The 57,671-nt window shown below is 56.1% G+C and carries 46 protein-coding genes and 1 pseudogene (2 of these 47 running past the window's edge); 19 read left to right on the top strand and 28 right to left on the bottom strand.

Annotated elements, in window-relative coordinates; all coding sequences use genetic code 11:
- A protein-coding gene (locus tag M2406_RS21065; protein WP_259191284.1) for a Tex family protein crosses the window boundary here: on the top strand, positions 1–1,414 show its 3' portion. Its footprint begins 920 nt before the window's first position; only the last 1,414 of its 2,334 coding nucleotides appear in the window; its start codon lies off the left edge, out of view; its stop codon occupies positions 1,412–1,414.
- A gap of 38 nt (positions 1,415–1,452) precedes the next feature.
- On the opposite strand, the gene M2406_RS21060 is transcribed toward M2406_RS21065, so the two are convergent.
- Positions 1,453–1,611, bottom strand: a complete 159-nt coding sequence (locus M2406_RS21060) for a hypothetical protein (protein ID WP_156816667.1) — start codon at positions 1,609–1,611, stop codon at positions 1,453–1,455.
- A 445-nt stretch (positions 1,612–2,056) separates the two neighbouring features.
- Between M2406_RS21060 and feoA the strand changes: the two genes are divergently transcribed.
- From feoA to M2406_RS21045, 3 genes are all read left to right on the top strand, one after another.
- Positions 2,057–2,281 carry a ferrous iron transporter A gene (feoA, locus tag M2406_RS21055; RefSeq protein WP_012147303.1) on the top strand — a complete coding sequence of 75 codons (225 nt, stop codon included), beginning with the start codon at positions 2,057–2,059 and terminating at the stop codon, positions 2,279–2,281.
- 71 nt (positions 2,282–2,352) lie between these two features.
- Complete coding sequence (gene feoB, locus M2406_RS21050) at positions 2,353–4,668, top strand: Fe(2+) transporter permease subunit FeoB (protein ID WP_259191282.1); 2,316 nt, start codon at positions 2,353–2,355, stop codon at positions 4,666–4,668.
- Entirely contained in the window at positions 4,668–4,907 is a 240-nt protein-coding gene (locus M2406_RS21045) for a FeoC-like transcriptional regulator (protein ID WP_012147305.1), read from the top strand. Before feoB ends, M2406_RS21045 begins: the two co-directional genes overlap by 1 nt.
- 54 nt (positions 4,908–4,961) lie before the next feature.
- On the opposite strand, the gene M2406_RS21040 is transcribed toward M2406_RS21045, so the two are convergent.
- Together M2406_RS21040 and bioH are read right to left on the bottom strand one after the other, a co-directional pair.
- Positions 4,962–5,243: a YdgH/BhsA/McbA-like domain containing protein gene (locus M2406_RS21040; protein ID WP_012147306.1), complete on the bottom strand. Its 282-nt coding sequence runs from the start codon at positions 5,241–5,243 to the stop codon at positions 4,962–4,964.
- A gap of 244 nt (positions 5,244–5,487) precedes the next feature.
- Positions 5,488–6,282, bottom strand: a complete 795-nt coding sequence (gene bioH, locus M2406_RS21035) for a pimeloyl-ACP methyl ester esterase BioH (RefSeq protein ID WP_259191281.1) — start codon at positions 6,280–6,282, stop codon at positions 5,488–5,490.
- Positions 6,283–6,324: 42 nt separating this feature from the next.
- Between bioH and gntX the strand changes: the two genes are divergently transcribed.
- A complete protein-coding gene (gene gntX, locus M2406_RS21030; protein WP_259191280.1) occupies positions 6,325–7,008 on the top strand; it encodes a DNA utilization protein GntX in 684 nt (227 codons plus the stop codon).
- Between the two features lie 67 nt (positions 7,009–7,075).
- Entirely contained in the window at positions 7,076–7,651 is a 576-nt protein-coding gene (gene nfuA / locus M2406_RS21025) for a Fe-S biogenesis protein NfuA (protein ID WP_012147309.1), read from the top strand.
- An 82-nt stretch (positions 7,652–7,733) separates the two neighbouring features.
- Here the strand turns inward: nfuA and malQ are convergent, their stop codons facing one another.
- The 3 genes from malQ to M2406_RS21010 form a co-directional block, all read right to left on the bottom strand.
- A complete protein-coding gene (gene malQ / locus M2406_RS21020) occupies positions 7,734–9,824 on the bottom strand; it encodes a 4-alpha-glucanotransferase (RefSeq protein ID WP_259191279.1) in 2,091 nt (696 codons plus the stop codon).
- 9 nt (positions 9,825–9,833) lie between these two features.
- Positions 9,834–12,239 carry a maltodextrin phosphorylase gene (gene malP, locus M2406_RS21015; protein ID WP_218218598.1) on the bottom strand — a complete coding sequence of 802 codons (2,406 nt, stop codon included), beginning with the start codon at positions 12,237–12,239 and terminating at the stop codon, positions 9,834–9,836.
- Positions 12,240–12,308: 69 nt separating this feature from the next.
- Positions 12,309–12,632, bottom strand: a complete 324-nt coding sequence (locus tag M2406_RS21010) for a hypothetical protein (RefSeq protein WP_259191277.1) — start codon at positions 12,630–12,632, stop codon at positions 12,309–12,311.
- Positions 12,633–12,783: 151 nt separating this feature from the next.
- On the opposite strand from M2406_RS21010, the gene malT reads away from it, so the two are divergent.
- The 4 genes from malT (at position 12,784) to M2406_RS20990 (ending at position 18,248) form a co-directional block, all read left to right on the top strand.
- Positions 12,784–15,498, top strand: coding sequence for an HTH-type transcriptional regulator MalT (gene malT, locus M2406_RS21005; RefSeq protein ID WP_112364248.1), 2,715 nt, complete (start codon positions 12,784–12,786; stop codon positions 15,496–15,498).
- A gap of 625 nt (positions 15,499–16,123) precedes the next feature.
- The gene (gene glpE / locus M2406_RS21000; protein WP_112364247.1) at positions 16,124–16,450 is read left to right on the top strand and encodes a thiosulfate sulfurtransferase GlpE; all 327 of its coding nucleotides are present in this window, start codon (positions 16,124–16,126) and stop codon (positions 16,448–16,450) included.
- Positions 16,451–16,616: 166 nt separating this feature from the next.
- Positions 16,617–17,453 carry a rhomboid family intramembrane serine protease GlpG gene (gene glpG, locus M2406_RS20995; RefSeq protein WP_115183599.1) on the top strand — a complete coding sequence of 279 codons (837 nt, stop codon included), beginning with the start codon at positions 16,617–16,619 and terminating at the stop codon, positions 17,451–17,453.
- Between the two features lie 36 nt (positions 17,454–17,489).
- Entirely contained in the window at positions 17,490–18,248 is a 759-nt protein-coding gene (locus tag M2406_RS20990) for a DeoR/GlpR family transcriptional regulator (RefSeq protein ID WP_012147315.1), read from the top strand.
- 227 nt (positions 18,249–18,475) lie between these two features.
- On the opposite strand, the pseudogene M2406_RS20985 reads toward M2406_RS20990, so the two are convergent.
- Positions 18,476–19,039, bottom strand: a pseudogene (locus M2406_RS20985) (virulence RhuM family protein); the annotation flags it as partial.
- A 409-nt stretch (positions 19,040–19,448) separates the two neighbouring features.
- Between M2406_RS20985 and glpD the strand changes: the two are divergent.
- Positions 19,449–20,957 (top strand): glycerol-3-phosphate dehydrogenase, encoded by a 1,509-nt coding sequence (gene glpD, locus M2406_RS20980; RefSeq protein WP_012147317.1) that lies wholly within the window; start codon positions 19,449–19,451, stop codon positions 20,955–20,957.
- A gap of 43 nt (positions 20,958–21,000) precedes the next feature.
- Here the strand turns inward: glpD and glgP are convergent, their stop codons facing one another.
- From glgP to asd, 6 genes are all read right to left on the bottom strand, one after another.
- Positions 21,001–23,448, bottom strand: a complete 2,448-nt coding sequence (gene glgP, locus M2406_RS20975; RefSeq protein ID WP_012147318.1) for a glycogen phosphorylase — start codon at positions 23,446–23,448, stop codon at positions 21,001–21,003.
- 91 nt (positions 23,449–23,539) lie between these two features.
- Positions 23,540–24,973, bottom strand: coding sequence for a glycogen synthase GlgA (gene glgA, locus M2406_RS20970; protein WP_012147319.1), 1,434 nt, complete (start codon positions 24,971–24,973; stop codon positions 23,540–23,542).
- A gap of 140 nt (positions 24,974–25,113) precedes the next feature.
- Complete coding sequence (gene glgC, locus M2406_RS20965) at positions 25,114–26,391, bottom strand: glucose-1-phosphate adenylyltransferase (protein ID WP_012147320.1); 1,278 nt, start codon at positions 26,389–26,391, stop codon at positions 25,114–25,116.
- 12 nt (positions 26,392–26,403) lie between these two features.
- Positions 26,404–28,389 carry a glycogen debranching protein GlgX gene (glgX, locus tag M2406_RS20960; protein WP_259191270.1) on the bottom strand — a complete coding sequence of 662 codons (1,986 nt, stop codon included), beginning with the start codon at positions 28,387–28,389 and terminating at the stop codon, positions 26,404–26,406.
- A complete protein-coding gene (gene glgB, locus M2406_RS20955; RefSeq protein WP_012147322.1) occupies positions 28,386–30,572 on the bottom strand; it encodes a 1,4-alpha-glucan branching protein GlgB in 2,187 nt (728 codons plus the stop codon). The genes glgX and glgB overlap by 4 nt, the downstream gene beginning before the upstream one ends.
- A 498-nt stretch (positions 30,573–31,070) precedes the next feature.
- A complete protein-coding gene (gene asd / locus M2406_RS20950; RefSeq protein ID WP_115183594.1) occupies positions 31,071–32,174 on the bottom strand; it encodes an aspartate-semialdehyde dehydrogenase in 1,104 nt (367 codons plus the stop codon).
- Between the two features lie 238 nt (positions 32,175–32,412).
- Here asd and M2406_RS20945 point away from each other — a divergent pair, with 238 nt between their 5' ends.
- Positions 32,413–33,006, top strand: coding sequence for a YhgN family NAAT transporter (locus M2406_RS20945; RefSeq protein WP_012147324.1), 594 nt, complete (start codon positions 32,413–32,415; stop codon positions 33,004–33,006).
- Between the two features lie 48 nt (positions 33,007–33,054).
- Here the strand turns inward: M2406_RS20945 and gntK are convergent, their stop codons facing one another.
- From gntK to M2406_RS20925, 4 genes are all read right to left on the bottom strand, one after another.
- The gene (gntK, locus tag M2406_RS20940) at positions 33,055–33,582 is read right to left on the bottom strand and encodes a gluconokinase (protein ID WP_259191269.1); all 528 of its coding nucleotides are present in this window, start codon (positions 33,580–33,582) and stop codon (positions 33,055–33,057) included.
- 104 nt (positions 33,583–33,686) lie between these two features.
- Positions 33,687–35,003, bottom strand: coding sequence for a gluconate transporter (gntT, locus tag M2406_RS20935; protein ID WP_012147326.1), 1,317 nt, complete (start codon positions 35,001–35,003; stop codon positions 33,687–33,689).
- A 329-nt stretch (positions 35,004–35,332) separates the two neighbouring features.
- The gene (gene gntR / locus M2406_RS20930; RefSeq protein ID WP_017894317.1) at positions 35,333–36,328 is read right to left on the bottom strand and encodes a gluconate operon transcriptional repressor GntR; all 996 of its coding nucleotides are present in this window, start codon (positions 36,326–36,328) and stop codon (positions 35,333–35,335) included.
- 131 nt (positions 36,329–36,459) lie between these two features.
- Positions 36,460–37,155: a pirin family protein gene (locus M2406_RS20925; RefSeq protein ID WP_012147328.1), complete on the bottom strand. Its 696-nt coding sequence runs from the start codon at positions 37,153–37,155 to the stop codon at positions 36,460–36,462.
- A gap of 387 nt (positions 37,156–37,542) precedes the next feature.
- Between M2406_RS20925 and M2406_RS20920 the strand changes: the two genes are divergently transcribed.
- Complete coding sequence (locus M2406_RS20920; RefSeq protein WP_112364239.1) at positions 37,543–38,061, top strand: GNAT family N-acetyltransferase; 519 nt, start codon at positions 37,543–37,545, stop codon at positions 38,059–38,061.
- Complete coding sequence (locus tag M2406_RS20915) at positions 38,058–39,236, top strand: P1 family peptidase (protein WP_041418797.1); 1,179 nt, start codon at positions 38,058–38,060, stop codon at positions 39,234–39,236. The genes M2406_RS20920 and M2406_RS20915 overlap by 4 nt, the downstream gene beginning before the upstream one ends.
- A 60-nt stretch (positions 39,237–39,296) precedes the next feature.
- On the opposite strand, the gene iolE is transcribed toward M2406_RS20915, so the two are convergent.
- The 4 genes from iolE to iolD all read right to left on the bottom strand — a co-directional run bounded on the left by iolE (position 39,297) and on the right by iolD (position 44,195).
- A complete protein-coding gene (iolE, locus tag M2406_RS20910) occupies positions 39,297–40,193 on the bottom strand; it encodes a myo-inosose-2 dehydratase (protein ID WP_259191268.1) in 897 nt (298 codons plus the stop codon).
- Positions 40,194–40,252: 59 nt separating this feature from the next.
- Positions 40,253–41,137, bottom strand: a complete 885-nt coding sequence (locus M2406_RS20905) for a sugar phosphate isomerase/epimerase family protein (protein ID WP_012147332.1) — start codon at positions 41,135–41,137, stop codon at positions 40,253–40,255.
- A 39-nt stretch (positions 41,138–41,176) separates the two neighbouring features.
- Positions 41,177–42,190 (bottom strand): Gfo/Idh/MocA family protein, encoded by a 1,014-nt coding sequence (locus M2406_RS20900; protein WP_012147333.1) that lies wholly within the window; start codon positions 42,188–42,190, stop codon positions 41,177–41,179.
- A 64-nt stretch (positions 42,191–42,254) separates the two neighbouring features.
- Positions 42,255–44,195, bottom strand: coding sequence for a 3D-(3,5/4)-trihydroxycyclohexane-1,2-dione acylhydrolase (decyclizing) (iolD, locus tag M2406_RS20895; protein ID WP_259191267.1), 1,941 nt, complete (start codon positions 44,193–44,195; stop codon positions 42,255–42,257).
- Between the two features lie 534 nt (positions 44,196–44,729).
- On the opposite strand from iolD, the gene iolC reads away from it, so the two are divergent.
- Complete coding sequence (gene iolC / locus M2406_RS20890; RefSeq protein ID WP_259191265.1) at positions 44,730–46,658, top strand: 5-dehydro-2-deoxygluconokinase; 1,929 nt, start codon at positions 44,730–44,732, stop codon at positions 46,656–46,658.
- A gap of 197 nt (positions 46,659–46,855) precedes the next feature.
- Positions 46,856–47,692 (top strand): MurR/RpiR family transcriptional regulator, encoded by an 837-nt coding sequence (locus M2406_RS20885; protein ID WP_012147336.1) that lies wholly within the window; start codon positions 46,856–46,858, stop codon positions 47,690–47,692.
- A gap of 117 nt (positions 47,693–47,809) precedes the next feature.
- On the opposite strand, the gene iolB is transcribed toward M2406_RS20885, so the two are convergent.
- On the bottom strand, positions 47,810–48,631 hold the full coding sequence (iolB, locus tag M2406_RS20880; RefSeq protein WP_259191264.1) for a 5-deoxy-glucuronate isomerase: 822 nt from the start codon (positions 48,629–48,631) through the stop codon (positions 47,810–47,812).
- A gap of 85 nt (positions 48,632–48,716) precedes the next feature.
- Positions 48,717–50,222, bottom strand: a complete 1,506-nt coding sequence (locus tag M2406_RS20875; protein WP_012147338.1) for a CoA-acylating methylmalonate-semialdehyde dehydrogenase — start codon at positions 50,220–50,222, stop codon at positions 48,717–48,719.
- Positions 50,223–50,785: 563 nt separating this feature from the next.
- On the opposite strand from M2406_RS20875, the gene M2406_RS20870 reads away from it, so the two are divergent.
- Together M2406_RS20870 and M2406_RS20865 are read left to right on the top strand one after the other, a co-directional pair.
- Complete coding sequence (locus tag M2406_RS20870; protein WP_012147339.1) at positions 50,786–52,213, top strand: sugar porter family MFS transporter; 1,428 nt, start codon at positions 50,786–50,788, stop codon at positions 52,211–52,213.
- Positions 52,214–52,259: 46 nt separating this feature from the next.
- Entirely contained in the window at positions 52,260–53,096 is an 837-nt protein-coding gene (locus M2406_RS20865) for a TIM barrel protein (RefSeq protein WP_259191261.1), read from the top strand.
- Positions 53,097–53,138: 42 nt separating this feature from the next.
- On the opposite strand, the gene fetB is transcribed toward M2406_RS20865, so the two are convergent.
- From fetB to M2406_RS20840, 5 genes are all read right to left on the bottom strand, one after another.
- Positions 53,139–53,912: an iron efflux ABC transporter permease subunit FetB gene (gene fetB, locus M2406_RS20860; protein WP_012147341.1), complete on the bottom strand. Its 774-nt coding sequence runs from the start codon at positions 53,910–53,912 to the stop codon at positions 53,139–53,141.
- On the bottom strand, positions 53,899–54,576 hold the full coding sequence (gene fetA, locus M2406_RS20855) for an iron efflux ABC transporter ATP-binding subunit FetA (RefSeq protein WP_012147342.1): 678 nt from the start codon (positions 54,574–54,576) through the stop codon (positions 53,899–53,901). Before fetA ends, fetB begins: the two co-directional genes overlap by 14 nt.
- Before the next feature lie 183 nt (positions 54,577–54,759).
- Entirely contained in the window at positions 54,760–55,041 is a 282-nt protein-coding gene (locus M2406_RS20850; protein WP_026142570.1) for a FaeA/PapI family transcriptional regulator, read from the bottom strand.
- A 15-nt stretch (positions 55,042–55,056) separates the two neighbouring features.
- Positions 55,057–56,205, bottom strand: coding sequence for an FKBP-type peptidyl-prolyl cis-trans isomerase N-terminal domain-containing protein (locus tag M2406_RS20845; RefSeq protein ID WP_259191258.1), 1,149 nt, complete (start codon positions 56,203–56,205; stop codon positions 55,057–55,059).
- A gap of 2 nt (positions 56,206–56,207) precedes the next feature.
- Positions 56,208–56,621 carry a hypothetical protein gene (locus M2406_RS20840; RefSeq protein ID WP_012147345.1) on the bottom strand — a complete coding sequence of 138 codons (414 nt, stop codon included), beginning with the start codon at positions 56,619–56,621 and terminating at the stop codon, positions 56,208–56,210.
- A gap of 762 nt (positions 56,622–57,383) precedes the next feature.
- Here M2406_RS20840 and M2406_RS20835 point away from each other — a divergent pair.
- A protein-coding gene (locus M2406_RS20835) for a fimbrial protein (protein WP_006317526.1) crosses the window boundary here: on the top strand, positions 57,384–57,671 show its 5' portion. The gene runs 243 nt beyond the window's last position; the window shows 288 of its 531 coding nt (coding positions 1–288); its start codon is at positions 57,384–57,386; its stop codon lies off the right edge, out of view.

The following is a 57,671-nucleotide window of genomic DNA, read 5'->3' as shown; positions in this document are numbered from 1 at the left end:
CAACGTCTTCGCCCGTAACATGCACGATTTGCTGATGGCCGCACCGGCCGGCATGCGTGCGACCATGGGGCTGGATCCGGGCTTGCGTACCGGGGTGAAAGTGGCGGTGGTGGATGCCACCGGCAAGCTGGTCGCCACCGACACCGTCTACCCGCACACCGGCCAGGCCGCCAAAGCCGCGGCCATCGTCGCGGCACTGTGCATCAAACACAAAGTGGAACTGGTCGCCATCGGCAACGGTACCGCATCGCGTGAGACCGAGCGTTTTTATCTTGATTTGCAACAGCAGTTCGGCGAAGTCAAAGCGCAGAAAGTGATCGTCAGCGAAGCCGGTGCCTCGGTATATTCCGCCTCCGAACTGGCGGCGCTGGAGTTCCCGAATCTCGACGTCTCGCTGCGTGGCGCCGTCTCCATCGCCCGCCGCCTGCAGGATCCGCTGGCCGAACTGGTCAAAATCGATCCGAAATCCATCGGTGTCGGTCAGTACCAGCACGATGTCAGCCAAAGCCAACTGGCGAAAAAGCTGGATTCGGTGGTTGAAGACTGCGTAAACGCCGTCGGGGTTGATCTGAACACCGCTTCGGTGCCGCTGCTGACCCGCGTGGCTGGCCTGACCCGCATGATGGCGCAGAACATCGTTACCTGGCGTGATGAGAATGGCCGTTTCAGCAACCGCGAACAGCTGTTGAAAGTCAGCCGCCTGGGGCCAAAAGCCTTTGAGCAGTGCGCTGGTTTCCTGCGTATCAACCACGGCGACAACCCGCTGGACGCCTCGACCGTTCACCCGGAAACCTACCCGGTGGTCGAACGTATTCTGGCCGCCACCCGCCAGGCACTGCAAGATCTGATGGGTAACCCGGCAGCGGTACGCAGCCTGAAGGCCAGCGATTTCACCGACGACAAGTTCGGCGTGCCAACGGTGACCGACATCCTGAAGGAGTTGGAGAAACCGGGCCGCGATCCGCGTCCGGAATTCAAAACCGCCACCTTCGCCGAGGGCGTTGAAACCCTGAGCGACCTGCAGCCGGGGATGATTTTGGAAGGTTCAGTAACCAACGTCACCAACTTCGGGGCCTTTGTGGATATCGGCGTGCATCAGGACGGTCTGGTGCATATCTCCTCGTTGGCGGACAAGTTTGTCGAAGATCCGCACACCGTGGTGAAAGCCGGTGACATCGTCAAAGTGAAGGTGATGGAAGTGGATCTGCAGCGCAAACGCATCGCGCTGAGCATGCGTCTGGACGAGCAACCGGGTGAAGGTTCACCACGCCGCGGCGGGAACGCTGCCCCGGCCAGGGACAACACCAACCGGGCGCCGGCCAATAAGGGCAAACCGCGCGGCAACAACAACACCTCGGCGGGTAACAGCGCCATGGGTGATGCACTGGCAGCGGCATTCGGCAAAAAATCTTAATCAGGCCCTCACCAGGCCTATGGGATGCAGGGCGGAGTTTACTCCGCCCTTTCCTGCCGAACTATCCCCGCAATTTTTTGACCCGCCTCAATAAACCTGCATATTTCTTCAATCTTGCCAACAGCCATAATGACCCGCTGTTTCAGGCCTGAAAATAGCGCTGCATAGCCATCGATTAACACCGTTATTAACATCATGTTCTCATTTTGGTATTTCTCAGAGAAACACAAATGGTTACCGCTCGTATTCAGCCAATGAGATGTTGCCAAATAAATACCGATATTGATGCCGTCGGAACAAAGCTGCCGAATTTGTCGCTAATTTTTTCAAACTGGAAAAAATCACTACAATCACGTAACTGATTTAACTCACCATTCGCATTTGCACCCCGCCAGAGCGGGTGATAAAAGTAGTCCTGTCAGGCAATCCCGATCGTAAAATGTGATCGCCACAACCTTTGGTTACCAATACCCCTATTTTTTGTATTGAATACGATAATGATTCTCACTATTATTATTTTGCGTGTTCACTGCATTACCTCATGGATTGAAAACGTCGGCAGCCCGTAGCTTTGCTCGGCGCTTCCTCAGGAACGTTCTTTTATCATCATCGGCCCAATAAGCTGGGCTCAGGGAAGGTTACATGCATCTTCAGCCTAAACGATCGTATAAGATCGCCGGCTTCGCCAATGACATTGGCCCAGCCTACCGCCAGAAACTTTTATCCCTCGGCATGCTGCCGGGTTCATCGTTTGAAGTAGTGCGCGTAGCGCCGCTGGGTGACCCAATAGAAATTAAAACACGCCGCGTCAGCCTGGTGCTGCGCAGGAAAGATCTGGCCCTGATCCTGCTCGACGGCCAATCCTGACGCTGAGCCGCCTTGCCTTGGCCATGCACATTGCCTGGCCCCATTTCCCTTGACTGATATCACGCAAAATTATGAAAAAACTCACTATTGGCTTAATAGGAAATCCTAATTCCGGCAAGACGACGCTGTTTAACCAGCTTACCGGGGCGCGCCAGCGGGTCGGGAACTGGGCGGGGGTGACGGTAGAACGTAAAGAAGGCCTGTTCACCACGCCGCAATCCCAGGTCAAACTGGTCGATCTGCCCGGTACCTACTCCCTGACCACCATCTCGGAGCAAACCTCACTCGACGAACAGATCGCCTGCCACTACATTCTGAGCGGCGACGCCGATCTGCTGATCAACGTGGTCGACGCTTCCAACCTGGAGCGCAATCTGTACCTGACGCTGCAACTGCTGGAGCTGGGTATTCCCTGCATCGTCGCGCTGAACATGCTGGATATTGCCAGAAGTCAGAAAATTGATATTGATATTGCCGCACTGTCCGCACGCCTCGGCTGCCCGGTGGTACCGCTGGTCTCCACCAAGGCCGACGGTATTGGCGTGTTAAAGCAAATGATCGACAATCATCAGTTCAACGAATTGAAAGCGCTGGTGCTCTATCCCCCCGTGCTGCTGAAAGAAATGACCACGCTGAGCGATGCCATGCCGCAGACCCTGCCGAGCGAACAGCGTCGCTGGCTGGCACTGCAGATGCTGGAGGGCGATATCTACAGCCATACGTTGGCCGGCCCGGCAGCAGCTCTGCTACCGGCAGCCAAAGAGGCACTGCGACAGCAGCAACAGGAAGACCCGGCACTGGTGATCGCCGATGCGCGCTATCAGTCAATCACCACCCTGTGCGACGCCGTCAGTAATTCTCAGCAGGCGATGCCGAACCGCCTGACCGAAGCATTGGATAAAGTGATCCTCAATCGCTGGCTGGGGGTGCCGATCTTCCTGCTGGTGATGTATCTGATGTTCCTGCTGGCGATCAACATCGGCGGCGCGCTACAGCCTATTTTCGATATTGGCTCGGCGGCCATCTTTATCCAGGGCATTCAATGGTTGGGCTTTAACCTGCACTTCCCGGAATGGCTGACGATTTTCCTGGCGCAGGGGGTCGGTGGCGGTATCAATACCGTGCTGCCGCTGGTGCCACAAATCGGCATGATGTATCTGTTCCTGTCATTCCTTGAAGACTCCGGCTACATGGCGCGGGCGGCCTTCGTGATGGATCGTCTGATGCAGGCACTCGGGCTGCCGGGTAAATCTTTCGTGCCGTTGATTGTGGGCTTCGGCTGCAACGTGCCGTCCATCATGGGCGCCCGCACGCTGGATGCTCAGCGCGAACGCCTGATGACCATCATGATGGCGCCATTTATGTCCTGTGGCGCCCGATTAGCAATCTTCGCCGTGTTTGCCGCCGCCTTCTTCGGCCAGGACGGCGCGGGCGTGGTGTTCTCCCTGTATATGCTCGGCATTGTGGTGGCGATCCTCACCGGTTTGGTACTGAAATACACCATCATGCGCGGCGAAGCCTCCCCCTTTGTTATGGAGCTGCCGGTCTACCACGTGCCGCACCTGAAAAGCCTGCTGCTGCAAACCTGGCAGCGGCTGAAAGGCTTCGTCCTGCGTGCCGGTAAAGTGATTGTGATTGCCAGCATCTTCATTGGCGGCCTGAACAGCTTTTCATTCAGCGGCAAGCCGGTGGATAACATCAATGACTCCGCGCTGGCGTCGGTATCCAAGGTGCTAACACCGCTGCTACAACCGATGGGCGTACACAATGATAACTGGCAGGCCACCGTCGGCCTGGTCACCGGGGCCATGGCGAAAGAAGTGGTGGTCGGCACGCTGAACACGCTGTACACCGCCGAACGCATCAATAACACCGAGTTTGACGCCGCCAACTTTAATCTGTTGGACGAACTGGGCGGTGCCCTGGATACCACCTGGCAGGGCTTGAAAGACACCTTCAGCCTGAGCGTGCTGTCCAACCCGATTGAGGCCAGCAAGGGTGACGGGGAAATGGACGTCGGTTCGATGGGCGTGATGAGCAGTAAATTCGGTTCAGGAATCTCCGCCTACAGCTACCTGATTTTCGTGTTGCTGTACGTCCCCTGCGTCTCGGTCATGGGGGCTATCGCCCGTGAATCCAGCCGTGGCTGGATGACCTTCTCCATTCTCTGGGGGCTGAATGTCGCTTACTCGTTGGCCACGCTGTTTTATCAGGTCGCCACCTTCAGCCAGCATCCGCAGTACAGCCTGACGGCGATCGTCATTGTGGTGCTGTTCAATCTGTTGATCCTGTTCGGCCTGCGCCGGGCGCGCAGCCGGGTAACGGTTCGCCTGGGCAACGCCACACCTGCGGCATGCTGTCAGAGTGGCAAGGGAAACTGTCACTGATGGCCGGCCTGCTGCAGATCCGCGATGCACTGGCGCTGCACGGTAATGTGCAGGCGCTGCAACTCAGCCGTCAGTTGGCCGCCCCGCTGCCGTTAGTGCAGGCCATGCTGGAGCGTTTAATCGCGATGGGGAAAGTGGAGCGAATCGAGCAGGATAACAGCGCCTGCCTGAGCGGCAGTTGCAAAAGTTGCCCTGAGGGCCAGAAGTGCAGCAGTACCGTGGTGTATCGTTTGAAGTAATGGAGGTTGGGGCGCAGCACAAAGCACGCCCCAACTTAACTGATTCAATCGTTATTATTTGTCTTTATACACGTCAGCAGTAGCGCTGAATTTACCGTGTTCACGGCCAGCAATGATCACATAATACTGACCGCCTTTCTCATCAGCCAGTTTGGACAGTTCTTCTTTTGCATCCATTGGCGACGTGGTCTGTGCGGTAGTAGACACCGAACCCACTTTCTCGTATTTACCCGGATTCTTGGCCAGATCTTCCTTGGTCAGCAGGGTGGCTGCCATGGTGCTGAAAGACACTGAACCTACAACTAACGCGGCAATAATCATTTTCAAAGATTTCATTACATTACCTCTCAATGGATAGTTTATTTATTATGAAAGCTGTCCAGAGTAAATGCGTCATAACACCAGTTGCCGTGACATCTGCTGACCTCGTTGCTTTCCCTGACGAGAGCCGTTTCCCAGAGACGAAACGCCAAAGTGAAAAAACCATGGGTGATTTTTTCATTTTCAACCAACGCAGTTACCCCCTTAAGTATCGGACAGCTTTATTTTTTATCCACTAAACTGCTCTTTTTTTAGCGCTTTATTGTGCGTTTTGGCGGCAGATCCCATTTTCGGCCACAAAAGTGCCAATAATTTCTGCAAATTCATCAGGCTGGGAAATGAATGGCGCATGAGCCGCTTTCGCAATGATGATTGATGATGAGTGAGGCCAACTGACGTCGAGCAATCCGGCGACCTTACGCGGCACCAATCCGTCCAGATAACCGTAAATCCGCAACAGTGGCAGTGACAGCCCCGCCAGCGACTGGCGCAAGTCAGCGGTCCGCAGTATCTCAAGCCCGCCGTTCAGTACTTCAACGCTCGGCATCGGCTGGTTAAGCACTACCGATTTCAGCAAACGGGCGTCCTGCCGCGCACTTTCCGTGCCCAACGTTTGTAATGCCAGAAAACGCTCTACGGTGCGCTGGAAATCCTGACTCAGCTGATGCTGAAAACCGCTTAGCACCTCCGGGCGGATCCCCGGCCAATCATCCTGTGCCGCAAAGCAGGGTGAAGAGGCCACGGTAATCAACCCATGCACCCGATGTGGCTGCGTCAACGCAATCTGGCTGGCCACCAACCCACCGAGCGACCAACCCAACCACCAGGCCTGCGCCGGCGCGGCGTCCAACACAATTTCCGCCATTTGCTCAAGCGACATGGCAGCAAATCCCTGGCTGCGGCCATAACCCGGCAGATCGACCAGATGCAGACGAAAATGCGGCGTCAGCCGCTCAAGCATGCAACTCCATACTTCCGCGTTCAGCCCCCAGCCGTGCAGCAGCACAAGATCGCGATCGCCTTCACCTATTGTTTGCCAGTACAACGCTGTCATCGGTTATTGTCCTTTCATTCTCATCCGTCAGGGAGGACGGCTATGCTATCAATCTACAGCCGCTGTTGGCTATGCCGCGAGCCATTACGCCTCAGCCATCATGGCATTTGCAGCTATTGCCTGCGCCACCTGCCGACCAAGCCCTTATGCTGCCCCCGCTGCGGCCTGCCCGCCGGCGATGCCGCATTACCCTGTGGCCGCTGCCTGCAGCAACCGCCCCCCTGGCAGGCACTGGTGTTCGTCGGCGATTATCAGGCCCCATTGCGTCAGCTAATCAAAAAATTCAAGTTTCAGCATACGCCGGAGCTGGCGCCGCTGCTGGCTCGGCTAATTTTGCTAAACTGGCAACAAGCGCATCGAGAGCAGTATTTGAACAGACCCGATGTGATTTTAGCGGTACCCTTGCAGGCAAAACGTTGCTGGCGACGCGGCTATAACCAGAGCAGCCTGCTGGCACGACCGCTGGCCTACTGGTTGGGCTGCGACTACCGCCCCGCCGCACTGAGCCGGGTACGCAAAACCGCCCCACAGCAGGGGTTGCCGGCCCGCATGCGGCGGCGTAATCTGCGCGGAGCATTTCGTTGCCACGAATCCCTCGAGGGCCGACACATCGCCCTGCTGGACGATGTAGTCACGACGGGCAGCACGGTGGCGGAAATTGCCAGGTTGTTGCAGCGGCAGGGCGTGGCATCAATACAGATTTGGTGCGTTTGCCGCACGTTGTAGTGCCACGGCAATGGGCGTATTATAACCTAGTATTAAAGTCAACTATTTGAACTAACGAGCTAATGCCATGATTCGTATAACAGATACTGCACAGGAACACTTTGCCAAACTGCTGGCAAATCAAGAGGAAGGCACCCAAATCCGCGTATTCGTGATCAACCCGGGTACGCCTACGGCCGAATGCGGTGTCTCTTATTGCCCGCCGGACGCGGTAGAAGCAACAGACACCGAGCTGAAGTTCGAAAAACTGTCCGCCTATATCGACGAACTGAGCAAGCCTTATCTGGACGATGCCGAAATTGACTTCGTCACCGACCAACTGGGCTCGCAGCTGACGCTCAAAGCGCCAAACGCCAAAATGCGCAAAGTGGACGACAACGCACCGCTGATGGAGCGTGTTGAATACGTACTGCAGTCACAGATCAACCCACAGCTGGCAGGCCACGGTGGCCGTGTGACGCTGATGGAAATCACTGATGACAGCCTGGCGATCCTGCAGTTCGGTGGCGGCTGTAACGGTTGTTCCATGGTCGATGTGACCCTGAAGGAAGGCATCGAGAAAGAGCTGCTGCAGAAGTTCCCAGAACTGAAAGGCGTGCGCGATTTGACCGAGCACCAACGCGGCGAGCACTCCTATTATTAATCCCCTGTTCCAGGGCAACATGCCCCACAGCGGATAAAAAAATGCCGGATTCGGTTTACCCAATCCGGCATTTTTAACTCAATTAGCCTACCGATACCTTACGCCGCCGCTTGTCCAAATCCTTCAGTAAGCGGTTAACCTGTTGATCGGCAAACATCTCCTCCAGCGTTTGGGTCAGTTTACGCCGCCAGTTAGGGTACTGACTGCTGGTACCGGGAATATTGACCGGATCCGCCATGTCCAGCCAGTCTTCCGGCTGCAGACCCAGCAACGCGCTGGCGCTGTCGGCAACGTAACGCTGCAAGCCCCGGTTAAGCAGCGGGCTCATATTCAACAACGCCGCCTTTTTGCCCACCTTCTGCGGCACACAACCATAGTGGTGCAGCCCGTCCAACAACCCCTGCTTGGCACGTTCGCGGTCGGCAAACAGCCCTTTGAGGATCTCCGCATCCGGATACAACCCCAGTTGGTTGCCCAACTGCAGGTCACCACTTTGCCAATAGCCGCGCAGCGTCGGCAGATCGTGCGTGGTAATGGTCGCCATGGCCTGCACCGGATAGGCCTGCGGCGCGCGGAAGTGGTTCTCACCGTCACGTTCGAAATACAGCACCTTATAGGAATAGACCCCGCTGTCGCGCAACTTCGCGACAATCTCAACCGGAACGGTACCGAGGTCTTCGCCAATCACCATACAACGGTGGCGTTGGCTTTCCAGCGCCAGCACCGCCAACAGGTCATCCACCGGGTATTTCACATAGGCACCGTGAACCGCAGTTTCACCGTAGGGGATCCACCACAGGCGCAGTAACGCCATCACATGATCAATGCGCAGCGCGCCGCAGCTGGTCATATTGGCACGCAGCAGATCGATAAACGGCTGGTAGCCGCGCGCCGCCATCACATGCGGGTCCATCGGCGGCAGGCCCCAGTTTTGTCCGAGCGGCCCCAGAATGTCCGGCGGCGCCCCCACCGAGGCTTTCAGACAATAAAGATCGCGCTCGCACCAGGTTTCCGCGCCCCCTTCTGCCACGCCGACCGCCAAATCGCGGTACAGGCCAATCGGCATCTGCTGTTGCTGACTCAGGCGGAAACAATCGGCGAACTGGCTGGCGGCCAGCCACTGCAGCCACAGGTAAAACTGCACCTGATCCTGCTGCTGCTGACAAAATTGCTGCACCGCAGCGCTGTCGCCCTGTTGATATTGTTCAGGCCAGGCCGGCCAGCCCCACAGGCTGCTGTCTGTGGCGGCCAAATGGGCATGCAGCGCATCAAAGGCCGCCTGCTGATACAGACTGTCACCACCGTCGAGAACAAACTGCTCAAATGCCTGACGCTGCTCGTCACCCGCTTTGCGCGCCTGGAACTGCGGGAACGCCAGCGTCAACGCCGCCAGCTTAAGCTGCGTCACCGTGCTGTAATCTACCAGTTCGCTGCTGCGCGCGGCGGCCAGTTTCTTTTGCGTGGCCGGTTTCAACCACCATCGCTGCGCGGCCTCGTTGCGCTGGAAATCTTCCACCGCGTTCACATCGATATAAATCACGTTCAGCCAGCGGCGCGATGACGGGCTGTACGGGCTGGCGCTTTCCGGGTTGGCAGGATACAGCGCATGGATCGGGTTCAAGCCTACAAAAGCACCGCCCCTTTCACCGACCTGCTCCACCATCTGGCGCAGATCGCCAAAGTCACCGATACCCCAGTTACTGTCGGATCGCAGGGTATAAAGCTGGACGCAAGCGCCCCAAAGCTTCTTTCCGGTCAGCAAGGCATCCGGTTCATAGCAGCGTTTCGGTGCCACGATCAGCCGGCACTGCCACTGCTGCTCGCCCTGTTTCAGCGTCAGTTGGTGATAACCCGGAGGTAACTCAACCGGCAGGGTAAAGGTTTTACGCGCACTGGCGCGCCCCTGTTGCTGGCCACCGTCTTCGCGCTGCAGCGTCCACAGATACTCGCCGCTCCCTGCCAGCGGCAACGCCACCGGCGCCCCCTGATAGAAGACCTTCACCGCCGGTAGCGGCAGTACTACGGCCTCCCGAGGGGTCGTGCTGCGCCCCATGGCGCCCAGCAGTCGGCGCTTGGTGTCCTCAGCGATCGCCTGCTGTTGACCGTGGGCATTAATATAATCGGCAGCGATACCCGCCTGAGCTGCCGCCTGATCGATGACCTTGCGATCCATTCGCTCTCCTTAACGTTTGGCTTGCCAGATACGCTGTTGGTAGTCGCGGATCGAGCGATCCGAACTGAACATACCGACCCGCGCGGTGTTAAGAATAGTACGGCGCGTCCACTCATCACGGTCACGATAGAGTTCATCTACCTGCTGTTGAGCTTTGCAATAAGAAGCAAAGTCCGCCAGCACCAAATAAGGATCGCCACCTTCCAGCAAGCTGTGCAGCATCATGTCGAAAGCATGCTTGTCGCCGTGGCTGAATGCGCCGCTCGCCAGTTCGTCCAGGATCGCCTTCAGGTGTTTATCTTTCTTGCGATAGCTGAGCGGGTCATAGCCTTTTGCCAGCAGCGCCTTCACCTGATCCACGGTGTTACCGAAGATAAAGATATTGTCTTCGCCCACCTGCTCGGCGATTTCCACGTTGGCGCCGTCCAGGGTGCCGACGGTCAGCGCGCCGTTCAACGCCAGCTTCATATTGCCGGTGCCGGAGGCTTCTTTGCCGGCGGTGGAGATCTGCTCGGAAATATCCGCCGCCGGGATCATCAATTCAGCGACAGACACGCGGTAGTCAGGGATAAACGCCACTTTCAGTCGATCCTTCACCAGCGGATCGTTGTTGATCTTTTCCGCCGCCTGATTGATCGCGTAAATGATGTTCTTGGCCAGATAGTAGCCCGGTGCCGCTTTGGCGCCGAACAGGAACACCCGTGGCACGATATCCAGCTGCGGGTTATCGCGCAGTTGGCGATACAGCGACAAAATGTGCAGCAGGTTCAAATGCTGGCGTTTGTATTCGTGCAGGCGTTTGATTTGCACGTCGAAAATCGCGTCCGGATTGAGCGTCAGCCCCATCACGTCGTGCACATAGTTTGCCAACACGACTTTGTTATCGCGCTTAATTTGCTGATAACGCTGACGGAACGCCGCATCATCGGCGTATTTCTCCAGCCCTTTCAGGGCGTCGAGATCGTTGGCCCACTCCACCTTCAGCGTTTCATCAATCAGCCCTGACAGCGCCGGGTTACACTGCTTCAACCAGCGGCGTGGCGTAATGCCGTTGGTGACGTTATGGAATTTGTTGGGCCACAATTGGTGGTATTCCGGGAACAGATCCTTCACCACCAGATCGGAGTGCAACTGTGCCACGCCGTTGACCGCAAAGCCGCTGACCACGCACAGGTTTGCCATCCGCACCTGTTTATCATGATGCACTGCCAGCTTGGCCCACACCGCGTCGTCGCCCGGCCAATGTTTATCCACCAGCTTTTTGAAGTTGGCGTTGATCTGCTTGATGATGGAGAAATGACGCGGCAGCAGGCTGCGCACCAGCTTCTCATCCCAGCACTCCAGCGCTTCCGGCATCAGGGTATGGTTGGTGTAGGCGAAGGTTTTGCTGGTAATAGCCCAGGCGGCATCCCAGTCCAACTGATGCTCATCGAGCAGAATGCGCAGCATTTCCGGAATGGCGATGGTCGGGTGAGTATCGTTCAGCTGGATCACTTCGTACTTCGGCAGGTCTTCAATCTTGCGGCCCGCCAAATGGTGCTTACGCAGAATATCCGCCACCGAACAGGCACACTGGAAGTATTGCTGCATCAGGCGCAGGCGCTTGCCCGCCTGGTGGTTGTCATTCGGATACAGCACCTTGGTCAGCTTGGCGGCTTCCACGCCCTGCTTCTCCGCCTGCAGGAATTTGCCATCGTTGAAATCGCTCAGATCAAACGGATGCTGATGGGTGGCCTGCCACAGGCGTAGCGGCTGGGTCACGCCATTACGGAAGCCCAGCACCGGCAGATCCCAGGCTTCACCGCGCAGGGTAAACTCAGGGCGCCACAGTTCGCGGCCATCGGCCAGTTTCTCCAGTTTTCCACCGATACCCACATCCACCGACAGCGCCGCATTGTGGCGGAACCACGGGTAGCTTTCGCGCTGCCAGTTGTCCGGGGCTTCTTGCTGCTGGCCGCCGCTAAATGACTGACGGAACAACCCATACTGGTAATTCAGTCCGTAGCCGGTGGCCGGTTGTTCCACTGTGGCCATCGAATCCAGGAAACAGGCCGCCAGACGCCCCAGCCCGCCATTGCCCAACGCCGGATCGGTTTCCTGCTCCAGCAGGTCCGCCAGCTTGATATCCTGTTCCGCCAATGCCTGTTCGACGGTGTCGTACCAGCCCAGGTTAATCAGGTTGTTGGCCGTCAGGCGGCCAATCAGAAACTCCATCGAAATGTAGTTCACATGGCGCAGCGGCTTATTGCTTTTACGCGGCGCAGGCTGTGCAGCAAGCTGCTCGGCCAGGGCGCGGCTGACTGCTTCCCACCATTGGTGCTGGGTCATCTGTTGTGCAGAACTGAGGCCAAACTGTTGCCACTGACGGGTCAGTGCCGCCAGAAAAGCATCCTTTTTAAGCATAGGCTGTGACATAAGGAAAACTCTCTATCCAGTAAGTGGGTCAAATTACCGTTATCGTGCCGGGGAGAAAGAATGAAGGCATCATCCCGCCTGGGGATTAGCTGGGGAGGAGGATTGGGGCGTAGCTAAAATTGTGATCTCAGGCACTTTTTGACTCCCTTGCATCATGCAAAAAAGCCCACCGACGAAGGCAGCGAGCACCGAGAATAAGGTGAAAACTTGTTCAATGACGTTAGCATAGTTATTGCAGCGGCTATAGTGTTGCACACAGCCGGAAATGCTTTTCTGCATCTGCGTCAACAAACCGCGCCACCACGCCGCGATTCCACAAGGATTTGCCTGCAAACGTAAAAAAGTGTGATCAATAGCAATATAACTCCAAGCCAATGCTGAACCTTGTTGCAATACGTTTAACGTTGTCAGAAGTTAGGAGGGGGATTAATTACGAGCCATAAAATAATTAGCCTCACTCCGATCCCGGCAGGCGTCGCGATGAATAAAACGCCATCGGGCAGGCCTACGGCGGCGGGAACCGCGCTTTTCACTCTGGAATACTATGCTGATCCCATCAAAACTGAGCCGCCCGGTACGGCTGCAAAATACCGTGATCCGCGATCGCCTGTTGGCCAAACTGGCCAGCACGGCCAACTATCGCCTGACATTGGTCAATTGCCCTGCGGGATACGGAAAAACGACGCTGGTCGCACAATGGGCGGCCGGCAAATCAGATTTGGGCTGGTATTCGCTGGATGAAAGCGACAACCAGCCCGAGCGTTTCGCCAGCTATTTGATCGCCGCCCTGCAACTCGCCAGCGGCGGCCACTGTGTGAAGAGCGAGGCGCTGAGCCAAAAGCATCAGTACGCCAGCCTGTCGGCGCTGTTTGCCCAACTGTTTATCGAACTTTCCGACTGGCACCAACCGCTGTATCTGGTGATTGATGACTATCACCTGATCACCAATGATGTCATTCATGAAGCCATGCGTTTCTTCCTGCGCCACCAGCCGGAAAACCTGACGCTGATCCTGCTGTCCCGCACCCTGCCGCCACTCGGCATTGCTAATTTGCGCGTGCGCGACCAACTGCTGGAAATGGGTACGCAACAGTTGGCATTTACCCATCAGGAAGCCAAACAGTTCTTCGACTGCCGCCTGGTGTCACCAATGGAATCGCAAGACAGCAGCCGCCTGTGCGATGAGGTTGAAGGTTGGGCCACCGCGCTGCAGTTGATCGCCCTGTCCGCCCGGCAGTCGACCTCCTCCGCCCAACAGTCCGCCAAGCGCCTGGCCGGGCTGAACGCCAGCCATCTGTCGGATTATTTGGTAGACGAAGTGCTGGATCACGTCGACGCCGAGGCGCGCGCCTTCCTGCTGCGCTGTTCGGTGCTGCGCTCGATGAATGATGCACTGATCGTGCGTCTGACCGGCGAAGACAATGGCCAGCAACGGCTGGAAGAACTGGAACGTCAGGGGTTATTTATCCACCGTATGGACGACAGCGGTGAGTGGTTCTGCTTCCATCCGCTGTTCGCCACTTTCCTGCGTCAACGCTGCCAATGGGAGCTGGCGCTGGAGCTGCCCGGCTTGCACCGTGCCGCCGCCGAAGGCTGGCTGGCACTGGGTTACCCGGCAGAGGCGATTCATCACGCGCTGGCCGCCAGCGACGTCAGCATGCTGCGCGACATCCTGCTGCAGCACGCCTGGTCGCTGTTTCATCACAGCGAATTGGCCTTGCTGGAAGAGTGTCTGAATGCGCTGCCGTATGAACGGCTGATCCAAAATCCCAAACTGGCGCTGCTGCAGGCCTGGTTGGCACAAAGCCAACACCGCTACAGCGAAGTGAACACCCTGCTGGAACGCGCCGAACAGGCGATGCGCGATCAAAAAATTGAGGTCGATCGCACCCTGGAGGCCGAATTTGACGCCCTGCGCGCACAGGTGGCGATCAACGCCGGTAAACCGGAAGAAGCCGAACGCCTGGCGACAGAGGCGCTGAAGTTCCTGCCACTTTCCAGTTATTACAGCCGCATTGTCGCCACCTCGGTGACCGGCGAAGTCCACCACTGCAAGGGCGAACTGGCCCGTGCGCTGCCGATGATGCAGCAAACCGAGCAGATGGCGCGGCGTCATCAGGCTTACCACTATGCGCTGTGGGCGCTGTTGCAGCAGAGCGAAATTCTGATTGCTCAGGGTTTCCTGCAGGCCGCCTTTGAGACACAGGACAAGGCGTTTGAACTGGTACGTGAACAGCACCTGGAACAGTTGCCGATGCATGAGTTCCTGCTGCGCATCCGTTCACAGATCCTGTGGTCATGGTCGCGGCTGGACGAAGCGGAAGACGCGGCGCGCGAAGGTCTGAAAATCCTGGCCAACTACCAGCCCCAGCAACAGTTGCAGTGCATCGCCATGCTGGCCAAGTGCTCTCTGGCCCGTGGCGATCTCGATAACGCCAATGCGCACATGCAGCGTTGCGAAGTGCTGCTGCACGGTACCCAGTACCATCGCGACTGGCTGACCAACGCCGACAAACCGCGGGTGATCCACTGGCAGATGACCGGCGATACTACCGCCGCTGCCCAATGGCTGCGCCAGACTGAAAAGCCGGGCATGGCGGATAACCACTTTATGCAGGGCCAGTGGCGCAACATTGCCCGGGTACAAATCATGCTGGGCCAGTATGAAGAGGCCGAAGTGGTATTGGATGAACTCAACGAAAACGCCCGACGCCTGCGGCTGGTCAGCGATCTGAACCGTAACCTGCTGCTCAGCAACCAACTTTACTGGCAGATGGAGCGCAAAAGTGACGCACAAAAGGTGCTGATGGAAGCGCTGTCACTGGCCAGCCGCACCGGATTTATCAGTCACTTCGTCATTGAAGGCGAGGCGATGGCGCAGCAGCTACGCCAACTGATCCAGCTCAATACGCTGCCGGAGCTGGAAAACCACCGCGCCCAACGTATCCTGCGCGACATCAACCAGCATCATCGGCATAAGTTTGCGCATTTTGACGAGAACTTCGTCGATAAGCTGCTAACTCACCCACAGGTGCCCGAGCTGATCCGCACCAGTCCGCTGACACAGCGCGAATGGCAGGTGCTGGGGCTGATTTATTCCGGTTACAGCAACGACCAGATCGCCGGCGAACTGGCAGTGGCCGCCACTACCATCAAAACCCATATTCGTAACCTGTACCAGAAGCTGGGTGTGGCCCACCGCCAGGAAGCAGTGCAGCAGGCACAACAGCTGCTGAAGATGATGGGATATGGCGCTTAACGGAAGTACTTTTGATGTGAAAAGATGGCCGCCAAGCGGCCATCTGGCTTACTTGCTCTGATGATAGATTGTTACTGAAATAACGTTGTCGGAGAGATTCCAACTTCCCTTTCCAGACGACAACATCACACCAGATACAACGAGCACAACACAAAAGTATCGTTTCATTGTGCGGTCCATGCTCAAACCGCTTCACGTCAGCACCACCGGTGATACTACCGTGAAAAGCAAGCACTGAACCGCGCTTGCATTTACGGCTATTGGAATCCTTTCCCCAAAACCGATGCCCACTTGCTTAAGGTGGCGGAAAAGCCCACAAATACTATATGCCTTTTATGCCGGTCTGACACTTGACACTTCATGTCAAGCAGAACAAAATATGAACACTGAACCGTGCTTGCACTACATCTGAAGCAAACCTGCTGGAATGGCCGCTTACCGGACTAGCACAAAAACACCGCCCTCTCGGCGGTTTTTTTGTTTCTGTCCCTAAAGACATGGCTGTCAGCCCACAGGGATAATTTAAAAATATATGCCCCCAAAAACCACAACGTCGCTCTGGTCTTAATTGCCTCGGAGTTGGTTACAATAGCGACATTATCTAATTACGAGGCAGTCGGAAGTCATGGAACAGTTTGAAGCGATCAACGTTGAGCAGGCATACAGCCGTTGGAAAGACGGCAGCGCCGCCCTGGTTGATATCCGCGATCCACAGAGTTTTGAAGCCGGACACACGCCGGGCGCTTTTCATCTCACCAACGCCAGCCTGCAGACTTTTATGCAGCAGAATGATTTTGAACGGCCGGTGATGGTGATGTGCTACCACGGCAACAGCAGCCGCAGCGCTGCGCAATACCTGCTGCATCAGGGGTTTGAGGCGGTATACAGCATTGACGGTGGCTTTGAGGCCTGGGCGCGTCAGTATCCGCAGGACGTTGAAACCTCCGCATAATCCTCTTCCCGCCCGCTGCGGCGGGTTCCTTCCTCGCGCCGTTAGTGAGTGTTTTTACTGGTTTTTCGCAGATCCTTTGCCTGCGCTCAGGATTTCGACGCTATAATCGGCCGTCAACGCCATCGGGTCACCGGCGGCTAAAATCATTCACTTAGACGGAAGAGCAATGGTTAGAGTAATCGCCGTATCCAATCCCCGCCTGGCGCAGGCCTTTGTCGACTACATGACGACACAAGGCATTGAGCTTAGGGTGCACAATACCGGCGAGGCGGCGGAAATCTGGCTGGCAGACGACAGCCATCTGGAGCAGGTGCAGCACGAACTGCAGCAGTTTCTGATCGATCCGCTTAACAGTCGCTATCGCGCCGCCAGTTGGCAGGCCGGCAATACCGATGCCGACCTGCACTATCAGGGCTTTTCCTATCTGCAAACCCTGCGCAGCAAGGCCGGGCCGCTGACGCTCGGCGTGATGGCGCTGTGCATTATGGTCTATATCCTGATGCAGATATTGGGCGATGATACCCTGATGTACTGGCTCTCCTGGCCGCAAGACAGCAGCCAGTACCTGCAGCTGTGGCGCTGGGTCAGCCACGCTTTCCTCCATTTCTCACTGCTGCACATCACCTTTAACCTGCTGTGGTGGTGGTATCTCGGCGGCCCGCTGGAAAAACGCCTCGGCAGCGGCAAACTGTTCGTGCTGGCAGTGGTCTCGGCCTTCTTCAGCGGCTGGGCGCAGTCACTGTTTAGCGGTGCCCTGTTCGGCGGCCTGTCCGGCGTAGTCTACGCGCTGATGGGCTACTGCTGGCTCAGCGGCGAGCGAGCACCGGAACGCGGTCTGATGCTGCCGCGCGGCCTGATGGTGTTTTCCGTCCTGTGGCTGGTGGCCGGATATTTCGATATTTTAGGAATGTCGATCGCTAACGCGGCACACGTGGCCGGTTTAGTGTTAGGGTTATTGATGGCATTTTGGGACACGCGTCATCGCGCGCATAACGAACAATAACAGCCAGGTACAAGCCAGGCGTTTTAGGGGATTACCGTGAAGCAAACACAGCGTCATGACGCTATTATCGAGCTGGTGCGCCTGCAGGGTTATGTCAGTACCGAAGAGCTGGTCGAACATTTTGACGTTAGCCCGCAAACGATTCGTCGTGATTTGAATGACCTGGCCGATCAGAACAAAATCCAACGCCACCACGGTGGGGCAGCCTTGCCTTCCAGTTCGGTCAATGCCGCCTACAACGATCGCAAAGTGATGTGGTCGGAACAGAAAGCGCGTATCGCTCAACGCGTCGCCAGTCAGATCCCGGACGGCGCCACGCTGTTTATCGACATCGGCACCACACCGGAAGCGGTCGCCCATGCGCTGATGAATCACAAGAACCTGCGCGTGGTGACCAATAACCTGAACGTCGCCACTCTGCTGACCGCCAAGGAAGATTTCCGTCTGATCCTGGCCGGTGGTGAGGTACGTACCCGCGACGGCGGTATCATGGGTGAGGCCACGCTGGACTTTATCTCCCAGTTCCGTCTCGATTACGGCATTCTGGGTATCAGCGGCATCGATATGGACGGCTCGCTGCTTGAATTCGACTATCACGAAGTGCGCACCAAACGCGCAATTATCGAAAATTCACGCTGCGTGATGTTGGTCACCGACCATTCCAAATTCGGCCGCAACGCGATGGTTAACCTCGGCAATATGAGCCTGATCGACTACCTGTTTACCGATCAACTACCGCCGCCAAGCGTGATGAAAATCATCGAGCAGTACGACGTACAGCTGGAGTTGTGTTAAGCCCTTCTCTCGCATCTTCTCCATTTGGAGAAGGTGCTAGGGAGCATTTTTCCTGCTTAAGCGTTTTTCAAGCTGCTCAAGTTGTTCCAGTTCAATTCGGTCGGCCTCACGTGCATCAGTCATTTTTCTTTGCTGATCGAAGGATTCATAACGTTGGTGTACAACAGACTTCATCTGTTCACGACTTACGGAGCCACAGTGGCTCAACAGTGGCTGTTCATTAACCCAGTGTCTTTTTCGTTAGCTCTGTAATCTTCTGATAGCGTAAACAGATCGCGGATTTTTTGATAAAAGCGTAACTCGGAAGTGCGAATATCACGGATGCGTTCAAGCATGTCATCGAAATAATCCGGCACCACCGATTTACCGATCGGCGGATTTTTCAGACGTTCGTCATCCATCACGAAGCCTTTCACCAGATATTCTTGCAGCGTTTGTGTCGCCCACTGGCGGAACTGAGTACCACGAGAAGAACGAACACGATAGCCAACCGCGAGGATAACACCCAGATTATAGTGGCGAATTTTCCGCTGAACCTGTCTTGTACCTTCAGTTTGAACTTGTAAGTAATCCTTACAGGTTAAACTTTGTTCAAGCTCACCTTCGTCGTAAACCGCCTTGATATGCTGGGTCACCGCCTGCGGTGTCACCTGGTAGAGTTCAGACATCGCCGCCTGTGATAACCAAAGTGTATCCGATGCAAAACGACACTCTAAACGTACCTTGCCATCCGTTGACTGAAACAGAACAAACTCCCCATCAGGGGAAGGAGAAAGAAACGAGTTCGCCATGACAATATCCTTTTATAGGGCACAGAGTTTGCGGTCTTACAGCACGACGCGCTATTTTCCGCTTCTGCATCAGCACCTGTTTTTCAGCTTTAAGTCCGTGACTTTATTACATCCGACTTAGAAATATACTCTGACGATTCAAAAACTCTAGCATCTTGTAACTTCTAGATAGATAAGCATTTATTATTCATCTGGTTTATTAGTAGCTCGGTTAACACACTGCTCAGGGCAATGCTCGCAATGCCTAATACCCCTCCTTTTTGTATAACTACTATCATCAAACTGTTACCTCTATCACGCCTAAATGTTTTTGTTTGGTTAAGTCTTGGCTTGTTTGTTGGTTTTTGATTACAATCATGAGCGAAAACGAACATGAAAGAGCTATTTCGAACATCTGGAGGAAGTTGACGTGGAAACCAAAGACTTGATCGTTATCGGTGGCGGCATCAACGGTGCCGGCATCGCGGCCGATGCTGCCGGGCGCGGGCTGTCCGTTCTGCTACTGGAAGCGCAAGACTTGGCCTGTGCTACGTCTTCCGCCAGTTCCAAACTGATCCACGGCGGCCTGCGCTACCTGGAACACTACGAATTCCGTTTGGTGAGCGAAGCGCTGGCCGAGCGTGAAGTGTTGCTGCGACTGGCACCACACATCGCCTTCCCAATGCGTTTCCGTCTGCCGCATCAGCCGCACCTGCGCCCAGCCTGGATGATCCGTATCGGTCTGTTCCTGTACGATCACCTGGGGAAACGCACCAGTCTGCCAGGCAGTAAGGGTTTGCGCTTTGGACCAGAATCGGTGCTGAAGCCTGAATTGAAGCGCGGTTTCGAATATTCTGACTGCTGGGTCGACGATGCTCGCCTGGTGGTACTCAATGCCCAGGAAGTGGAAAAGCGCGGTGGCGAAGTGCGCACACGCACCAAAGTGACCCGTGCATGGCGTGAAAACGGCCTGTGGATGGTGGAAGCGGTCGACGTCGACAGTGGCAAAACCTTTACCTGGCGCGCCAAGGGCCTGGTGAACGCCACCGGTCCATGGGTGAAACACTTCTTCGACGATGGTCTGAAGCTGAAATCCCCTTATGGCATCCGTCTGATCAAAGGCAGCCACATCGTGGTACCGCGTGTGCACGATCAGCCACAGTCCTATATTCTGCAAAACGAAGACCATCGTATCGTCTTCGTGATCCCTTGGAATGACGAATTCTCGATCATCGGCACCACCGACGTGGAGTATCACGGCGATCCGAAAGATGTGAAGATCGACGATAACGAAATCAACTATCTGCTGAAAGTGTATAACGACCACTTCAAGAAGCAGTTGGGCCGTGACGATATCGTCTGGACATACTCTGGCGTGCGTCCGCTGTGCGACGACGAGTCCGATTCACCGCAAGCGGTGACCCGTGATTACACGCTGGACGTACATGACGAGCAGGGTAAAGCGCCGTTGCTTTCCGTATTCGGCGGCAAACTGACGACCTACCGCAAGCTGGCTGAGCATGCGATGGAAAAACTGGCGCACTACTACCCTGGCTGTGGCCCGGCGTGGACCAAAAACGGTTCGCTGCCAGGTGGTGACATCGGTGGCGATCGCGACAGCTACGCCGCAAAACTGCGCCGTGAACACAGCTGGTTGCCGGAATCCCTGGCACGCCGCTTTGCGCGCACCTACGGCAGCCACAGCGAGCTGATCCTGGCCAATGCCAATAGCCTCAGCGACCTGGGCGAAGATTTCGGTCATGGCCTGCATGAAGCCGAATTGCGCTACCTGATCGACAAAGAATGGGTGGTGGAACTCGATGACGCTATCTGGCGCCGTACCAAGCTGGGTATGTGGCTGGACGAAGCGCAGCAGGCGCGGGTAAAAGCCTGGCTGGCAGAACACGTGAAAGCGAAAACCCTGTCTCTGGCATCGTAACTCGCCAAAGCTAAAAAGGGCCGGATTTCCGGCCCTTTTGTATTTACAGCTTGATAGGCTTGATGTGCCAGATCTCGTCCGCATACTCCTGAATGGTGCGGTCGGAAGAGAAGTAGCCCATGTTGGCGATATTCAATATTGCCCGCCGCGTCCAGTCATCCTGATTGCGATACACCTCATCCACCTTGTCCTGCGTATCCACATAGCTGCGATAATCGGCCAGCAGTTGATAGTGATCGCCCAGGTTAACCAGTGAATCAAACAGGTTACTGTAGCGCTTTGGCTCCTCAGGGCTGAAAGCACCGGTGGCGATCTGAGTCAGCGCCTGATGCAGCTCGGGATCCTGCTCATAGTAAAGATGCGGGTTGTAACCGTTGCGCCGCAGCTCTTCTACCTGCTCGGCGGTATTGCCGAAGATAAAGATATTCTCCTCCCCCACGTGTTCCAGCATCTCGACGTTGGCACCGTCCAGCGTGCCGATAGTCAGCGCACCGTTAAGCGCAAACTTCATATTACTGGTGCCGGACGCCTCGGTGCCCGCCAGTGAGATCTGCTCGGAAAGATCCGCCGCCGGAATGATCATCTGCGCCAGACTGACGCCGTAGTTCGGGATAAACACCACTTTCAACTGCGTATGCACGCGCGGATCGTTGTTGATCACCTTGGCGACATCGTTGATCAAGCGAATGATCTGCTTGGCGGCGTAATAAGCCGAGGCCGCCTTGCCGGCAAAGATCACCACCCGCGGCACCCGCTCGGTTTCCGGATCCTGCAGCAGACGGTTATACAGCGTGATCACGTGCAGTACGTTGAGCAACTGCCGCTTATATTCGTGGATACGCTTGATCTGTACGTCGAACAACGCGTCCGGGTTGACCACCACATTCAGCGTTTTGGCGATGTAGGTAGCCAGTCGCTCCTTGTTCTGCCGTTTGGCGGCCTGCACAGCCTGCAAGAAACTCGGGTAATCGACATTGGCCTTGATCTCGCTCAGTTGGCTGAGATCGGTGCGCCAGGTCTGGCCGATACTGTCATCGAGTACGGCGGATAACGGACGGTTAGCCAGCCCCAGCCAGCGGCGTGGCGTAACACCGTTGGTTTTATTGCAGAAGCGATCGGGGAAGATATGGGCAAAATCGGCAAACAACGATTGCACCATCAGTTCGGAATGCAGCGCAGAAACGCCGTTAACCTTGTGGCTGGCCACCACCGCCAGCCAGGCCATTCGTACCCGGCGGCCATTGGTTTCATCAATGATCGACACTCGAGCCAGCAGGTCATTGTCTCCCGGCGCGACTTCCTGTACGTGTTTGAGGAAGTGATCGTTAATCTCGAAAATCAGCTGCAGGTGACGCGGCAGGATCCGGCCGATCATATCCAGCGGCCAGGTTTCCAGCGCTTCGCTCATCAGCGTGTGGTTGGTATAGGAGAACACCTTTTCCACCACGGCCCAGGCATCCAGCCAACTGAATTTATGCTCGTCAATTAACCGGTGCATCAACTCCGGGATCGACAGGACCGGGTGAGTGTCATTCAGGTGAATGGCAATCTTGTCTGCCAGGTTGTCGAAGCTTTTATGCATCGTCCAGTGGCGGTTGAGGATATCTTGCACCGTGGCCGACACCAGGAAATACTCCTGCCGCAGGCGAAGTTCGCGCCCGGAATAGGTGGAATCATCCGGATACAGCACGCGTGACACGTTCTCCGAGTGGTTTTTATCCTCAACGGCCGCAAAGTAATCGCCCTGGTTGAATTTACCCAGGTTGATTTCATTACTGGCCTGGGCGCTCCATAGCCGCAGCGTATTGGTCGCATCGGTATCAAAACCGGGGATCACCTGATCGTAAGCGGTGGCAATAATCTCTTCGGTTTCTACCCAACGAGCCTTGGCGCCTTCCTGTTGAATGCGGCCGCCAAAACGCACCTTATAGCGCGTGTTGTGACGTGGGAATTCCCACGGGTTGCCATATTCCAGCCAGTAGTCCGGCGATTCCATCTGCTGACCGTTGACGATATTTTGTTTGAACATGCCATATTCATAACGAATACCGTAGCCACGTCCCGGCAGCGCCAGCGTCGCCAGTGAGTCAAGGAAACAGGCCGCCAGCCGCCCCAGGCCACCGTTGCCGAGGCCCGGATCGTTCTCTTCCTCCAGCAGCTCGCCCAGGCTCATCCCCATTTCATTTAATGCGTCGTCAATATCCTGATAAATGCCCATCGACAGCAGGGCGTTGGACAACGTGCGGCCGATCAGGAACTCCATCGACAGGTAATACACCTGACGCACATCCTGTGAAAGTTGCGCACGGTTAGAACGCAACCAGCGTTCCACCATACGGTCGCGAACCGCAAACAGCACGGCATTCAGCCAGTCATGCTGGTTGGCAATTGCCGGGTCCTTGCCGACAATAAACATCAATTTATAGGCGATGGAGTGTTTCAGCGCTTCAACACTGACCGTGGGTGAGGTGTAACTAATCGGTAACGTCATAGTTTTTCGATCCCAAGTGCGTGATTGCCCGTCGCCTTTCAAGCCGCAGCCTTGTTACCTGCAGCTTGAAATTCATAGGGCATAACAATAGTTACGATAAGCGTTGATAAAGCGACAGATATTCCTGTGCCGCAACTTGCCAACCAAAATCCACGCTCATGGCGTGGCGCTGGACGTGACGCCAATGCTTGGGTCGGCTCCACAGCACCATGGCACGCCGAATGGCGTTACCCAGAGCGACGGCGTCGCAATCATCAAAAACAAACCCGCTGGCGCTGCCGTCGGCCAGATTCTCCAACGCGCAGTCCACTACCGTATCCGCCAACCCACCGGTGCGGCGCACCAGCGGTAGCGTGCCATATTTCAGGCCATAGAGTTGGGTCAGCCCGCAGGGCTCGAAACGGCTCGGCACCATAATCACATCGGCCCCGCCGATGATCCGGTGCGAGAAGGCCTCGTGGTAACCAATCTGCACGCCAACCTGTTCCGGATAGTCGGCGGCCGCGGCCAGAAATGCCTGCTGCAACACCGCATCACCGGCCCCTAACAGCGCCAGTTGACCGCCCTGCTCCAGCAGCGCCGGTAGCGCTTCCAGGACTAAATCCAGACCTTTCTGGCTGGTCAGACGGCTGACGACCGCAAACAGCGGCAGCGACTCATCCACTTTCAGCCCCATGGCTTTTTGCAGGTGCAGTTTATTCTTGGCCTTGTTTTTCAGATTGTCGGCGTCATAGCGCGCAGTCAGGCGCGGATCGTGGGACGGGTCCCAAATCTTGTCATCCACGCCGTTAAGAATGCCGCTAAGACGCCCCTGCCGCTGGCGTTCCTGCAACAGCCCTTCCATGCCGTAGCCGAACTCCGGCCGGGTGATCTCACGCGCATAGGTCGGGCTGACGGCGGTGATATGGTCGGCGTAGAACAGACCGGCTTTCAGGAATGACATCTGGCCGTAAAACTCCAGGCCATAGATGTTGAAGAACGAAGGCGGCAACCACAGTTCCGGCACGTGATGGGCGGAGAACAGCCCCTGGTAGGCCAGGTTGTGCACGGTGAAAACAGAACGCGCCGGGTGGCCGTTAGCCGCCAGATAGGCACAGGCCAGCCCGGCATGCCAGTCATGGGCATGCACTACCTGTGGCCGCCAGTAGCGGTCCAGCCCCTTGGCCAGTTCGCAGGCCATCCAACCCAACAGGGCAAAGCGCCGGTGGTTGTCGGAATAGGCATTCATGGATTGGTCGTGATAAGGGCTGCCGGGGCGTTCGTACAACCAGGGGGCGTCGATCAGATAGATGCCCACACCGTGATAGGTACCGTAACGCAGACCGACCCGGCCGGCGAACGAGTCGATTTCCGCCACCAGCACGGAATCCGGTATGCCATTACGAACGTCAGGGAAAGCGGGCAATAACACCCGAACATCGCCGCCCTCGGCGATCTGAGCCGCCGGTAATGCGCCAACCACGTCTGCGAGCCCCCCGGTTTTCAACAGGGGGAACATTTCAGAACATACGTGTAAAACCTGCATTATCACTCCTGAGAGTCGGCAAAAAATGCCTCTGGATAAGAAATAAAGCAGGCTTGCCGCTGTTGTTAATCCGCGTTTTGCAAGCCATCAGTCAATCCGTTTACATGGCGGCAGGCTATCGTTCTGCCGGATACCTTAACTCACAATTTTGACAACATTTCGCGCGTGACCAACACAATGCCGCCTTCCGAGCGATAAAAGCGTTTGCTGTCCTCATCGGCGTTTTCGCCAATCACCATGCCCTCGGGGATATGGCAGGCGCGGTCAATGATGCAGCGTCGCAGACGGCAGGAACGGCCGACGTTAACGTCCGGCAGCAATACAGTAGAGTCGATGGTGCAGAACGAGTTCACCCGCACCCGCGGGAACAGCACCGAATGCACCACCACCGAACCGGAGACAATACAGCCACCGGACACCAGCGAGTTCATGGTCATGCCGTGGCTGCCGGAACGGTCCTGTACGAACTTGGCCGGCGGCAGCGGCTCCATATGGGTGCGGATCGGCCAGGCGCGGTCATACATATCCAACTCCGGCGTGACCGAAGCCAAATCAAGGTTGGCGCGCCAGTAGGCTTCCAGCGTCCCCACGTCGCGCCAATACGGCGGCAACTCGGGGTTGGAGGTTACGCATGACAGCGTGAACGGGTGCGCCCACGCCGCTTTCTGGGCGGTGATTTTCGGGATCAGATCCTTGCCGAAGTCATGGGTTGAGCCCGGTGTCGACATGTCCTCCTCCAGCAGTTGGAACAGGTAGTCGGCGTTAAAAATGTAGATCCCCATACTGGCCAGCGACATATCAGGGTTACCTGGCATCGGCGGTGGGTTGCTGGGTTTCTCCAGAAATTCGAGGATCAGATCGTTCTCGTCCACTTCCATCACGCCGAACTCGCTGGCCTCATCGCGCGGCACCGGCAGGCAGGCAACGGTACACTGCGCGCCCTTTTCCACGTGATCGATCAGCATGCGCGAGTAATCCATCTTGTAGATATGATCGCCCGCCAGGATCACCACATATTCGGCGTCGTAACGGCGAATGATGTCCAGGTTCTGGTACACCGCATCCGCCGTGCCCTTGTACCAGTGCTCGGTACTGAGGCGTTGCTGGGCCGGCAGCAGATCGACAAACTCGTTCATCTCTTCGTTGAGGAACGACCAGCCGCGCTGAATATGCTGCACCAGGGTATGAGACTGGTATTGGGTGATCACACCGATGCGGCGGATCCCCGAATTCAGGCAGTTCGACAGGGCAAAATCAATGATGCGGAATTTACCGCCAAAGTGGACGGCCGGTTTGGCACGGGTTGAGGTTAAATCTTTCAAACGCGAACCGCGGCCACCGGCCAAAATCAGGGCGACGGACTTAATCGGCAGTTGGCGTGCCAACATCAGGGGGTCTTTATTTTCAAACCTAACCATAGCTGACTCCTTTTATTTTTTCTTGACCAGCACGCAAATCGAGTGCGCAGCCTGGTTCCAGGCGGGTAAGACCGCCCGCGAATCTTCCTGAGTAAAGGGGGCGACAAGCTGCCAATCGCCGGCGGGCAACGTCATCTCCACCGCCTGCTGCGTGGCGTTCACTACCACCAGCCAGCGTTGTGACAGACAGATCTGCAACTGCAGATCTCCCTGCTCCCACTGTTGCGCGCTGAGCGATTGCCCCTGCGCGTTCAACCACTGCACGTTACCGTCGCCCTCCTGCCACCAGCGGTCATGCTGCAGGGCGGGAATTTGTTGGCGCAGGTGGATCAGTGCGGCGGTGTAAGCGGTGAGTGAGTCATCCGCCGTGGCCCAGTCGAGCCAGGTGATAGCGTTGTCCTGACAATAAGCATTGTTGTTGCCCTGCTGGCTGTGTCCATGTTCATCGCCGGCCAGCAGCATCGGCGTTCCCTGGGACAGCAATAACGTGGCAAGCAGTGCCTGCCGGCTGGCCCTACGGCGTTGCACAATGGCGTCGTCGGCTATCGGGCCTTCAACACCGTGGTTGTTGCTAAAGTTGCGGTCGCTGCCGTCGCGGTTACCTTCGCCGTTCAGTTGGTTGTGCTTGCGGCTAAAGCTGACCAGATCCTGCAGGGTAAAACCGTCATGAGCGGTCAGCATGTTGATGCTGGCGTACGGCGCACGCCCGCGTTGGTTGAACAGGTCACTGGAAGCGGCAAAACGCTGGGCGAACTGGCCGAGCGAAATATCGCCCTGCAGCCAGAAGCGGCGCATATCGTCCCGGTAATGGTCATTCCACTCGGCAAAACGCCCGGGAAACTCACCCACCTGATAGCCGCCGGGACCAATATCCCAGGGTTCGGCAATCAGCTTGCAGCGTGACAGCAGGTCATCCGCCAGCATCGCCTGGAACAGCGGCGCGTCGCGATCGAACGCCGGCGTGCGGCCGAGCACGCTGCCCAGATCAAAGCGGAAGCCGTCTACGTGACACTCCCCCACCCAAAAACGCAGGCAGTCCATCACCCAGGCTACGCCCTGTGGTTGATCAAGCCGCAGCGTGTTACCGCAGCCGGTATCGTTCACGTAGCCTCCCTCGGGAGTGAGCCAGTAATAGCCCGGGTTATCGATGCCACGTAGCGACAGCGTCGGTCCGTCGGTATCCAGCTCGGCGCTGTGGTTGAATACCACGTCGAGGATCACTTCAATCCCGGCCTTATGCAGCGCCTTCACCGCGTCGCGGAATTCACGCAGCGGCGTCATGTCGGTACGCAGGCTGGAGTAACGGTTATCCGGCGCATAGGGCGCCAGCACGTTATAGCCCCAGTAGTTAATCAACCCGAGGCGCTGCAGGCGCGGCTCGGAGCTGTGTTGCTGCACCGGCAGCAGTTCCAGCGCGGTAATGCCAAGGCGCTTGAAGTAGGCGATCATCACCGGGTGGCCGAGCGCGGCAAAACTGCCACGCAGCACCTGCGGGATATCCGGGTGTTGCAGGGTCAGACCGCGCACATGCGCTTCGTAGATCACCGTTTTGCCCCACGGCGTCGCCGGCGGGCAATCATCCTGCCAGTCGTAGGCTTCGTCGATCACCACGCACTTTGGCATCAGCTCGGCGCTGTCATGCCGATCCGGCCGGTCATAGCCACCATGCAGGTAGGGGTCATCGGCCACCGGCCCCTCGACCGCGCGGGCGGCGGGATCCAGCAGCAGCTTATTGGGGTTAAAACGCAGCCCCTGCGCAGGATCAAACGGGCCATGCACCCGGTAGCCATAACGCTGGCCCGGTTTGCCGCCCGGCAGATAACCGTGCCAAATATCACCGCTGCGCGTCGCCAGCGGCAGGCGAACTTCACGCTGTTGTTCGTCAAACAGACACAGCTCCACCCCCGTAGCATGGGCGGAATACAGGCTAAAGTTGATGCCGTTACCGTCATAGTGCGCCCCGAGAGGCGCGGCGATGCCGGGCGTCAGCTCAGTCATTGCGCCTCCCGCAGCAGGTAGATGGTCGCCAGCGGCGGTACGGTCACGCTAATCGAATGCTCGCGGCCGTGGTTGCCAATCTGTTCGGACACCACGCGCCCCTGGTTGCCGGTATTGCTGCCGTGATAATGGTGCGAGTCGGTATTGAGGATTTCCCGGTACTCACCGGGGCGGGAAATACCGATGCGATAGTGGTGACGCGGCACCGGGGTAAAGTTGCTGACTGCGATCAGCTCATTGCCATGCGCATCATAGCGAGCGAAGGCAAACACCGAATTGTCATGGTCGTCCACCACCAGCCACTCAAAGCCGTCCGGCCGGTAGTCACGCTCATACAACGGCGCCTGCTGTTGATAGCAATGGTTAAGATCGCGCACCAGCCGCTGCACGCCGTGATGCCAGCCGTCCAGCCCTTCCAGCAGATGCCAGTCGAGGCTGCTGTCGAAATTCCATTCGCGGCCCTGGGCGAACTCGCAGCCCATAAACAGCAGTTTTTTGCCCGGGTGCGCCCACATAAAGCCGTAGTAGGCACGCAGGTTGGCAAACTTCTGCCAGGCGTCGCCGGGCATGCGATCGAGAATCGATTTCTTGCCGTGCACCACCTCGTCATGGGAAATCGGCAGCACGAAGTTTTCGGTGTAGGCGTACAACATGCCGAAGGTCATCTGATTGTGATGATACTTGCGGTGTACCGGGTCGCATTGCATGTAGTTGAGCGTGTCGTGCATCCAACCCAGGTTCCATTTGTAGTGGAACCCCAGCCCGTTAGATTCCGGCGGCAGCGTTACCCCTGGGTAATCGGTGGACTCTTCCGCCAGCGTCACCGCACCGGGCCGCTCCTTGCCGACGCTCTGGTTGGTGTAACGCAGGAAGGCAATGGCTTCCAGATTTTCGTTGCCACCGTAGTAGTTCGGTACCCATTCGCCTTCGGCACGGCTGTAATCGCGGTAAATCATCGAAGCCACCGCATCGACACGCAATGCGTCGATGCCATAGCGTTCCAACCAGTAAAGGGCATTACCCGCCAGATAGTTGCGTACCTCATGGCGGCCATAGTTGTAAATCAGGGTATTCCAGTCCTGATGGAAGCCTTCACGCGGGTCGGCGTATTCATACAGCGCGGTGCCGTCGAAATTCGCCAGGCCATAGGCATCGCTGGGGAAATGCCCCGGCACCCAGTCCAGGATCACGTTGATGCCCGCCCGGTGCGCTGCCGCGACAAAATCTTTGAAGTCGGCTGGGGTGCCGAAACGCCGGGTCGGGGCATACAACCCCAACGGCTGATAGCCCCAGCTGCCGTCAAACGGATGCTCGTTAATCGGCAGCAGCTCGATATGGGTGAACCCCATGTCCTTGACGTAATCAATCAGCTGCACGGCCAGTTCGCCATAGCTGAGCCAGAAATTATCGTCGGTGTGACGCCGCCACGAGCCAAGATGCACCTCGTAGATCGAAATCGGTCGGTCAAAATCATTGGCCCGCTGGCGTTGCGGGGTGTTTTCCACCACCTCAGGCAGTGGCGTCACCAGCGACGCGGTATCCGGCCGCATTTGCGCCTCGAAGGCGTAAGGATCGGCCTTCAACTGGGTATTGCCGTAGCAGTCGATAATTTCGTATTTGTACAGCTGCCCGGCTTTCACCCCCGGCAGGAACAGCTCCCAAATCCCGTTTTCACGCCGCAGGCGCATCGGATGGCGGCGGCCGTCCCAGAAGTTAAACTCGCCAACCACCGAGACGCGCTGGGCATTAGGCGCCCAAACGGCAAAGCTGACGCCTTCGACGTCATCAAGCGTACTGAGGTGTGCCCCCAGACGTTCATAAGGACGCAAATGGGTGCCTTCTGCCAGCAACCAACTGTCAATATCCTGCAGCAGGGTGCCGAAACGGTAGGGATCGTCGACGATCTGCTGATGATCCTGCCAGCGAACTTCGAATTGATAGCGGAACGGGGTTTTGCGACGCGGTACCGTGGCGCTGAAAAAACCGCGCGCATCGTCGCAGTTTAGCTGCACCAGACGCCGGCCGGTTTGCTGCTCCAGCAGCCAGACTTCGCTGGCATCAGGCAACAGCGCACGCACCTGCAGACCGTTATCGGCCGCATGCATACCCAGCAGAGAAAAGGGGTCGGCAGAATTGCCGGAGAAAAGCTGATCAATCACGTCACGATCGGGAAGTACAGGCATAGTCTTCTTCCTAAGATTAAGAGCATGATTTATAAGGGGCCGCGTAAGCTCATCGTCTTTCAGGTTGCCGCGAAATGGCTGCACCTTGAGATCCACCGGGCGTAACGCTTAAATCCATAGCCGTTTTGGTTATCATGCAATTCATTCGGTATCTAAAGCGTGATTGCGGTCGGTTATTGATCAATTCTCACCTTCCCGGCCCGAATTCCGCTCTTTATGCTTATTTTTAGCGCTGGTGAAAATGTATCCGCCAGCCCTTTAAGCATAGCCAATGCCGGTTAAAAACATTGCCCATTAGCAAGGAAAACTCTTCATTAAGAAAACTGCCAGCCTGACAGCGTCTTTGCGCTGCTGCCCGCGTGGAGAAGTGATGATGACTTGTGTGCTTTTCCCCCTTTGCAGCGATTTGGTCCATAGCGCGCAGAAACGAAGAAAAAGGAAGAAAACAAGGCTTTTGGGGGCCAAAAGAGGTCAGCCCCCGGGAAGTACAGTTCAGGTTTACAGCAGGATGCGCAGCATGCGGCGCAGCGGCTCGGCCGCACCCCACAGCAACTGGTCACCCACGGTGAACGCAGACAGGTATTCCGGCCCCATATTCAGCTTGCGCAGGCGACCGACCGGAGTGTTCAGCGTCCCGGTGACCGCTGCCGGCGTCAGTTCACGCATGGTCAGTTCACGGTCGTTCGGGATCACCCGCACCCAGTCATTATGGGTCGCCAGCATTTGTTCGATTTCCGGCAGCGAAACGTCCTTTTTCAGCTTCAGGGTAAACGCCTGGCTATGGCAGCGCAGCGCGCCAACGCGCACGCACAGACCGTCGACCGGGATCACCAGGCCGCTGTTCAGGATTTTGTTGGTCTCCGCCTGGCCTTTCCACTCTTCACGGCTCTGGCCGTTATCGAGCTGCTTGTCAATCCAGGGGATCAGGCTGCCGGCCAGCGGCACGCCAAAGTTATCGGTCGGCAGTTTGCCGCTGCGGGTGGCCTCAGTGACCTTACGCTCGATATCCAGAATCGCCGAAGCCGGGTCCTGCAGCTCTTTCGCCACGTCGGCGTGCAGCATGCCCATTTGAGTCAGCAGTTCACGCATGTGACGCGCGCCACCGCCGGAGGCCGCCTGATAAGTCGCAACGGATGCCCACTCCACCAGATCATTGGCGAACAGGCCGCCCAGCGACATCAGCATCAGGCTGACGGTGCAGTTACCGCCGACAAAGGTCTTGATGCCTTTATCCAGGCCCTGCTGAATCACGTCACGGTTGACCGGATCCAGAATGATGATCGCGTCATCCTGCATGCGCAGAGAAGAAGCCGCGTCGATCCAGTACCCTTGCCAGCCGGTTTCACGCAGCTTTGGGTAAATTTCGTTGGTATAATCGCCGCCCTGGCAGGTAATAATAATGTCGAGCGCGCTTAGCGCATCAACATCGTAAGCATCCTGCAACGTGCCCTGCTGGCCGCCGAAGGTGGGTGCCGCCTGGCCGTGTTGCGAGGTGGAGAAAAAGACCGGGCGAATGGCGTCAAAATCACGCTCTTGTGTCATGCGTTGCATGAGTACGGAGCCGACCATTCCGCGCCAACCGATGAAACCAACGTTTTTCATAATGACTGTCCTGCCTTGGAGGATGACTGCTATAAGTTGTGTGCAATATCTCTCCACCTTACAAAATGTCAGCGCAGGCGCAAAGTGAATTTATTCGATGGGTGAGCGATTCTCAGCAATCCTTCTTATATACCTGGGGATGAGCGAGCTGGTCGCCTGGCTGTAACTTGAAAGTCATAGGGTATAGGTTATTAAGCGGTCGGGATGACCGACGCACTTTTCAGATTCAGAGGTAGTAATGACAGAGATGATTTCGGTCACAGTGTTGCTGTTTTTAATCATGGATCCGCTGGGCAATTTGCCGATTTTCATGTCGGTGCTCAAGCACCTGGAGCCGCGTCGTCGTCGGGTGGTGTTGATCCGTGAACTGCTGATCGCCCTGCTGTTGATGCTGATTTTCCTGTTTGCCGGTGAAAAAATTCTGGCGTTCCTTAATCTGCGCACCGAAACAGTATCCATTTCCGGCGGGATTATTCTGTTCCTGATCGCCATCAAGATGATTTTTCCCTCGCAGGAAGGTGACAGCAGCGGGCTTTCCGCCGGTGAAGAACCTTTCCTGGTGCCACTGGCCATCCCGCTGGTGGCCGGCCCTTCGATTCTGGCCTCGCTGATGCTGCTGTCGCACCAGTATCCAAACCAGATTTCATATCTGGTGGTGGCGCTGCTGATTGCCTGGGGGATTTCCGCCGCTATTTTGCTGATGTCGAACCTGTTCCTGCGCCTGCTGGGTAGCAAAGGGGTGAGCGCGCTGGAAAGGCTGATGGGGCTGATTCTGGTGATGCTGTCGACCCAGATGTTCCTGGACGGCGTGAGAGCTTACATGAAGTTGTAGTGAAGCTACTGGCGCCAGTGCGGCGCCGAGAAGTGGCGGCAGCCCGGCTTACTGGGCTGCAACACGACGAATATAGGCCAGGGTATCGGCCACCACGCCGTCCAGCGGCTGGTCAATCTCGATCGCCTGCACGTCTTGTTCTTGCTCGTTCGGCTCTTCTAAAGTAGCGAATTGGGAAACCAACATCTGCGGCTTGAAGAAGTGGCCCTTGCGCTGCTTCAGACGCTCTTCAATCACCGCCTTGTCACCCTTCAGATAGATGAAATGCAGGTTGCGGTTACCTTCGCGCAGGCGGTCACGATAGCTTTTTTTCAACGCCGAACAGACCAGCAGTGAAACATCGTTGGTGCGCTCCATGGCAAAAATCGCGTCATTCAACGCCGACAGCCACGGGGCACGATCGTTATCGTCCAATGCATGCCCGGCGGCCATTTTATTGATGTTGGCACGCGGATGCAGGTAGTCGCCGTCCAGCATGGCGGCATTGGCCTCATGGGCAACGGCGTTGGCCACGGCGGATTTTCCGCTGCCTGAAACGCCCATCAAAATAAATACGTGGTGCTGTGGATTGCTCATATGTCATGCCCTTATGGGATCAGATGACGCTGGTAGCGTCATCAAATGCGCCCCAAACTCAAAATAGTTTCCGACACCGCCAAGGTGCCGGAAACCTCAGTATTTTAGACGACCGTCGCCAGCAGTAGGCAACCTACCAAACCACAGACTGAAATGATGGTTTCCAGCACCGACCAGGATTTAATGGTTTCCATGATGCTCAGGTTGAAGTACTCCTTGAACAGCCAGAAACCCGGGTCATTGACGTGAGAGAAAATCACGCTGCCTGAACCGACCGCGATCACCATCAGTTCCGGACTGGCGCCGGTAGTGGCGATCAGCGGAGCAACGATACCCCCGGCGGTAATCGCCGCCACGGTAGCCGAACCCAGAGCCAAACGCAGCGCGGCGGCAATCGACCATGCCAGCAGGATCGGCGAGACGTTACTGCCTTCCATCAGGGCGGCAATATATTTCTCTACGCCGCTGTCGACCAGCACCTGCTTGAACGCGCCGCCACCGCCGATGATCAACAGCATCATGGCGATAATCTTGATGGAGTCGGTGATGGTGCCCATCACTTCATCCATGGTGCGGCCACGGTTCAGGCCAAAGGTGAAGATAGCAATCAGCACCGCAATCAGCGTCGCCATTACCGGATCGCCGAAGAACTCGGCAAAGCGCAACAGGCTATGACCCTTCGGCAGCACCATTTCGGCTACCGCGCGCAGCGCCATCAGGATCACCGGCACCAAAGAGGTTGCCACGCTGATACCAAAGCTTGGCATTTCCGCTTCGGTGAAGATTTTTGGGTTATACAGGCCTTCCGGTACCGGCTTGTCGATACCTTTCAGGAAGCGGGCATAAACCGGACCGGCCAGGATCACCGTCGGGATAGCCAGCAGCGTACCGTACAGCAGGGTTTTACCCATATCGGCATGGAAGATGGTGGCGATCGCCGTTGGGCCAGGGTGCGGCGGCAGGAAACCGTGGGTTACCGATAGCGCAGCCGCCATTGGCACGCCGACATACAGCAGAGGAACGCGCGCGGAAGCGGCGATACTGAATACCAGCGGCAGCAACAGCACGAAACCCACCTCATAGAACAGCGCGAAGCCGACTGTAAAGCCCGTCAGCACCACTGCCCACTGAATGTGTTTTTTACCGAACTTTTCGATCAGCGTAGTGGCGATGCGCTGGGCACCGCCGCAGTCCGCCAGCAGCTTGCCGAGCATGGCACCAAAACCCATGATCAACGCCAGACTGCCCAGCGTGCCGCCAACGCCGGCCTTGATGGAGCCGATCACTTTATCGACCGGCATCCCCTGGGTGATCCCGACCGCCAGAGCAACCAGAATCAGAGAGATAAAACCGTTCAGCTTAAAGCGAATCATCAGCAGCAGCAGCAGCGCTACGCCGCCTGCAACAATCACTAATGGCATAATTTTTCTCCAACCTTTTATCGCAGACCCTCTTTACGATAGATCGTAAAGCGCGCATTTGTTGTATTTTTAGGCTCTTCCCGGTGTTAGAAGACGAGCTGTAGGTGGTGCTGAGGCAAAGGTTCTATCGCGATCAATATCACCGCACACTCATTGTTACCGGTATCATGATACCGGTAACAACCCGATCGCCGGAACCGGGTAATGGGCTAAAATTCCCGTTCTGGGATAGAGATCAAACTTATGGGGGTAACAGGGGGCAGGCTTACAGAGGGAAATGAAAACGCGCCAAGCAGCGCGGTTCCAGAATTAAAATGGCTTAAAACCGATCAGATACTGCCACCGGGGATCACGGTGAAACCGACGTCCACCATGCGCGGGCTGACCGTTTCACCCCGCAGTCGGGCCAACAGGCGTTCGGCGCCGATTTGCCCCATACGTTCACGCGGCGTCAACACGCTGGCCAGCTTCGGCACCATCACCTGACCGATATCGTGGCCGTGGAAACCGGCAATCGCCATATCGTTGGGGATCGACAGCCCCTGCCGCTGGCACTCGAAGGTAGCCCCTATTGCCAGGTCATCGTTGGTGCAGAAAATACTGTCAATCTGCGGGTAGTCGCGTTGCGCCTGACGCAGCAGTTCTCCCCCGGCGGAATAAGAAGACGAACGCGCCGTCATCACGCTGTAAGGCTGCAGACCGGATTCACGCATCGCCTGTTCATAGCCCTGCTGTTTGATAATGGTACGTTCATCCTGACGCGCGCCGAAATACACCACGTGGCGATGGCCGTGCGCGATGATTTGCTGGGTCATCTGGCGTGCGGCCTCAAAGTTATTGAAACCTACCGCCAGATCGATACAGGGTGAAACGCAGTCCATCAGCTCGACGACCGGGATACCCGCAACCTCGATCATTTTCATGGTACGTGGCGTATGGTGACGTTCAGACAGGATCAACCCATCAATATTATAAGACAGCAACGAGGTCAGGCGCTGTTCTTCACGCTCCGGCAAATAGCCGTAGTGCGCCAGCATGGTCTGGTAATTGTGCGCATCGGTGACGCTCTCGATGCCGCGCAATACTTCGGCAAACACCTGGTTGGTCAGCGACGGCAGCAGGACGCCAATGGCGCGGCTGGTGGAGTTGGAAAGGATATCCGGCGCACGGTTGGGAATGTAGCCCAGCTCATCAAGCGCGACGGCAATTTTTTGCTGCAAGACGGCAGAAACCTGATCGGGATTACGCAGATAACGGCTCACCGTCATCTTGGTTACGCCAACCTTGTCTGCAACATCTTGGAGTACCGGCCGTTTTTTCTTCATTATCAATGAACTGGCTAACCGTGAATGGGCGCTCATTTTAGCAAAAAAAAACCGGGGCCGATATTGTTGGTTGTTGGAAGGTACGACGCAAAAAGGGCTCACCGCGTGAGCCCTTGATATTTACCGCTTAATCAGACTGGCGGCAGATCGAACAGCAAGATTTCGCTGTCTTCATCGGCCTTAATCGACAATGCGGTTTCATCCCACACCGCGAAAGCATCGCTGGTGCCGGCCTGTTGACCGTTGACCGTCACCTTGCCGCGTACCACCTGGATCCACACGCGACGTCCGGCTTCAATCGGGCACTCCGCCAGTTCGTCTTTACCTAACGCCCAACGGGACAGCGTCATGTCCTGGAACACCTTCAGTGAACCTTCACGTGCGTCCGGCGACAGCACCAGTTGGCGCCCCTGTGGCGCATCAAACATGCGTTGCTCATAACGCGGTTCCAGCCCGACCCGATCGGGAATGATCCAAATCTGGTACAGGTGCAACGGACGATCGCTATTACCGTTGTATTCGGAGTGACGTACTCCGGTGCCGGCACTCATGATCTGGAATTCACCGGCCTGGATCTGCTCTTTATTACCCATGCTGTCCTGGTGTTCTACCGTGCCGCTCAGCACGTAGGTCAGGATTTCCATGTCTTTATGCGGGTGGGTGCCAAAACCCTGCCCTGCGTCAATCACGTCTTCGTTAATCACCCGCAGCGCCGAAAAACCCATAAAATCAGGATCGTGATAGTTGGCAAATGAGAAGGTGTGCCAGCTGTCCAGCCAACCATGATTGGCATGACCGCGATCTTCTGCCTTACGTAAATAAATCATATTCAACTCTCCTCAATGTTTTTTACAGTCTAGTCCTGACAGCAGAATAAGAAAGCGCAAAAAACTCTTCCCTCTGTTCAAAAAATTAGATGGAGTTATGGAGCCATGGGCAGTGAATTTGGAGGAGGCTTGGAGGGCGGAACGCAGGCAAAAAAAAAGCCAGCACCCGAGCTGGCTAAGTAATACTTGGAAGCAATGTGAGCAATGTCGTGCCTTCGTAGCGAGGGTACCAAAGGTTGATACTCTCCCGAGAACGCATCGCAATAATAATCATTATCATTCGTATCTGTAAAGCGTTTTTTTAACCAATCCGAAATAATATTGACTCGAAACATTAAACGGATAAATTCAGAGGTTATTCAACCGGTAAGCCAAAGGAGCAGCGTAATGAGTGAAATCGTAGTTCGTCACGTGGAAACGGCAGATGCACAGGCCCTGCATCAACTCTATTCTCAGCCGAAGGCTTACCGTGACACGCTACATCTTCCACTACATTCAATCGAGTCGTGGCACCAACGCCTTGCCAACCTTGAACCGGGTACCCATAGCCTGGTGGCCTGCATCGACGGGCAAATCGTCGGCCAACTGGGCCTTATGCTGAACCAGCGGGTGCGCCGCCGTCACGTGGCGAGCTTTGGCATTGGCGTTGATGACCGTCATCAGGGCAAAGGCGTCGGCAGCAGTCTGATGACCGCGATGATTGACCTCTGCGACAATTGGGCGGCCATCGAACGCATCGAACTGACGGTGTTTACCGACAATCAGGCCGCCATTGCGCTTTACCGCAAGTTCGGTTTTGAAATTGAAGGCACCAGCCGTGCCTACGCAATACGCGACGGCGAGCTGGTCGATTCCCATCACATGGCGCGTTTTCGCAGCGAACAACAGAAAAAACCCTCATTATGAGTGAAAGCAAAAGTGGATCAGGGGCGGCAAACCGCCCCTTCACCGTCAGCCGCCGCACCTTTGTGCAAACGCTGGCCTGCGTAACGGGTGCTATCGGCATCCTTTCTCCCACCACCTTTCTGGGGGCCGCGATGCCAACCTCTCCAGCCGTCCGTACCGGCGCCCGTAACCTGATTACCGACGTGCCCGGTCTGCGGGTCGGTGTCGCCCAGGACAGTCGGGTGCGTACCGGTACCACGGTGATCTTGCCGGATCGCCCGGCGACAGCCGCCGTCGACGTACGCGGTGGCGGCCCGGCAACCCGTGAAACCGATGCGCTGGGTGAAGATAACCTGGTGCAAACCCTCGATGCGCTGGTGCTGAGCGGCGGCTCGGTGTATGGCCTGGCGGCGGCGGATGGCGTGGCCGCCTGGCTCGGGCAACAGGGCAAAGGCTATGCGCTGCGCCCGGCTCCGGGCGTGCCGGTCTCCCCGATCGTGCCCACCGCCTGCCTGTACGATCTAAGCAACGCCGGCGATAAAGACTGGCAGCTTAATCCTCCTTATCGTCAACTGGGGATCGAGGCTGCGAGCAAAGCAGGTCACGACTTCCCGCTCGGTACCGTAGGCGCAGGCTATGGCGCCATGACCGGCATGGGCAAGCTGAAAGGCGGCCTCGGGTCGGCTTCAATCATGGCGGCTAATGGCGCTACCGTCGGCGCACTGGTAGCGGTCAACAGCCTGGGTTCTGTGGTGGCCCCCGGCACCCGCGCCTTCTGGGCTACGCCTTATGAAATCAACGGCGAGTTTGGCAATGGCGGAGCCTCGGCACTGGCACAACTGCACGGCCAGGGCGAAGACTGGATGCCCGAAGAACCGACGGGCGGCAGGAAGAACACCACCCTGGCCTGTATCGCCACCGATTTGGCATTGACCCGGGTAGAGCTTAAACGCGTGGCAATGATGGCACAGGACGGCATGGCGCGGGCTATTCGCCCATTGCATAGCCCGTTCGACGGCGACGTGGTGTTTGCCCTGTCCACTGGCCAGCGTAAAGTCGAAGGCAGCCGAGAGTTGGCGGTGCTGCAGATTGGTGCGCTGGCAGCGGACACCCTGGCGCGAGCGATCGCCCGTGGCGTGTACGCGGCAACCCCATGGCCCGGCGGACAGGTCACCACCTGGAAAACCCTCGTCTGACAGACAGAATAAAAAGGGGCGCATTGATTAATCAAGCGCCCCTTGCAGATCTCGGCCGGATTAAAGGCTGGCAGTCTCTTTGATATAACGCCGTGCCTTCACCGCATACTCAAACGGATTGGCCAACGCCGGATCCTGCTCGGCCTCCACCACCATCCAGCCTTTGTAACCGCGCTCGTCCAGTAGTTTAAATACCGGCCGGAAGTCGATAACCCCGTCACCCGGCACGGTGAAGGTGCCTTTTTTCACACCGTCGAGGAAGCTCAGTTTATTGGCCTTCACCTCTGCCACCACTTCGTCGCGCACGTCTTTCAAATGCACATGGTTAATGCGCGGCAGATATTTTTCCAGAATTGCCATCATCGCCTGCTGGCTGCCTTCGGAGTAGTAGGCATGGCCGGTATCAAACAGCAGGTAGACGTCGTCGTTCACCATGCTCATGTAGCGGTCGATCTCGGCGGTAGTCTGGATGCCGGTGCCCATATGATGGTGCAGGCAGACCTGCATCCCCTTGTCAGCGGCAATTTTAGCCAGCTCATTGTAGCCATCGGCCACCCGCTGCCACTCTTCATCGCTGAAATACGGTTTCTCTTCGAACACCCCTTTGGTGGTGCCCTGAATGCTCTTGCTCTGCTCGGAACAGCCAATCACTTTGGCGCCCATCGCATGCAGGAAATTCATATGGTTAATAAACTCATCGATGGTTTTTTCTTTCAGGCCATCGGCGAAGAAGGTGCTGAACCAGGCGTTGCAGATCTGAATGCCGCGGATATCCAGCATCGGTTTCAGTACCGCCGGATCGCGCGGGTACTTGCTGCCCACTTCGCTACCGGTGAACCCGGCCAGCGCCATTTCACTGACGCACTGTTGGAAAGTATTCTCTTTGCCCAGGTCAGGCATGTCGTCATTGGTCCAGCCAATCGGGGCGATGGCCAGTTTTACGTTGTCTTTATTCATTTTCAGCCTCAATAATCGAAACGGCTCGACGGTGATGCCACCCCGCGCAGCCGAGAAATTTATTTACCCAGCAGCTCTTTTTCGATGCGCTCGCGGGTCGCTACCGCCTGGGTTTTCATTCTTTCCGGATAACCAAACAGCGAGGTGCAGATAATCGACTCACCGCCGACCTTAAAGCTGCGATTGGCAAACTCCATATCGCGCAGGGTCTGGAACAGGGTATCGAAGTCCACTTCCCCTTCGCCGATGCCCATATGCTGGTGCACGGCGGCATCGACACCCGGCGGGTTGACGATATAGCGACAGTGTTTGGTATGGTTCATGGTGTCGGCGATCAACACGTGCGATAGATCGTCACCGGCATATTTCAGCATGCCGGCCACGTCACCCTGGCCTTTGTCGTAGTAGAAGGTGTGCGGCACGCTGTAGAGGTACTTGACGTGATCGCTACGTAGCGATTTGACGATATCGGCGGTTTCATTGCTCAACTCGCAGAAGTCCCACGGGTGAGACTGGATCTCCATGCGAATACCTTCGCGCTCGATAATCGGCAACAGCTCTTCCATGGAGCGATACCACAGCTCTTCACAGATCTCCGGCTCATTAGGGTTGCCCGCCAGTTCGGTGTTGATCACCTGCACACCCATTTCCACCGCGATCTCTATCATCCTGCGCCAGTTTTTGACCGCCGCCTGGCGACGATCTTCCCCCGGGCCGGACCAGCGATACACCACGATAAATGAGGAAATCTCCACGCCGGTGGCCTTCAGCGCGTTTTTGTATTCCGCCATCACTTCACGCCCGGCCTTCGGGTGCTTGTAGAACGGATTGATCTGCGGATGCGGCGACTGCTCAATATACTGATAGCCCCAGTCCGCCACCTGCTGAACCATTTTAGTGATGCCCAGGTCCCTGATGACATCAACATCAAAAGCGATCTTCATGGTGATTCCCCTTTAAACGTGAGTACCGCGTTCAACACACTACTTGTTGTAGAACGCCGGGCGCGGCGGCAGAGTCACAGGTACGATCTCGCCGCTGAGCTGCGCAGCCACGCAGGCATCGGCCGTCACGGCTGCAGCATAGCCGTCCCAGGCAGAAGGCCCGGTCAACTTGCCGGCCAGCACGTCGTTGATAAAGCCTTGCAGCTCAACGTCGTAAGCATCGATAAAGCGATCTTTCCAGTCGGTCAGAATTTCGGTAGAGAGTTTGGCCCCGCTGCGCATCTGTACTGAAGACGGCTCCGGCAGTTTGGCAATGCCGGTTTCACCCACCACTTCACACTGGATGTCATAGCCGTACTGGCAGTTAACAAAGATTTCGACGTCGATACGCGTGCCCTTGGCGGTTTCAAACAGCACAATCTGCGGATCTTTCAGGTGCGGGAATGCCTTGGCGCTTTTGCGCGGGAACACCACCTGCACCGAAACATAGTCGTCATCCAGCAGCCAGCGCAGCACGTCGATCTCGTGGATTAGGGTGTCGGTGATCGCCATATCCGTGGTGTAAGCTTCACCCACGGTGGGGTTGCGGTGTGCACAGTGCAGCATCAGCGGCTCGCCGATTTGCCCACTGGTCAGCACCTGCTTCAGTGCTCGGTAGCCCTGATCGTAAGGGCGCATAAAGCCTACCTGCACCAGGCGTTTGCCGTGTTTGGCCTCTGCCTCAACGATGTTTTTACAGCCCTGCGCAGTGACCGCCAGCGGCTTCTCGCAGAATACCGGCTTGCCGGCGGCAATCGCCGCCAGCACGAACTCTTCGTGGCTCGGGCCCCAGGAGGTCACCAGCACCGCCTGAACGTCCGCGGCCTTGACCAGATCGTGGCCATTGTCATACACCTTGGCGTCCAGCTTCAGGTCGCTCACCACCTTGGCGGCGTTGTCACGATTGATATCGTTGACCGCCACGATGCGGCTGCCCTGCAACACTTTGCTGCAGCGACGAATGTGATCCCGACCTATTGCGCCGGTACCAATAACCCCAATGTTCAGTGTCATTTTCGTTATCCTCTTCAAATAGTTGCGGCAGACGCAAGGTCTGGGTCATCAAGCAATGTGTTAATCAGTAGTCGCGTGCCTTGTCGATGTTCTCTTGCAGCTTGCGGGCCACGGCGACAATTTTTTCGCTGTCGGCCACCTGAGCACCGCCCACGCGCCACCAGCTGAGATATTTGTGCACCATGGTTTTTGGCAGCACTTTGATGTCCAGCAGGGTAGAAACGCTTTGCAGGCGAGCATCGGCCAGCGCCTCGATCAGCTGCTGTTCGGTGGTCACGCTGTAGGTTTTACAACCGTAAGCCGCCGCCAGCATGGCGAAGTTGACCGGAACCAGTTTGCCGTCGAGTTTGCCGCCCTGCGGGTTGCGGAAGCGGAATTCGGTGGTGTAGCTGTCCATGCCGTGTTCCATCTGCAGGTTGTTGATGCAACCGTTGGTCATGTTGTCGAACAGCACCACGTTGATTTTGCAGCCTTCCTGAATTGAGGTGACCAGCTCGGAGTGCAGCATCATAAAGGCACCATCGCCGACCATCGCGTACACTTCACGCTGCGGCTCAGCCAACTTGACCCCCAGCGCGGCGTTGACCTCGTAACCCATGCAGGAATAACCGTACTCCACGTGGTAGCCGTGCTCGCCATGGTTCTGCCACACGCGCTGTAAATCCCCCGGCAGGCTACCGGCAGCGGCGACGATCACGCTATCCTGCGGCAGATGCTGGTTTAGCACCCCCAGCACCCGGCTTTGGGTTAGCAGTGAATCGGTCTTTTCGATAAATTCGGCAAACACGCTGTCGCGATCGAGGTGGTCGTCAATTTCCGGTACAAAACCTTCGCCGGTGTATTCCACCGCATAAACTCGGGCGGTTTCCTGCTGTTGTGCGCTACGCGCTTCGGCAATGGCGTTGCCCCAGCCGGCGCGGTAATCGGCCTGAGCCAATAATGCCCCCAGGGCAGACAGTGCCTCACGGGCATCGGCCAGTACCTGCAGGCCGTCGAGCTTACCGGCGTCGAAGGCGCTGACGTTGACGTTGAGAAAATCAACGTCAGGATTCTGGAACAGCCATTTGGATGAAGTAGTGAAATCGGTATAACGGGTGCCCACGCCAATCACCAGATCGGCCTGTCTGGCCAGGGTATTGGCCGCCAGACAGCCGGTTTCACCAATGCCGCCCAGGTTAAACGGGTGGTTGGACGGGACGGTGCCCTTGCCGGCCTGGGTTTCCACAAACGGGATCCGGAAGCGTTCGGCGAACTCGCGCAGCGCCTGACCGGCCTGCGAATATTTCACCCCACCGCCGCACACCAGCAGCGGTTGACGCTTGGTGGTCAGCAGCGCCAGCGCGTCGGCCAACATGCCTTCGGTCGCCGGACGGCGATCCAGCCGGTGCACGCGTTTTTGGAAGAAGTAGTCAGGGTAGTCATAGGCTTCACCCTGTACGTCCTGCGGCAAACTCAGCGTCACCGCACCGGTTTCCGCCGGATCGGTCAGCACGCGCATCGCATTGATACAGGCGCTCATCAACTGTTCCGGTCGCACAATGCGATCCCAATACTTGCTCACCGCGCGGAAAGCGTCGTTGGTGCTGATACTGAGATCGTAGGATTGTTCAATCTGCTGTAACACCGGGTCCGGTTGGCGTGAAGCGTAAACATCGCCCGGCAACAGTAATAAAGGAATGCGGTTGGCGGTCGCGGTCGCAGCGGCGGTGATCATATTGGCGGCGCCGGGACCGACAGAAGAGGTGCAGGCGTAGATCTGTTGACGCAGTTTCTGCTTGGCAAAACCGGTCGCTGCGTGAGCCATGCCCTGCTCATTACGCCCCTGATGCACGATCAGATCACCGCTGTCCTGTTCCAGCGCTTGCCCCAGACCGAGTACGTTGCCGTGACCGAAAATCGCAAAGATGCCTTTGACGAATTTGGTTTCCACGCCGTCGACTACCAGATACTGGTTATCAAGGAACCTGACGAGTGCCTGTGCCATGGTTAACCGGATCTTGCCCATTTGCTCACCCTTTTAGATTAGTCGCGCCCGCTCCGGCAAAATACCTGCATGCCGAGCCTGGAATCTCTGTGGTCCCCGTTGCCTTCAAGCGCGCTGCGCTACTTAGGCCGACAACCTGAAACGTGAAGCGATTATAAACAAATATATTTTTCATAAAATCACATTACAGAAGAAACATTTCATTTTGCGATAAAGATCGCATATTGATGAAAACGACGTTTCATTCATGCCTTTAGAATTCACTGACTTAGCGCTCCAGCTCCCGCCGACACCTCAGTCCAGCAGCAGCCGAGGGTACCGCAACCCTTGGCATCGTCAGCTTGTGACACAAGCGATAACCTTGCCGTTAACCGATGTTTTCGTATCAGGCAGGACGCGGTTTTTAGTGCTTTCAGCTAACGTATTGGCGCCGTTTTAAATGCATCACATTTTTGGGGTATAAATTTCATTCAATCTTGAAATTGAAATTTTTATTCCTCATACTCCAAAAATGCTTCGTAGTCGGGGTTTGGCTTAATACAGAAGGAAACGGGTATGGCTACACAAGAAAAACAGCTTGATGTCATTTGTCTCGGGCGTATTGCCGTCGATTTCTATGCACAACAGATCGGCGCACGCCTGGAAGATGCCAGCACATTCTCCAAATATCTCGGTGGCTCTTCCGGCAACGTGGCTTATGGCACCGCCATTCAGGGCCTGAAGTCCGGCATGCTGGCCCGCGTCGGCGACGAGCATATGGGCCGTTTCCTGCGTGAAGAACTGCAACGCGTCGGAGCCGACACCCAGTGCCTGATCACCGACCCCCAGCGGCTGACCGGTCTGGTGATCCTCGGCATCAAGGATCAGGAAACCTTCCCGCTGATTTTCTACCGTGAGAACTGTGCCGATATGGCGCTGACGCCGGACGATATCGATGAGTCCTACATCGCGTCATCACGCGCGCTGGCTATAACCGGCACTCACCTGTCACACCCAAACACCCGCGCCGCGGTATTAAAAGCGCTGGAATACGCCCGCCGCCATGGCCTGCGCACCGCGCTGGATATCGACTACCGACCGGTGCTGTGGGGTCTGACGTCGCTGGGTGACGGTGAAACCCGCTTTGTCGAGTCAGAGAAAGTGACCCGCGAACTGCAGGAGGTGCTGCATCACTTTGATCTGATCGTCGGCACCGAAGAAGAGTTTCATATTGCCGGTGGCAGCACCGACACCCTGACCGCGCTGAAAAACGTGCGTAAAGCGACCCAGGCCACGCTGGTCTGTAAGCGCGGCGCACAGGGCTGTTCGGTATTCGAAGGCGAGATCGCCGCCGACTGGCAGCAGGTAAAACTGCATTCCGGGGTGCGGGTTGAAGTGCTGAACGTGCTGGGCGCAGGCGATGCCTTTATGTCCGGCCTGCTGCGTGGCTATCTGAACGATGAAGGTTGGGATCAGGCCTGCCGCTATGCCAATGCCTGCGGCGCATTGGTGGTTTCGCGCCACGGCTGCGCCCCGGCGATGCCCAGCAAGCAGGAGCTGGATGACTATCTGCAACGCGAACAGCAAGTGAAACGCCCGGACCGCGATGAGCGGCTTAACCATCTGCATCGGGTCACCACCCGCAAACAGCAATGGCCGGAACTGTGCGTGTTCGCCTTCGATCACCGCAAACAGCTGGCGGATATGGCGCGAGAAGCCAACGTCAGCGAAGAACGCATCCCCAAACTGAAAACCCTGCTGCTGACGGCGGCGCAACAGGCCGCAAAGGCCGCCGGGCTGAAGGGCAACAGCGGCATTCTGGCCGATACCACCTATGGGCAGGCGGCGCTGAACCAGATCACCGGCCAGGGTTGGTGGATAGGCCGACCGGTCGAACTGCCCGGCTCACGTCCGCTGCGGTTGGAGCACGGCAATATTGGCTCGCAGCTGATCGACTGGCCGCAGGAGCACGTAGTGAAATGTCTGGTGTTTTACCATCCGCATGACGCCGCCGAACTGCGCCGCGAGCAGGATGAACTGATTGGCGATGTGTATCGCGGCTGCTGCAAATCCGGCCATGAACTGTTGCTGGAAGTGATCCTGCCGGAAAGCAACGCCGACAAGGATGAAAGCCACTATCTGGAAATGCTGCAGCACTTTTATCAACTGGGAATTAAACCGGACTGGTGGAAGTTGCCGCCGTTGAGTGCTGAGAACTGGCAGCAGGTCGGCGCGTTGATCGACGCTAACGATCCCCAGTGTCGCGGGGTGTTGATTCTGGGGCTGGATTCGCCGGAAGAAACGCTGAAGGCGGGTTTTGCCGCGGCGGCGGATGCACGCTGGGTAAAAGGTTTTGCCGTCGGACGCACCATTTTTGGCCAACCTTCACGCCGCTGGCTGCAGGGTGAGCTGGATGACGCCGCGTTAATCGAGCAGGTGAAACAAAAATACCTGACGCTGATTGGTTTCTGGCGTCAATATCGCCCAACCTCTCACCAGCATTAATTGCCGACCCCTCCCCTTAAACGGATTTTCGCCGCTTTAAGGGGATTTTTTTGCCTTTTTTCTGTGAAGTAACGCAACTTGCAATCGAATAAATCGCTTTTTGTTGAAATGAAATTTCCAATCCATCTGTTAGAATAACCTGTCAATAACTCAGGCGTCAGGCCGATACGCCTTAGCCCCCACTGCGAGCCGAATGGATGAACAACCCAACTCAACTTTCGCTGTTACAGGACGAGATCCGCCACCGCTATGAAACGCTGAGCAAGCGTTTAAAACAGGTGGCGCGTTACATTTTGGATAACAGTAACAGCATTGCTTTCGATACCGTCGCCTCCATCGCCGCACAGGCCAGCGTCCCCCCTTCAACCCTGATCCGCTTTGCCAACGCCTTTGGCTTTAGCGGTTTCAACGAAATGAAACAGGTTTTCCGCCAGCACCTGATGGAGGAAACGGTCAACTACACCGAACGGGCACGCCTGTTCCGCCAGACCTCTACCGACGGTAACGTGGCCCCGGAAAAGCCGGCGGAAATCCTTAACGTTTTCACCATGGTCAATGCCCAGGCGCTGCAACAATTGGCGATGCAAACCAGTTCCGAGCAGTTGGATCGGGCGGTTGAACTGCTGAACAACGCCGAGAATATCTACGTGATTGGCCTGCGTCGCTCATTTAGCGTCGCATCCTATCTCACCTATGCGTTGCGCCATCTGGAGCGCCGGGCGTTCCTGATCGACGGACTGGGCGGCATGTTTACCGAACAGCTCAGCATGGTGAAGCCGAATGACGTGGTGATTGCCATCAGCTATTCGCCGTATGCGCAGGAAGCACTGGAACTGGTTGAATTAGGTGCCAAGAACGGAGCGCAGCAGATCGCCATAACCGACAGCCAGGTCAGCCCATTGGCTGCCTTCAGCGACGTGTGCTTTGTGGTACGAGAGGCGCAGGTGGATGGCTTCCGCTCCCAGGTTGCTTCAATGTGTCTGGCACAGACCCTGGCGGTATCGCTGGCGCTGAATAACGCCAAAGAAGAGTAACGAAGAATTACCCTCTCCCTTGGGAAAGGGTAGGCATAGTGGCGTGAAATCCCCTCACCCCGGCCCTCTCCCCCTGGAGAGGGTGACGCTCATCTTGGCAACGTCGTAAATAGGCAATTATTTAGCTGCGGGATAGCCGTCGGTGTTAATCCAGGCGTGGTCTTTTTCCCAGGTGAACTTCCATAGCCGCACCGGCCCGGCCATCACGTTGAGATAGTAGCTGTCGTAACCGGCCAGCGTCGCCACCGGGTGGTAGCCACGCGGCACCTTGACCACGTCACGGTTATACACCGGCATGCACTCATCCAGTGAGCGATCGTCGGTATACACCCGCTGCATGCAAAAACCTTGCTCCGGCTGGATCCGGTGATAATAGGTCTCTTCCAGGTAGGTTTCATCCGGCGAGTCTTCCTGGTCATGCTTGTGGCTGGGGTACGAACTGGTATTACCCTCATCCGTATACACCTCCACCACCAGCAGGCTGTCAGCCGGTTCGCTGTCCGGCAGAATGTTGTGTACCAGACGCTGGTTACGCCCTTTGCCACGACGTTCGACGCCGACCTCCGCCGGGGTGATCAAGCGCGACGGCAGGTGCCCATGACCCGGGGCACTGCAGACCGCCAATTCCAGGGAACTTTCCGCCCGCACTTCAATCTTGTCGTGATGCGGCACGTATACCGCATAAGGCGGTGTGCGTTCAAACGGGCTCATGCGTTTGCCGATGCTCGGGTATTCCGCACGCAGAGTGGCGACGGAGGCGATGCCGGCGACCAACACCAGGCACAGCTCTTTGTCGCCACTTTCCAACCGCAGCGACTGGCCGGCCTCAAGGCGATAAACATCAAAGCCGACAAAGCGCCAGTCGGCATTCTCTGGGGTGACATGCTGGATGCGGCCCTGGTCATCCGGCTGCTGACACTTGGCAAGTAATGAAGACATAGACTCCTCCTGTAACCTGGCGATTCGGTAAAACGACAACGGCCGCTACTCCATTGGAATAACGGCCCCTGTTGCCTAAATGGGCTTAACCCAACGTCGGCATACTGTATTCAGACACCGTTTGCTGTCCGGTTGGCCAGCGGGCGGTGGCGGTTTTCATGCGGGTGTAGAAACGTACACCGTCGGTGCCATGCACGTTCAGCGCACCAAATACCGAGCGCTTCCAGCCGCCGAAGCTATGGAATGCCATAGGAACCGGCACCGGTACGTTAACCCCCACCATACCGGCCTGCACTTCCTGCACGAACTGACGTGCGTAGTGGCCGTTGCTGGTAAAGATGGCGCTGCCGTTGCCAAACTCGTGGCTGTTGACCGTGTCGATAGCGGTCTGGTAGTCCGGCACGCGGACAATACCCAACACAGGTCCGAAAATCTCTTCGCGATAGATACGCATGTTTGGTTTGACGTGGTCAAACAGGGTGCCGCCGACATAGTAGCCGTCCGGGTAGCCCGCCACCTGATAATTGCGGCCATCGGCCACCAGGGTTGCGCCTTCTTCAACGCCAAGATCGATATAACCCAATACTTTTTTCTGGTGCGCCGAGGAGACCAGCGGCCCCATTTCGTTCTCTTCGCCGCCCTGCTGAATGCCTGGGCCAACGCGCAGTTGAGCGATCAACGGTTTCAGTCTGGCGATCAGTTTATCGGCCGTGTCGTCACCGACCACCACCGCCACCGGCAGCGCCATACAGCGTTCGCCGGCAGAGCCGAAAGCCCCGCCCATCAGGGCATTTACCGTCGCGTCCAAATCGGCATCCGGCATGATAATCGCCTGATTTTTCGCCGCGCCGAAGGCCTGCACCCGCTTGCCGTGGGCACTGGCAGTAGTATAGATATGTTCCGCCACGGCGGACGAGCCGACAAAGCTCACCGCCTGGATATACGGGTCGGTGCACAACTGCGCGGCATCTTCGTTAGCGCAGTGCACCACGTTGAATACGCCATCCGGCAGGCCGGCTTCTTTCAGTAATTCCGCCATCCGCACCGAAGCCGAAGGCACCAGCGCCGGTGGCTTAAGCACGAAGGTGTTGCCGCAGGCCAACGCGATAGGGAACATCCACATCGGCACCATCGCCGGGAAGTTGAACGGGGTGATACCTGCGACCACGCCCAGCGGCTGCATCAGCGAGAAGCTGTCAACGCCGCTGCCGACGTCCGCCGAGTACTCACCCTTGATCAAATGCGGAATGCCACAGGCAAACTCGACCACTTCAATGCCGCGGGTCAGTTCGCCCAGCGCATCGGAGTAAACCTTGCCGTGCTCACTGACAATCAGCGCTGCCAGCTCGTCGCGATGCTGTTCCAGCAGCGCCTTAAAATTGAACATGATGCGCGCCCGGCGCAGCGGCGTGGTACGCGACCAGTCGGCAAAGGCCTGGTGAGCCACATCAATGGCCTGCTTCACCTCGGCGGCAGTGCTCTGCGTAACGCGACGTTCGACCTGCCCGGTAGCCGGGTTATGTACGTCGACGGTTTGATTGCTGCTGCTCAGGCACACCTGCCCGCCAATAAAGTTACCCACGGTTTTCATGTCTCACCCTCTTTTAAGTCCGCTGTCGCCTGACTGCCTGCGGCACTGCCGCAAGCGGTGGCGTTTTCATCACACCGCCTGCCGGAAACGGCCCACAAGCAGGCTAAATCCTGACCGGATGAAGCAAACTCTATTTCATTGAAAAAAAAGTTTCAAATAAATTATTTTAGAAAATTTGTTTTTAGTGCGGGAGGTCGCAGTTTTGCCATGCCCTTGTGCAAAGCCATTACATGCCGGAAAAAACTCGCCGTACCACTTCTCCGTCGGGCGGCGGGAATTAGCCCTGACTTTTATACAGAAATAGGCGGCCCACCGGACAAAATAGCGAAACCTGCCGCAATAGGATCGCCCGGCAACCCTTGTTGGCTGTTTGCGGTTTTTTTTGAACTGGATCTAAAAATCAATATTTCATTATTCACTAATTATGAAATAAATGTTCTTGTTTAGAGAAGATTCATTCAAATATCACCGCCTTGATGACAGGCACGGTTCACACCCTTCCGCCTCCCTATTCCCTACAACCTACTGCGCGGGTGGAAGCCAGGAAAAAATCGGAGCAACACATGTCACATCAGCGTAAGCACAACACCGGGTACATACTGCGAATTTGCGGCATTGCAGCACTCGGCGGCATTCTGTTCGGTTATGACACCGCCGTGATCTCCGGCGCGATCGATGCCCTAAAAACCTATTTTGACCTCAGCCCGCTTGAAACCGGTTGGGCAGTCTCTAACGTGGTGATCGGCTGTGTGGTTGGTGCCTTTGGTGCCGGGCCTTTGGCTGCGCGTTACGGTCGTAAAAAGGCCCTGATGCTGGCGGCGGTGCTGTTCACTATTTCAGCGGTCGGTGCAGCCCTGGCCATGACTTTCACCTGGTTTGTGATTTACCGCATTATTGGCGGTTTGGCCGTGGGCATTGCCGCCACCGTCTCACCGATGTATATGTCGGAAGTCTCACCTAAAGACATGCGTGGTCGAGCGCTCAGCATGCAGCAGTTCGCCATCGTGTTCGGCCAAATTGTGATTTTCTACGTTAACTTCAAAATCGCCAGCATCGCCAGCGAAGCCTGGCTGGTGGAGATGGGCTGGCGCTGGATGATAGGGTCGGAAGTGATCCCGTGCATGCTGTTCCTGATGCTGGTGTTTATCATTCCGGAATCGCCGCGCTGGAGCGTCATGGTCGGCCGTGACAGCCAGGCTTTGGCGATGTTGACCAAAGTCTCCAACGCTGCCCATGCGCAAAGCGTACTGCAGGAAATCAAAGACTCATTGCAGCAGGACCGGCAAAAACACCAGCAGAAGCTGAACTTCGGCGACGTGCGGGTGCGCTTCATTCTGTTTGTCGGCTGTATGATCGCCATGCTGCAACAGGTCACCGGCGTCAACGTAATGATGTACTACGCGCCAATGGTGCTGAAAACCGTTACCGAAAATGCCCAGGAGGCACTGTTCCAAACCATTTGGATCGGCGTGCTGCAGTTGGTCGGCTCGGTGATTGGCGCCATGCTGATGGATCGCATGGGCCGCATTCCGCTGATGCGTTACGGCACCCTTGGCGCCATTGCCGGGTTGCTTATCACCTCTTATGCGCTCTACACCCAGGCCACCGGCTACCTTGCCCTGTTCGGCATGCTGTTCTTTATGGTGTTTTACGCCCTGTCCTGGGGAGTGGGTGCCTGGGTTCTGGTGTCGGAAATTTTCCCAAATCGCATGCGAGCGCAGGGCATGAGCATCGCCGTCGGCTGCATGTGGCTGGCCAACTTTGTCGTTTCGCAGAGCTTCCCGATGATCAACGACAATCCTTATCTGTTCTCCAGCTTCCATGGCGCCTTCCCGATGTGGGTCTTTGCCGCCTGCTGCCTGTTTAGCTACTGGTTCATCGGTCGCTATATTCCGGAAACCAAAGGCGTCTCGCTGGAAAAAATGGAAGACGTGGTGATGGCCAAACGCTATCGCCAAGCGCCACCCGAAACACAACGCACGCCGCTGTAAGTCGGCAATTCTCAGGCTGTATCAAACCATTCAGGAGTAATGCATCATGACCATTGCGCCAGACCGTTTTTGTATCAACCGCAAGATCGCACCCAATCTCGATTTGGAGCCGTTTTTCAGCCTGGTAAAAAAGTGCGGGCTCAGCAAAGTTGAGCTGCGCAACGATATGCCGAGCGGCAAGGTGACAGATAACCTGAGCAACGATCAATTAAATGCTTTGGCGGCCAAATACGGTATCGAAATCGTCACCATTAACGCCCTCGGCAGGTTTAACCTGCCAGGCGATCAGGCCATATTGCTGCAAAACGCCGAGGCGCTGTTGTCGCAGGCTCAGGCGATCCATAGCCAGGCGCTGGTGCTGTGTCCACACTGCAGCGCGGACGATCGGCGCAGTGAGGAGCAGAAAAAAACCGATACGCTGGCGGCGCTGAAGCTGCTGGCTCCCCTGTTCAAGCAATATGGCGTGCAGGGCTACGTCGAACCACTGGGGTTCGGCATCAGTTCACTGCGCTCATCGCTGCTGACGCAATCCCTGATTCGCGACTCCGGCGCGCCGTACAAGATCGTGCTGGATACCTTCCACCACTATTTAAGTGATGTGGCGCAGCCTGAGTTTGATGCGCAGATTCAGATTGAGGGTATCGGTCTGGTACACCTTTCCGGGGTGGAAGATGCGCGAAGCAAAAGCGCGCTCAGCGACGAAGAACGCATTATGTTGAGTCATCAGGATCGGCTGGAGAGCAAAAAGCAGGTGCAGAATCTGGAGCGCCTGGGCTACACCGGCATTTACGCCTTCGAACCGTTCTCTTCGCAGTTGGATAGCTGGACAGAGGCGGATATCGAACGTGAAATCCGCCAGAGTATCGCTCTGCTGCAAGGGTAGTCGACAGTAAAACGGCCTCTTCCGAGGCCGTCTTTTATGGCGCTATTTCAGCGTGCTCACCACCAGTTGATGGCGGGCATTGTAGAACTTACGGTAGGCCAGATAGCAGGCGATAATGGTCGACAGGCTGGCGGTGGAAAGCAGCATAAAGGTCACCATAATCTGGTACTTAATGGCTTTCACCGGGTCAATACCGGCGAAGATCAGACCGGACATCATGCCCGGCAGGCTGACCAGGCCGACGGTTTTGGCCGAGTCTACCGTCGGGATCAACGAAGCGCGGATGCTGTCGCGGATCAGCGCAGCCGAGGCAAACTTCGGTGATGCCCCCAGGCTGAGCATTTCCTGAATCTTCTGCTGATCGCTTTTGAAACGCTGCCCCAGGTTGTTGTAGCACAGCCCCACCGCCACCATCGCATTACCGGCCACCATGCCGGAAATCGGGATCACCTGCATCGGGGTAAATTCTATCGAGCCGGTCAGCACCAACACCACCAGCGTCAGTACCGCACCAGTGGTAATGGCGATAAATGATGTCATGAACGCATGACCGATATATTTACTGCGTTTTTGCGCGTTATAAGCGGCGTTAAAGCAGATAAACAGCACCATCAGCACGGTCAGAATAGCGTTGTTCACATCAAAAATGTACTTCAGCACATAGCCGACGATAATCAGCTGCACCACCGCGCGGCAAATGCTCCAGATAATGTCTTTTTCCAACGCCAACTTTTCTTTATGGCTGATGAAAATGGCGATCATCACCAATACCATCGACAGCACCAGGGACTCATTGCTGATATTATGCTGGTTCATCGTTTGTCTCCTGTGCGCGAGCACCGTGCGCACTCAGGGTAATCACATCATCCGCATGTTTGATTTCATCTTTATCATGCGTGACCCACAGCACTGCCACGCCATGCTGCTCTACCAGTTGATGAATAATTTCGTTTACATTGCGCTTATTATCTTCATCCAACGCACTGGTAATCTCATCCAATAACAGCACTCTGGGCATAAATTGCAGATTACGGATCAAGGAAATGCGCTGTTTCTCCCCACCGGATAATTCATTCACGCTTTTCTTCAGCATATTTTCCGGCAGCCCAAAGCGCACCAGATCGGCCTGCATTTTTTTCTCGTCCGGTTTTTGCTTACGGATCTGGTAAGGCAACGCAATATTGTCATACACGCTGTCGCCAAACAGCGAGGGGGTTTGAAAACAGTAAGACACCTGCTGGCGATATTCTTCCGGAGGTATTTCGGTGATGGCCTTACCGGCAAAAATAACTTTTCCACGGGTCGGGTCGATCAGCGAGGAAACGATTTTAAGCAGCGTACTTTTCCCGCAGCCGGACGGCCCGGTAATCAGTTTAAATTCACCCTGATTCAGGCCGAAAGAGACAGAATCCAGAATAACCTGCTCACCTATTTGATAATGAATATCATCCAACAACAGTATTTCTTTGCTTTCCTTCATTATAAAACCGCATCCCTCATAAAAATATTGGCGCTCAGGCCACCAGTATAGAGCTTAAAAAAATGCACTGACAATGGTTGGTCATTAGCCGTAACAAAGGAGTCGGGCTGAGGGGCATTTCGCTCCGTCAGCCCTATAAATCTCTGCTGTGAAAGGTAGTCAAAACACAAAACGGGAAAGGAATTACGCTTTTTTAGGTGATGTGCAAATATACCAGCGCAACGAATTATTGATGCTGCGATGGGTACAACTCACTTTGCCCTCTTTTTCCAACGCCAATAGCAAGGTACGCGTAGTGTAAATATTCTCACCGCATTTATCCGCCAACTCCCTGGTTTTGGGCCAGTGTTCCGGCGCGGGTGGATGCTGTCCATCGGCTCCGGCCGCACGTTCCATACACAGTTTTCGTAACACGTTTAGCATATGTGACTTCCTGATTTCATATGTTATCGGCACCTTGGCCATCGCGTTCTCCTTGAGTTACTTTTGCCTGCTCCTGTCCTGCGGCAGCGCATCGGCCACGCGCAGGGTATAAATCATGGTGGCCCCAGGTGGTATGGCGGGTGGGCTTCCCTTATCGCCATAGGCCAGCGCCGCCGGCACCACCAGAGTCATCGAACCGTGTTTGTTCAGTTTGCCGATGGCTGCGCGGAACAGCGCCGGGTACTGTGCCAGGGGTTGTGAGATCACCGTGCCGGCCAACTCCATATCCTTGATCACTTGCCCGTCGGGCAGGCTTTCACGCACCACAATATCGACATTGTCGCCTGCGGCTATCTGCCCACTGCCGGCGTAATCCACACGGTAATAGAAGCCGAGTTCATCCTTTTGTACCCCCGGCTGTTTGGCAAAATCGGCAAGATAGGCTTTGCCATCCTGCCGTATGTCCTGTTGCCGTTGCTGCCGGGCCTGCTGCAATGCAGCGTCTGCAGCCTGCAGCGCGCTGTCGATAGCGGCGTTGTCCAGCCGCGGCTTGCCCGCCAACATATCGCCAATACCCGCCAGCAGGCGTGACCGATCGGCCTCAATCCCCAGCCGTCGGTTCTCTTCCTGCAGCCGCAGAATGTCGCGTCCGAGCGAAACCCCGGCGGCGTAAGCCTGTTTATCTGCCACACTGACCAGCTCCGGTGGCTGAAGCTGGCGGTTGAGCTGCTGCAATTGCCGCTCTTGCTCCGCGACCAACCGCTGCTGCCGTGCCAGTACTGCCGCCATGGCAAGTAGATCCGGCGGTGTGGCAATGGCCCGGCGAACGCCTTTCAACGCCGCCACCAGCGGCCGGATATCCACAGGTGCAGCCTTGGGTAGCGGTACCGGCATCGTTGGTTGAGCCTGAGTTGCCAACTGCTGTTCCAACAGGCGGATAGTGTCGGCCTGCCGCTGTAACGCCTGATTCAACGCCGTTAGCCGGGCGTTATCCCCACGCGGAACGGGCGCAGGTTTTGGCTTGCTGGCCGCAGGCGGGGGCGTCGGCGGCACTTTTTCCACCACCGGCACGGCCTGCTGTTGCTCGGCAAATTTCAGCAATGCAGGGATGCCGTCATCCCCGCCAGACGCATTACCTGCCGCTAACGCGCTGCCTCCAGCAATCAACAGCAGTAAAGCCGCGGCTCCTTCCGCGTACTTTTTCATGGCTACAGGCTCTCCACCCGGCTGGACAGACTGGACATCAGCTCATGTTCAACGTCGGCGCAGAACTTCTCGGTCTTGTATTTATAAAGTGCGTCTATAGCCTTACGGGTACTTTCATCGACATTACTGCGAATGCCGGCATATCCGGAGGCGTTGGATAACAGTCCGTTAAAATAAGCTATCCTTTTCTGGTAGCTTTGCGGATTAATATCCTTGAGCGAATTGACCCGTTGCTGACAAAGCGCAATGCGTTGCTCATCAGTGTTTTCCTTAGGATTATTCTGTGAAACTTTTTTCACGGCAACGTTACCCGTGCTATTTTTTCCAACACAGCCGGACAACAGTAAACATGTCATTATCAACGCGGCCATAACGGTAGCAGAACGGCGAGTTGAATCATCAGTTATTGTAATCATTCCGTTTATCATCCCTTAATTATCACTTAGGTCATTATTGTGTCGCGAAGCCCTGCCAGATCTCACTTCTTCTGATTAATCCTAACGAGTTAAATAACAAAATCGCACGGCAACAGGCGGATATTGGTAATAATCCGACAGCCAATCACATTGTTATAAATTTGTTAATTTCACGAAGAGAGTTAGCCGCACCACAATGAATAAAGTCCGCATGCAAGCCAGTATTTATGGCTCACATACCTTTCAAAACAACGAGTTAACTTTTAACTTATGATTAACAGCCAGAATTCATCATCTGCTGTCTGAGGGCGATATTATCAAAACAATATTGCTAATTGTAGTGTGAAGACTAATTCTGGCGATCTAATATCTCGCATATTGCTATTTATATAGTCATTTATTCTGGATAATAGTTGTATACGATCTATTGATTTTCAATCATATATATTTCTTTTTCCTTTTGGGTTTATATTCTGTATTTGACTCAACTTAATAAAAGCTATTTCCAATCAAGCCTATTATTTGCAAGAATAATCCCAGCAAAACGCTACGGCGATATACCTATTTTAATTCTATGGATTTCGCCTATTCGACTTACAAAACCTTTCGTTATTCACTCATGAATAACGGACGGTGGCGTATTGCCCAGAGCAAAAGGATCTGGCTCCAACTACCGCGTCGGTGACATGAAGTTGCTGCCGCTGTGGGGGATTTAGATGTGCTGTTCTTTTTATTTAAATACTCTCTACAGGAACTTGAGAAATGAAACTGAATAAATTAATGCTGGCAACCGTGATTGCTTTCGCTTCTGCATCTGTTGCTCACGCCGCATCTAACCAGGGTAGCGGTAAAGTCACTTTTACCGGTGAAATTATTGATGCGCCATGCAGCGTAGCACCGGAATCTGTTGACCAAACTGTGCCAATGGGCCAAATCAGCAGCCGTCTGTTGGCCAAAGAAGGTAAATCCAGCTCTGAGCCATTCAGCATTGAACTGAAAGACTGTTCCATCGCCACGATGAAGAACGTCCAGGTGACCTTCACCGGGACT

The sequence above is a fragment of the Serratia sp. BIGb0163 genome, assembly GCF_024809935.1.
Classification (GTDB): Bacteria; Pseudomonadota; Gammaproteobacteria; order Enterobacterales; family Enterobacteriaceae; genus Serratia; species Serratia quinivorans.
Note: the sequence above shows the minus strand (reverse complement) of the source record. Positions and strands in the feature narration are given on the sequence as shown.

Bases quoted from the DNA above. Each gene is read 5' to 3' on its own strand.
- M2406_RS21060 (WP_156816667.1), bottom strand. From the start codon at position 1,611: ATGATGTTAATAACGGTGTTAATCGATGGCTATGCAGCGCTATTTTCA.
- feoA (WP_012147303.1), top strand. From the start codon at position 2,057: ATGCATCTTCAGCCTAAACGATCGTATAAGATCGCCGGCTTCGCCAAT.
- feoB (WP_259191282.1), top strand. From the start codon at position 2,353: ATGAAAAAACTCACTATTGGCTTAATAGGAAATCCTAATTCCGGCAAG.
- M2406_RS21045 (WP_012147305.1), top strand. From the start codon at position 4,668: ATGGCCGGCCTGCTGCAGATCCGCGATGCACTGGCGCTGCACGGTAAT.
- M2406_RS21040 (WP_012147306.1), bottom strand. From the start codon at position 5,243: ATGAAATCTTTGAAAATGATTATTGCCGCGTTAGTTGTAGGTTCAGTG.
- bioH (WP_259191281.1), bottom strand. From the start codon at position 6,282: ATGACAGCGTTGTACTGGCAAACAATAGGTGAAGGCGATCGCGATCTT.
- gntX (WP_259191280.1), top strand. From the start codon at position 6,325: ATGCTATCAATCTACAGCCGCTGTTGGCTATGCCGCGAGCCATTACGC.
- nfuA (WP_012147309.1), top strand. From the start codon at position 7,076: ATGATTCGTATAACAGATACTGCACAGGAACACTTTGCCAAACTGCTG.
- malQ (WP_259191279.1), bottom strand. From the start codon at position 9,824: ATGGATCGCAAGGTCATCGATCAGGCGGCAGCTCAGGCGGGTATCGCT.
- malP (WP_218218598.1), bottom strand. From the start codon at position 12,239: ATGTCACAGCCTATGCTTAAAAAGGATGCTTTTCTGGCGGCACTGACC.
- malT (WP_112364248.1), top strand. From the start codon at position 12,784: ATGCTGATCCCATCAAAACTGAGCCGCCCGGTACGGCTGCAAAATACC.
- glpE (WP_112364247.1), top strand. From the start codon at position 16,124: ATGGAACAGTTTGAAGCGATCAACGTTGAGCAGGCATACAGCCGTTGG.
- glpG (WP_115183599.1), top strand. From the start codon at position 16,617: ATGGTTAGAGTAATCGCCGTATCCAATCCCCGCCTGGCGCAGGCCTTT.
- glgP (WP_012147318.1), bottom strand. From the start codon at position 23,448: ATGACGTTACCGATTAGTTACACCTCACCCACGGTCAGTGTTGAAGCG.
- glgA (WP_012147319.1), bottom strand. From the start codon at position 24,973: ATGCAGGTTTTACACGTATGTTCTGAAATGTTCCCCCTGTTGAAAACC.
- glgC (WP_012147320.1), bottom strand. From the start codon at position 26,391: ATGGTTAGGTTTGAAAATAAAGACCCCCTGATGTTGGCACGCCAACTG.
- glgX (WP_259191270.1), bottom strand. From the start codon at position 28,389: ATGACTGAGCTGACGCCCGGCATCGCCGCGCCTCTCGGGGCGCACTAT.
- glgB (WP_012147322.1), bottom strand. From the start codon at position 30,572: ATGCCTGTACTTCCCGATCGTGACGTGATTGATCAGCTTTTCTCCGGC.
- asd (WP_115183594.1), bottom strand. From the start codon at position 32,174: ATGAAAAACGTTGGTTTCATCGGTTGGCGCGGAATGGTCGGCTCCGTA.
- M2406_RS20945 (WP_012147324.1), top strand. From the start codon at position 32,413: ATGACAGAGATGATTTCGGTCACAGTGTTGCTGTTTTTAATCATGGAT.
- gntK (WP_259191269.1), bottom strand. From the start codon at position 33,582: ATGAGCAATCCACAGCACCACGTATTTATTTTGATGGGCGTTTCAGGC.
- gntT (WP_012147326.1), bottom strand. From the start codon at position 35,003: ATGCCATTAGTGATTGTTGCAGGCGGCGTAGCGCTGCTGCTGCTGCTG.
- gntR (WP_017894317.1), bottom strand. From the start codon at position 36,328: ATGAAGAAAAAACGGCCGGTACTCCAAGATGTTGCAGACAAGGTTGGC.
- M2406_RS20925 (WP_012147328.1), bottom strand. From the start codon at position 37,155: ATGATTTATTTACGTAAGGCAGAAGATCGCGGTCATGCCAATCATGGT.
- M2406_RS20920 (WP_112364239.1), top strand. From the start codon at position 37,543: ATGAGTGAAATCGTAGTTCGTCACGTGGAAACGGCAGATGCACAGGCC.
- M2406_RS20915 (WP_041418797.1), top strand. From the start codon at position 38,058: ATGAGTGAAAGCAAAAGTGGATCAGGGGCGGCAAACCGCCCCTTCACC.
- iolE (WP_259191268.1), bottom strand. From the start codon at position 40,193: ATGAATAAAGACAACGTAAAACTGGCCATCGCCCCGATTGGCTGGACC.
- M2406_RS20905 (WP_012147332.1), bottom strand. From the start codon at position 41,137: ATGAAGATCGCTTTTGATGTTGATGTCATCAGGGACCTGGGCATCACT.
- M2406_RS20900 (WP_012147333.1), bottom strand. From the start codon at position 42,190: ATGACACTGAACATTGGGGTTATTGGTACCGGCGCAATAGGTCGGGAT.
- iolD (WP_259191267.1), bottom strand. From the start codon at position 44,195: ATGGGCAAGATCCGGTTAACCATGGCACAGGCACTCGTCAGGTTCCTT.
- iolC (WP_259191265.1), top strand. From the start codon at position 44,730: ATGGCTACACAAGAAAAACAGCTTGATGTCATTTGTCTCGGGCGTATT.
- M2406_RS20885 (WP_012147336.1), top strand. From the start codon at position 46,856: ATGAACAACCCAACTCAACTTTCGCTGTTACAGGACGAGATCCGCCAC.
- iolB (WP_259191264.1), bottom strand. From the start codon at position 48,631: ATGTCTTCATTACTTGCCAAGTGTCAGCAGCCGGATGACCAGGGCCGC.
- M2406_RS20875 (WP_012147338.1), bottom strand. From the start codon at position 50,222: ATGAAAACCGTGGGTAACTTTATTGGCGGGCAGGTGTGCCTGAGCAGC.
- M2406_RS20870 (WP_012147339.1), top strand. From the start codon at position 50,786: ATGTCACATCAGCGTAAGCACAACACCGGGTACATACTGCGAATTTGC.
- M2406_RS20865 (WP_259191261.1), top strand. From the start codon at position 52,260: ATGACCATTGCGCCAGACCGTTTTTGTATCAACCGCAAGATCGCACCC.
- fetB (WP_012147341.1), bottom strand. From the start codon at position 53,912: ATGAACCAGCATAATATCAGCAATGAGTCCCTGGTGCTGTCGATGGTA.
- fetA (WP_012147342.1), bottom strand. From the start codon at position 54,576: ATGAAGGAAAGCAAAGAAATACTGTTGTTGGATGATATTCATTATCAA.
- M2406_RS20850 (WP_026142570.1), bottom strand. From the start codon at position 55,041: ATGGCCAAGGTGCCGATAACATATGAAATCAGGAAGTCACATATGCTA.
- M2406_RS20845 (WP_259191258.1), bottom strand. From the start codon at position 56,205: ATGAAAAAGTACGCGGAAGGAGCCGCGGCTTTACTGCTGTTGATTGCT.
- M2406_RS20840 (WP_012147345.1), bottom strand. From the start codon at position 56,621: ATGATTACAATAACTGATGATTCAACTCGCCGTTCTGCTACCGTTATG.